Consider the following 57,190-nt stretch of genomic DNA (forward strand, 5'->3'; position numbering starts at 1 on the left):
GCCTGCGCGCGGGCCCGCTGCGCCTTGGGGTCCACTCCCGGAATCTTTCGGTCCCGCATGACCGTCCGGCCGTTGATCACCACCGTGGTGACGTTCGCGCCCGAGCAGTTCATCAGCAGCGTACGGACCGGGTCGTCGACGGGGCCGGTGCGTGGGTCGCCCAGGTCGACCGCGATCAGGTCGGCCAGGGCGCCCGGTGCGAGGCGGCCCAGGTCGGGGCGGCTCAGGGCGCGGGCGCCGCCGAGCGTGGCAGCCCGGTAGTAGTCCGCCGCCGCGCCCGCCTCCAGGCGGCCTGTGACCAGCTTGGACAGGTTGTTGCCGTAGTCCATATTTCGGATCATGTCCGGTGGGAACGAGTCCGTGCCGAGCGCGATGTGCACCCCGGCCGTGCGGTAGCGGTCGAAATCCTCCAGGGCGGCGCCGTAACGGACCATGGTCAGCGGGCAGTGCACGATGCCCGCGATCCGCGCCAGGTCCTCCAGCTCGCCTCCGTACGGCGTGGTGACCTCGCTGTGGCCGCCGATGTAGATGCCGTGCGGGAGGAGCAGACGGGAGCTGAGCAGGCCCGTCTCCTTCAGCAGGCCCAGCGGTGTGGTGCGGTGACGCTCCCGCAGTTGGCTCAGCTCGCCGGTTCCCTGCAGGCAGTGCAGGCGTACCGGGCAGTCCAGGTCCTCGGCCGCCTGCGCCGTCGCCCGCATCAGGTCCGGCGTCAGGGTCTCGATGCGGCAGGGCAGCAGCGCGCCCCGGATCAGGCCGCCGTGGGCGCCGTCGTGGTCGCGTACGAAGCGGATCGCGTCCGACAAGCCGGCCTCGCCGCGCTCCGGCTCCCACCACATGTCGAACGTGCCGTCGGCCGTCACGACCGGGACACCGGAGCGGTAGCTCGGACCCAGGTACATGCGCAGGCCCAGGCGGCCCGCGATCTCGGCGACACCGGCCAGCTCCTCGTACGACTCCGCCCACGCGCCGTGCGTCTCGGCGGCGATCGGCATGGCAGTGGTGATGCCATTGCGGATCAGCTGGGTGAGCGCGTACTCGCGCATGAAGAGGGTGTCGGAGAGCGGGAAGACGGCGGCCCGCCGGTCCCTGGCGTACTCCAGGGACCACTCCAGGCCGCGGTCGTCGGCGTGCCAGGTGTCCAGAATCGCGTGGTCGATGTCGGCGAGCGCGTCCAGGTCGATGAAGCCGGGGCCGACGATCGCGTGGCCCGCGTCGATCGTCTCGTCCACCGCGCCCGGGTAGCCGCGGCCGACGAAGACGACGCGTTCACCCTCGTAGACCACCTGGCCGTCGCGGATGACGACGTGGTCGCCGGCGTCGGAGCCGACGGCCCCGGTGGTCCCGGCGGGCTCGGCGTATCCGATGACGTACGACGCCGTGACGAGCGTTCTCACGCGGGCCTCCGCTGCGGCTTCCAGCCCGGGCGCGGGACGGCGGCCCGCAGTTGGCGCGTGTACGCGTCCTGCGGGGTGGCGAGCAGCGCCGATGTGGGGCCCTGTTCGACGACGCGGCCGCCGCGCATCACCACGGCCGTGTCGCTGATCTGGTGGACGACGGCAAGGTCGTGCGAGATGAACACGTAACTGATCTCCTGTCGTTCGCGGATGTCGGCGAGCAGATTGAGGATCTGCGCCTGGATCGACACATCGAGTGCGGCGACGGCCTCGTCGAGGACGAGGACGCGCGGCTCGACGGCGATCGCCCGGGCGATCGCGACCCGCTGCCGCTGCCCGCCGGACAGCTGCCTGGGCAGCATGGACGCATGCCGTCCGGCCAGGCCCACCGCCTCCAGGAGCTCCAGCGCGCGCCGCTTGCGGTCCGCCGTGGTGAGCGGGAAGTGCAGGCTCAAGCTGGTCTCGATGACGTCGCCGATCCGCTGGAGCTTGTCCAGCGAGGAGTAAGGGTCCTGGAAGACGATCTGAATCTCGCGTGCCCGGCGGCGGCGCTCCGCGGACGAAACCCGGCCCGTCGTGCGCGGCCGTCCGCAGACCGTGAGGGCACCCGAGGTCGGGGTCTCCAGGCCGAGCAGCATCCGCGCGACCGTCGTCTTGCCGGAGCCGGACTCGCCGACGATGGCCAGGGACTCGCCGGGCTTCAGCGAGAACGACACGTCGTCCACGGCGACCGCGTCACCGAACACCTTGCGCAGCCCGGTCGCTTCGATGACCGTCGTACCGGTCGTATCCGTCGTGTACTTCCTGTTCGTCGTCACCACGTCAGTTCCTCCGCTCGTACGCACTCCACGCGCGTCCCGGCGAGGTCCCGCACCTCGGGGCGGCCCGCCGCGCACACCGCCTCGGCGTGCGCGCAGCGCGGCGCGAACGCGCAGCCGTCCTCCGCCTCGAACGCCGCCACCGGGCGGCCCGGGATCACCGGCAGTCTGCGCACTCTTTCCTCGATGCTGGGCCGGGACCGCAGCAGCCCCGCCGAGTAGGGGTGGCGCGGATGCTGCGTCAGGGCTTCGGCCGGCTGAGTCTCCACCAGGCGGCCCGCGTACATCACCGCGAGCCGGTCGCAGGTCGCCGCCGCGAGCTCCAGGTCATGGGTGATCAGCAGCATCGCCATGTCGCGTTCGCGCCGCGCCTCGTCGAGGATCGCCATCACCTCGGACTGGGTGGTGACGTCCAGGGCGGTGGTCGGCTCGTCGGCGAGGATCAGGTCCGGTTCGACGGCGAGGACCGAGGCGATCATCACGCGTTGCAGGAGGCCGCCGGAGAGTTCGTGCGGGTACTGGCGCAGGCGGCGCTCGCCGTCCGGAATGCCGACGTCCGCGAGGAGTCGTACGGCGCGGGCGGCGGCGGCGCGTGGCGCGATGCCCAGGTTCGCGGTCATGGCCTCGGTCAGGAAGTCACCGACGCTGTGAACGGGGTTGATGTGGGCGCGGGGGTCCTGGAAGACCATCGCGATCCGGCGGGTGCGCAGGGCGCGCAGCTCTCTGCGGTGGAGTGCGGTGACGGACCGGCCGTCGAAAAGAATGTCGCCGGTGGTGCTCGCGCCGGGCGGGGTGAGGCCGATCACGGCGCGCGCGGTCATCGACTTGCCCGAGCCGGACTCGCCGACGAGGCCCACCGCCTCGCCGCGCCCGATGGTGAGGTCGACGCGCTCGACGAGTGTGCGCCGGCCTTTGCCGTAGGGGACACAGAGGCCGAAGTTGTCGAGTGTCAGCAGGTCGGTCATCGCTTCTGAGCCCCCAGTCGGTCGCCGAGAACGTTCACCGCGCACACCACGAGGGCGATCAGCGTGCCCGCCGCGACGGCCTCCACGGCGTTGCCGCGCATGGCGCTGTCCAGGCCGGACTTCACCATCAGCCCCCAGTCCGCGGTGGGTGGCTGGACCCCCAGGCCGAGGAACGAGATCGCGGCCAGGTCGATCACCGCGTAGCCGAGCGCCGACACCGACTGGGCGACGATCAGCGGACGCAGGTTGGGCAGCAGGTGCCGGGTGCAGATGGCGAAGGCGGAGCGGCCCTGCACCCAGGCGGCCGCCACATACGGCAGTGAGCGTTCGCGCAGTGCCGCGCTGCGCAGCACCCGCGCCACGTACGGCGTGTAGGCGACGGTCAGGCCGAGGACGACCGGCATCAGGCCGGGCCCCATCACCGCGACCGTGATCAGGGCGAAGACGATGCCGGGCACGGCGAACAGCACATCGAGGGCGCGCGAGATCACCGCGTCCACCTTTCCGCCGTACCACGCCGCCGTGATGGCGAGCGCGGTGCCGAGGACCGCCGAGACGGAGATGACCAGGACCGGTCCGAGGAGGGTGGTGCGGGCGCCCCACATCAGGCGGGACAGGACGTCACGGCCCAGCGCGTCGCCGCCGAGCCAGTGGTCGGGCGTCGCGTAGCCGAGGGTGTTGAACAGGTCGGGGAAGTCCGGGTCGTACGGGGCCAGGACGGGGGCCAGCAGCGTCATCGCCACCAGCAGCCCGAGCAGGCCGGCCGAGACCCGCGCGAGGGGCGTTCTCATCGTGCCATCCGGGGGTCGAGGACGGAGTAGAACAGGTCGACGATCAGGTTGATCAGGACGAACGAGGCGACGAGGACGAGGACGACGGCCTGCACGACGGCGAAGTCCCGCTGCATGATCGCCCGGACGAACAGCGAGCCGATGCCGTCGAGCGCGAACACGTTCTCGACGACGACCGCCCCGGCGAGCAGACCCGCCACGGTCAGCCCGATGACCGTGGTCACCGGCACGGCCGCGTTGCGCAGCACATGGCGCCGTACGATCCGGGCCCCGCTCAGGCCCCGGCTGCGCGCGGTCTCCACGTGCTCGCGGCCCAGCTCCTCCTGGACGGAGGCCCGGGTGATCCGCGCCAGATACGCGGCCGAGCCGAGGGCGAGGGTGATGGAGGGGAGGGTGAGGTGGTGGAGCCGGTCCCAGAAGCCGTCCCCGGCGCCGAACACCGGGAACCAACCGAGGCCCCGCGCGAACACGATCACCAGGACGACGCCGACCACGAAGGCGGGCGTGGCCAGGAAGAGGGAGGAGGCGCCGTTGATCAGGGCGTCGGTCCTGCCGCCGCGCAGCGCGCCGACGGTGCCGGCCAGCAGGCCGCCCGCGATGATCAGCGTCGCCGAGTACACCACCAGGAAGAGGGTGGTCGTCGCGCGGGCGGCGAGCAGGTCCGTCACGTCCTGCCGTTGAAGATCTCTCCCAGGTGAACCTGGGAGATTCTCCCCTGGATCACTCCGGGGAGTTGGACGGCTCTCAGGTCCGCCTTACGACTGCGCTTCCCGCAACCGGGGCGAATGCGAGATCCGCCCGAGAAAGCTCAGCAACTTGGTTGTCGTTGCCGAGCGTTGAGCACTGTAGCAGGACGTTGCGACGCTTCGCGTCGCTTCGACCAGGCCCAGCAGCCGGTTGACGAGGAAGCGGGTGGTGCCGGAGGTGAGCAGCGCTTTTCGGCTGTCGAGTTTCACTTGCCCCCCAGTCCTGAGGCCCACGGGTGGTAGAGGTACGGGAACGACGGCACCGCGCCAGTGATCCGGTCGCTCATGTAGAGGATCACCGGGAGGTTGTTGAGCGGCATCCAGGTCACGTCGCGGGCGACCTTCTGCTGGATGCCGGTGACGATCCGCGCCCGTTTCGCCGGATCGGACTCGGCGCGGGCCCGTTTGATGTCGGCGTCCACGCCGTCGAAGCCGCTGAAGTTGTTGTTGCCGCCGGACAGGAACACCGTGTAGGTGTCCAGCGGGTCGGGAACGTTGCCGTACCAGGTGGAGAGGAACGCGTCGATGCCCTCACGGGCCTTGGCGTCGGTGTAGAGGGTGCCGTACTGCTCCACCGGGACCACCCGGATGTTGATCTTCAGGCCGAGTTGCTCGCCGGTCGCCTTGATGAGATTGCCGGTCTGCTCGTGCACGGCCGAACGCCCTGCACCCCGATCGTGATGGTGCCCTTCGGGGCGCCCTCCAGGAGCTTCCTGGCCTTCTCCAGATCGGCCTTGCCGTCCGGGAGCCGGTCGTACGCCGCCTTGAAGACGTCCTTCTCGTAGCCCCAGGACGCGGGTCCGGCCATGGCGCGCTCCGGGGCGGCCGTCCCCTGGAAGACGGCGGCCCCGAGGGCGTCCCGGTCCAGCGCGTGGGACAGCGCCTCGCGGACCCTCGGATCGCCGTACGGGCCCTTGTTGGTGGCACCCAGCAGCGCCCAGAACGTCAGCGACCTGCCGAGGGTGACCTTGCCGGTCGGCGACTGCTGGAGCTGGGAGATCGCGGCGGGCGGCAGATAGAAGTACTGGCCGTCGATCTCACCGGAGCGCAGCGCGTTCACGGCGGTCGTCTCGTCGGCGATGAAGCGGAACGTGATGGACTTCGACAGCGCTCTGAGCGCGGGGTCCCAGTAGCGGTCGTTGCGGACGATCGTCAGCGAGTCACCGGAGCGCCAGCGGTCGAACTTGAACGGGCCGGTGCACATCACCCCCTGCTTCGGAGTGCCGAAGTCCTTGCCCGCCCGCTCCATCTGCGCCTTCTGCGCGACCGCGCCGGCGGCGGTCGCCATCGCCTGGTTGAACAGCGCGTCAGGCTGCTTGAGCGTGACCGTGACCTGGAGCGGCCCGGTCGCCTCGATCGTCTTCACGTTCTGGAAGTAGTCGCCCCACCAGGTGCCCAGGCCGGGGTCCAGGTGCCGGTTCAGGCTCGCGGCCACGTCTTCGGCGGTCAGCGGGGAGCCGTCCCAGAAGGTCACTCCGTCGCGGATCGTGTAGACCCAGACCGTGGGGGCCGGGTTCGCCGCTCTGCTCGCCAGGCCCGGTTTGATCTCGAAGTCCGGCGTGAGCCGCAGCAGGCTCTCACAGAGGTTTGAAAGGACCGTGTTCTCGGCGTAGTTGAATGAGGTGATCGGATCGATCCCCTGCGGCTCGTAGGGCAGGTTCCAGGTGATGGAGTCCAGCGGCTTCGCCGCCCTGGGGGTCGATGTCCTCAGGTCCAGGGGCACGGCGGGGCGCAGTCCGCCCGGCCCGCCCTGGCCGCAGGCGCTGAGCGCGAGGGCGAAGGCCGCGGCGCAGGCGAGCCGTCGCGACACCATGCGAGTTCTCAACGGGTCGCTCCTTCGAGGAGTTCGCCGTCACGGGCGATCACCCGGCCGCCGCGCACGACCAGCCGGGGCAACGGACGGTCGACGACGGCCTGCGCGACGGAGGCGGCGTCCACCAGCACGAAGTCGGCCGGGTCGCCGGGCCGGAAGGCGCAGCGCTCCAGGCCGAGCAGGTCGGCGCCGCCGTCGGCGACCAGCGTGTAGCAGGCGGCCAGTTCGGCGTCGGTGCGGGCATCGGTGCGGTACGCGAGGAGGTGGGCGCGCGTGATCATGTCGCCGTCCCCGAACGGCGTCCACGGGTCGCGTACCCCGTCCGAACCCACCGCGACCCGGACCCCGGCCGCCGTCAGTGGCCCGATGGGGACGACGGGGTCGGTGCCCAGCGCACAGGTGGTGACCGCGACTCCTGCCTCGGCCAGCAGTGCGGCCACCGGGTCCAGTTCGGCGGGCGGGCAGTCCGCGAGGCAGAACGCGTGGCTGACGGTGACCCGGCCGTGCAGTGCGAGCGCCGCCGTACGCCGGGCGATCGCGGTGAGCTGCGCGAGGCCGGACGCGCCCCCGTCGTGCAGGTGGATGTCCAGCGGGACCCCCCTGCGCTCGGCCAGTCCGAAGAGCAGGTCCAGCTGACCGTCGCGGTCACCGTCCATGCCGACCGGGTCGATGCCGCCGACGAGGTCCGCACCCTCGTCCAGGGCCTGCTCCAGAAGGGCGGCCGTGCCGGGCGCGGCGAGGACGCCGAGCTGCGGGAACGCCACGATCTGCACGTCGATCAGGTCGGCGCGCTCGGCGGCCGCCTGCCGCACGCCGTGGATGTTGGCCAGTCCGTACTGCGGGGCCACGTCGGCGTGGGCGCGCAGGGCGCGGGTGCCTCGGGCGATCGCGCGGTCGAACAGGGCGCCGGCGCGCTCGGCGACCGGTGCCATTCCGGCGCGTACGGAGGCGTCGTACGCGATGAGATCGCCCAGTCCGCTTGCGGGCTCACGGCTGAGCCAGGGTCCGCCCCAGGTGGTCTTGTCGGGGTGGATGTGGGCGTCGACGGGAGCGGGCAGGGCGAGCAAGCTCCCGCCGTCGACGACGTCGATCCCGGCGGCGGGCACCGCTTCGGCGATCCGGCCGTCCATGATGAGCAGATCACGGGGCGGCCCGCCCATGGGCCGCACCGCTGATATCCGTACATGGGTCATGCAGGCATCTCCCTCTTCGTTGGGTGATGCCGGATAGAGTTATCAGACATCTGATGAGTGGAGAAGGGGGTCGCCGGAGTGGAACCGAAAGCACACATGAAGAACGTCGGGCGGAAGTCACTGGTGGACGCGGCGATCGCGGAGCTACGGGAGGAGATCGCCGCCGGACGCTGGCAGGTCGGGGAGAAGATCCCCTCCGAGAGTCAGCTGGTACAGGCCCTTGGCGTGAGCCGGCTCTCCGTGCGGGAAGCGGTGCGTGCGCTGGTGCACACCGGGCTGCTCGCGACACGTCAGGGCGACGGGACGTATGTCACGGCGACGGACGAGGCGGCCGTCGCCTTCCGGCGGATGCTGGAGAGCGTCGCCGAGCGGGACGTGGAGGAGGTGCGGCGGGGGCTGGACCTGGTGGCCGCGAGGATCGCCGCCACACGCCGCACGGACGCCGATCTGAGAGAGCTTCAGGACATACTGACTCGTCGTCAGGCAGCTTTTGACAAGGGAGAGTTGGAGGTTTTCGCCGACGCCGACGTGGAGTTCCACCTGTGCGTGGCGCGAGCCACCCAGAACCAGCTTCTGCACGACCTGTACCGGACGCTGAGTGAGGCCCTGCGGGACACCATCCTCGCCGACCACATGGAGCACTCCACGACGGACGCGCACCTCGCGCTGTTCCGCGCGATCGAGGCGGGGGATCCGGTGGCGGCGGACACGGCGGCGCTGGCGATCATCGAGGTGTAGGTACGCGCGGGGCGGGTGTCCGCGGCCGTCAGGGCGCCCGAGACACCGAACGGCCCCCCGTCCCGGAAGGGACGGGGGGCCGCTGCGGTGCTGCGGGGCGAGCCGAAGGCTCAGACCAGCGGGCGGATCGCCGTGGGGGCGTGGCCCGGCTCGGTGGCCAGCTCTTCGAACTCCGTGACGTCGCTCATGTCGACCGTCTTGCTCATCGCGATGTTGGTGATGCGCTCCAGGATGGCCTCGACGACGACCGGGACCTGGTGCTCGACGGCCAGCTTCTTGGCCTCCTCGAAGGCCTCGCCCAGCTTCTCCGGGTCGGTGACGCGGATGGCCTTGACGCCCAGGCCTTCGGCGACCTTGACGTGGTCGACGCCGTAGACGCCGAGCTCCGGGGTGTTGATGTTCTCGAACTCGAGGTTGACCTCGAAGTTGATGCCCAGGTTGCCCTGCGCCTGACGGATCAGGCCCAGGTACGCGTTGTTCACGAGAACGTGGACGTAGGGGACCTTGTGCTGGGCGGCGACCGCCAGCTCCTCGATCATGAACTGGAAGTCGTAGTCGCCGGAGAGGGCGACGATCGGGGTCTCCGGGTCCGCGGTGGCGGCGCCGATCGCGGCGGGGATGGTCCAGCCGAGCGGGCCGGCCTGGCCGCAGTTGATCCAGTGGCGCGGCCGGTAGACGTGCAGGAACTGCGCAGCGGCGATCTGGGAGAGGCCGATGGTGGTGACGTAGCGGGTCTCCGGGCCGAACGCCTTGTTCATCTCCTCGTAGACGCGCTGCGGCTTCAGGGGGATGTTGTCGAAGTGCGTGCGGCGCTGCAGGGTGGCCTTGCGCCCCTGCGCGGAGGCGGCCCAGGCGCTGAAGTCGGGCAGCTTGCCCGCGGCCTTGAGCTCCTTGGCGATCTCGATGAAGAGCTCCAGTGCGACCTTGGCGTCAGAGGCGATGCCGTAGTCCGGGGCAAAGATCTTGCCGAGCTGGGTGGGCTCGATGTCGACGTGGACGAACTTGCGGCCCTTGGTGTAGGCCTCCATGTTGTAACCGGTGTGGCGGTTGGCCCAGCGGTTGCCGATGCCGAGGACGAAGTCCGACTCCAGGAAGGTCGCGTTGCCGTAGCGGTGCGCGGTCTGGACACCGACCATGCCGGCGGCCAGCTCGTGGTCGTCCGGGATGGTGCCCCAGCCCATGAGCGTGGAGATGACCGGGATGCCCGTCAGCTCGGCGAACTCGACCAGCAGGTCGGAGGCGTCGGCGTTGATGATGCCGCCACCGGCGACGATCAGCGGGCGCTCGGACTCCAGCAGGAAGTTCAGCGCCTTCTCGGCCTGGGCGCGGGTCGCGGACGGCTTGTAGACCGGCAGCGGCTCGTACGTCTCCGGGTCGAACTCGATCTCGGTGAGCTGGACGTCGATCGGCAGGTCGATGAGGACCGGACCGGGACGGCCGGAGCGCATCAGGTGGAACGCCTGCTGGAAGACGCCGGGGACCTGGGCGGCCTCCAGGACGGTGGTCGCGGCCTTGGTGACCGGCTTGGCGATCGAGGCGATGTCGACGGCCTGGAAGTCCTCCTTGTGGAGCTTCGAGACCGGGGCCTGGCCGGTGATGCACAGGATCGGGATCGAGTCCGCGATCGCCGAGTACAGGCCGGTGATCATGTCGGTGCCGGCGGGGCCGGACGTACCGATGCAGACACCGATGTTGCCCGCCTTGGCGCGGGTGTAGCCCTCGGCCATGTGCGAGGCGCCCTCGACGTGGCGGGCCAGCGTGTGCCCGATGCCACCGACGTTCTTGAGCTCGCGGTAGAAGGGGTTGATCGCGGCGCCGGGCACGCCGAACGCGACGTCAACGCCTTCGCGCTTGAGGATCTCAACTGCCGCGGCTGCGGCTGTCATTCGAGGCATCGTGTACTCCTGCGTGCCGATTTCCATAATGCGGAAGTCTTGTTCTGCTATACGGAACAATGTAGGAGGGACTCAGGGAGCACGTCAAGGCAATGGCCCGTACGACCGGTACGAAAGGCGGCAGACTCTCCCCAACGCATCGCTCTTGGTGGACGATGGGGCACGTACGGCGACGACGTGACTGAGCAAAGCTGGAGGCCGCCCATGGCGGAGACCGTGCCGCTGCGCTGCCCGGGCTGCGACCGCGAGCACGCGTACGCTCCCCCGGTCTTCCCGTGCGCCTGCGGAGCGCCGATCGCACCGCCGCTGGTACGGGGCGCGCCGCTGGCCCCGCTGACCCACCGGACCTGGACGGACTCCTGGGTGGCCGTGCGCTGTCGCGCGTGCGGGCGCGAGGACGAATGGCCCCAGCCGGAGTTCGGCTGCGCGACCTGCGGCACGGTGGCCCGCATCCCGGTCCACCCCCTCCCACCCACCCCTGGCCAAGGGCCCGCCGCCGCGGACGACGCGGGTGCGGGCGGCGGGTGTGCCGCCGGGGGCCCGGCCGATGCCGACTCGGCCGGGGGCGTGGGCGGTGCCGGTGCGGCCAGGGGCTTCGGGACTTCGAGGGCTTGGACAGCCGGGGATATCGGCGATGCTGCGGCAGCCGGCCGCGCAGGCGGCACCGAAGGGGCCGACAGCCCCGGTGCGGCCGGGGCGGCAGGCCATGGCGGTGCGGCCGGGGGCGGGGGCGGTGCCGGGGGTGCGACGGACGCCGGCGGTGCCGATCACGCCGGCGCGGCCGGAAGTACAGGCGGCGGAGGCGCTGGCGCGGCAGGGGCCGCAGGCTATGGCGGTGCGGCCGGGGGCCGGGGAAGTGCCGGGGGTGCGATGGACGCCTGCGGTGTCGATCGCGCCGGTGCGGCCGGTGGCGCGAGCGGCGCCGGGGCGGCCGGGGGTGTCGTGGGCCCGGGCGGGGGTGCCGGGAATGGCGCCGACGGTGTTCGGCCGGCCCGTGGGCCGCTGCCGCCCGCCGTCGCGGCCCCGCGGCCCGACTTCCAGCCGGTGACCATCCGGACTGGCCGGGACGCCGTCACGGCCGCCGCCCTCTACCTCCGCTGGCTCGGCTTCCGCGACGTACGGCAGCCGGAGAGACGGCCCGCGTCAGGCATCGACCTCCGTGCCCCGGGGCTGGTCGCCCAGGTCGACCCCAGCACCCGGCCCGCGGTTCTCCGGGACATCGAATGCCTCTGGCTCAACGGGCTCACCACCTCCGCCGTCAGCGTCTTCTTCTCCCTCGCCGGATATACGGACGAGGCCAGGGCCCGCGCCGACGACCTCGGCATCCCGCTGTTCGTCATGGATCTCACCGGCGTACCCCAGCCCGTCAACGACCCCGCGGACGAACTCCTCAGCACCGGGGCCTGATGCCCGCGCCGAGCGCGATACTCGTCCCATGCCAGCCGCCATCCGCCTCGCGAGCGCCGCGGAGCTGCCCGCGCTCCAGGACATCGAACGCGCCGCCGGTGAGCCCTTCCGCGCCCTCGGCATGGCGGCGATCGCCGACGACGAACCGCCGCCGCTCGACCTGCTGGCCCGCTTCCAGAGCGCCGGACGCGCCTGGGTCGCCACCGACGAGCGGGACCGCCCGGTCGCCTACCTGATCACCGAGGTGGTCGACCGCGCCGCCCACATCGAGCAGATCTCGGTCCATCCGGCCGCCGCCCGCCGCGGTCTCGGCCGGGCGCTCATCGACCATCTCGCCGCCCACGCGTACGCCCAGGGCCTGGCCGCCCTCACCCTGACGACCTTCGCCGAGGTCCCGTGGAACGCGCCCTACTACGCCCGGCTCGGCTTCCACGTCGTCGACGGCCCCGCCCTCACCCCCGGGCTGCGCGAGATCCTGCGCGCCGAGGCAGCGCACGGCCTGGACCGGTGGCCCCGACTGTGCATGCGGCGCGATCTCTGAGCCGGCGCCGCCCCCTGAGCCGGCGCCGCGAGCCCGCGGGCGCACGCCATGACACGCGCGCTGCGATAGCCGCCCCCCACAAGGCATCATCGGGCGTGCACGCTTTTTCTGCCGAGGAGCCCTCATGCGTCTGACCGACATCCCCCTCCACACCCTGACCGGCGAGCCCACCACCCTGGGCGCCTACCAGGGCCAGGCCGTCCTGCTGGTGAACGTGGCGTCCAAGTGCGGACTCACCCCGCAGTACGAAGGCCTCGAGCGGCTCCAGCAGAAGTACGCCGAGCGCGGGTTCACCGTCCTCGGCGTGCCCTGCAACCAGTTCGGCGGCCAGGAGCCGGGCAGCTCCGAGGAGATCCAGACCTTCTGCTCGGTCAGCTACGGCGTGACCTTCCCCCTGCTGGAGAAGACCGAGGTCAACGGCGCCGGCCGGCACCCGCTGTACGCCGAGCTGACGAACACCGCGGACGCCGCCGGTGAGGCGGGCGACATCACCTGGAACTTCGAGAAGTTCCTGATCTCCCCGCAGGGTGAGGTCGTCGCCCGCTTCCGTCCGGCCACCGAGCCCGAGGCCGCGGAGGTCGTCGCGGCCATCGAGGCTCAGCTGTCCGCCTGACCCGCGTACCGCTCGCGCAGCTCGATCTTGCGGACCTTCCCGCTGACCGTCATCGGGAAGGACTCCAGGACCCGCAAGTCCCGCGGGATCTTGTAGTGGGCGAGCCGGCCGGTGCAGTACTCGGTCAGCTCGCCCAGGGTCGGCGGGTCCGCAGGGTCACGGGGGATGACGCAGGCGAGGATCTCCTCGCCGTACCGCTCGTCCGGAACCCCGACCACCTGGACGTCGGCGATCTTCGGATGGCCGTACAGGAACTCCTCGATCTCGCGCGGATAGACGTTCTCGCCGCCCCTGATGATCATGTCCTTGATCCGGCCGACGATCTGTACGTAGCCGTCGTCCCGCATCACGGCCAGGTCACCGGTGTGCATCCAGCGGCCCGCGTCCACCGCCTCCGCAGTCTTCTCCGGCTCGTCCCAGTAGCCCAGCATCACGCTGTACCCCCGCGTGCACAGCTCGCCCGCCTCACCGCGCGGCAGGGTCGTGCCCGTCGCCGGGTCGGTGATCTTCACCTCGACATGCGGGAGGACCCGGCCGACCGTGCCGGTGCGGCGCTCCAGGTCGTCGTCCCGGCGGGTCTGGGTGGAGACCGGTGACGTCTCCGTCATGCCGTAACAGATGGAGACCTCCGCCATGTGCATCTCGGCGACCACCCGCTTCATCACCTCGACCGGGCAGGGCGAGCCCGCCATGATCCCGGTGCGGAGAGTGGAGAGGTCGTACTCCGCGAAGTCGGGGAGGTTCAGCTCGGCGATGAACATGGTCGGCACCCCGTAGAGCGAGGTGCAGCGCTCCAGCTGCACGGCCCGCAAGGTGGCGACCGGGTCGAACGAGGGGGCCGGGATCACCATGCACGCTCCGTGCGAGGTGGCGGCGAGGTTGCCCATGACCATGCCAAAGCAGTGGTAGAAGGGCACCGGCAGGCAGACCCGGTCCTGCTCGGTGTAGCCGATCATCTCCCCCACGAAGTAGCCGTTGTTGAGGATGTTGTGGTGGGAGAGCGTCGCACCTTTCGGGAAGCCGGTGGTGCCCGAGGTGTACTGGATGTTCACCGGGTCGTCGCAGGACAACTCGGCCTCGCAGGCGGCCAGTCGGTCGGAGGTGACACCGTCCGCGGCACCGAGGAGGGCGTCCCAGGAACTGTCCCCGATGTAGTGGACGGCGCGCAGTTCGGGGCAGCGTGGCCGGACCTCCCCGACGAGCGCCCGGTAGTCGCTGGTCTTGTGGGACTGCGAGGCGAACAGGACCGTGATCCCGGCCTGCTTCAGTACGTACTCCAGCTCGTGCGCCCTGTAGGCCGGGTTGATGTTCACCATGATCGCGCCGATCCGGGCTGTGGCGTACTGCACCAGTACCCACTCGGCGCAGTTGACGGCCCAGATGCCGACGCGGTCGCCCTTCTCGACGCCGGTCGCGAGCAGGGCGCGGGCCAGCCGGTCCACGGCCGCGCCGAACTGGGCGTACGTCCAGCGCTTCCCGGCCGGGAGGTCCACCAGCGCGTCGCGGTCGGGGTACGCGGCGATCGCCCGGTCGAGATTCCGGCCGATCGTGTCGCCCAGCAGCGGGGTGCTGCCGGTCCCGTGGGCGTACGAGAACTCGGTCATCGGGCATCCCCCTTCGCATCGCCCGTCGTGTCCTCCGCGTACTCGTTCTCCGAGCCCGCGGCCGTACGCTCGCGCAGTTCGATCCGGCGGATCTTGCCGGAGATCGTCTTCGGCAGCTCGGCGAACTCGATCCGGCGGATCCGCTTGTACGGCGCCAGAACCGCCCGCGAGTGCGCGAACAGCTCCTTCGCCGTGTCCGGCCCCGGCTCCCACCCCTCCGCCAGTACGACGTACGCCTTCGGCACCGCCAGCCGCAACGCATCGGGCGCGGGCACGACCGCCGCCTCGGCCACCGCCTCGTGCTCCAGCAGCGCGCTCTCCAGCTCGAAGGGCGAGATCTTGTAGTCGGAAGCCTTGAACAGAGCATCCTCCGTAGACGACTCATCGTCCCCAACGAACAGACGAGGATCCACGCGGCCTTCCACTCGCAAGGAAGGAAGCGGAGCGACCTCGGAGACCGGCGCAGTACCAGGGAAGGTCGCCAGAGCATCCATGAGCGCCTCCCAGAGCCCCTGGTGGAGCCAGCGACCCCAGATGCTCTGCGCGCCCGGCACAGGAGCACTCATCCATGAGCAACCGGTACGGGCCTTGTGGAGCATGGAGTCCAGGAGACCCCGAGGGTCCTTCGGCTTACGCCCCTTGCGCGCCGCCAGAATTGGCTCAACGGCCGCCCATGCCTCATCCGTGAGCAGCGGGACAAGACGCTCTCTGTCCCGGAACCATGCGCCGATGAGGTCGTCACTCCGGGTCTTTCTCGGAATTTCTCCGGTGATGGTCACCTTGAGCTCCAGCCAGTCAATGACGTCGGCCTTCTGCTCAGGAGTCATGGAGTACAGAGAAGTCCGCGCCATTCTCGCGAGGTTGTCGAGGTCGACTGCTCGCTCCTGAGCGCGGTCGACTTCTTCACGCCAGGAGATGGCCTGGTCCCGCAGTTCTACGAGCTGCTCACGCTCTTCGTTGTGTGCCTTGATTCGACTCTCGATGTACTGACGGGCTTCGGCGCGGGAAAGCTTCTTGCGTACCGCCTGTCGGGTGGCTGCATCGGTGGTGAGGTCGATGAGGTCGTCTATTTCCTCGATCTGATTTTCCAGATCCTGGACTCGGCTTGCGTAGTCAATCTCGTTGGCTCTGGCAATTTCCGCCCACTCCGAGGAGAGTGCCATCAGGCGGTCAGGCTCTTCGAGGAGCTTGCATACGTGATGCCAGACGACGTACTCAAGTGCATCAGCATCGACTTGCGAGCACTCACACTTGGCCTTCTTGGGGTTCTTGTAGTCCTTGACGGTGCCAGTACAGCGGTAGGCTCTTACCCCTGCCCGCCCAGTTCGGCGGACTCCGGTGTAATAATTTTCGCAGACCCCGAAAAGATGCTCACTCAGCGGATGCACCGAATATTCTTCGGCTTTACGCCCCTTGCGACTGGTGCGTTCGAGCGCCTTGTTGAGCTTCTTGAGCTGAATGTCGTTGAAGACGGGCTCGTACTCAATGACCACGGTCTCGCCGAAAATAGGTTCGCCGTCGTCATTGAGGCGGACCTTGGGCTGCTTGGGGTCACGGTACGTTCGGCTGGCGGTCTGGACGGCCTGGCTGGTCAATACGTGACGCAGCGATCCCCTGGGCCAGTAGTCCAGCGTCGGACCGTGGATCTTCTCAGCGTTGAAGAGGTCTTCGACCTCGCTGCAATTCATGCCCTCGTCAACGATGTGCTCGTAGGCACGGTGCATGAGGGAGTACGGGGCACGCTCATCGCCCTTGTCGAGGACGATGCGGCTCTCGCCCTTAATACCCTTGTTCTCGATGCGGTAGGGGTAGGGTGCGACGCCTCCTGGGTGTCCGCCGATTTCAGCCTTCTCCTGGACGCCACCCTGCGTGCGGTCGCGGATGGTGATGCGCTCGTCTTCGGCCTTGTCCTGCTCCTTGCGCATCTTGGAGCGGCCTTCTTCGGTGGTGTTGTCGTAGTCGCCCCGAACTACGGCAACAAAGATGCCAAGGTCTTCGAGGACCCAGACCCAAGGCCAGAAGGCGCGGTCACGGCGGCCGATGGCGCGCTCCTCGGAGACCACGACGACGTCAAACGGCCGAGGTGTCTGCTTGGCGTCGGCCATGAGGCGCTTGAGGTCAGGTCGCTGCGTGTGGTCCAGGCTGCCGCTGTAGCCCTCGTCGGCGTAGGTGTTGACGTGCTCCCAGTTCTTCTTCTCGATGTGGCGGACCGTCTTCTTGCCCGTGTAGGCGATGCCGTAGCCCTTGCGCTGCTCGGCTGTTGACACCCGGAGGTAGTCGACGGCACGGAGTCTGGCGGGTGCGATGGTCCGCTGTGCAACGCCGATGGCGCTTGTGAGAGCATTGCTCATGTCAGTTCATCTCCGGTGGACTGGCCTGACCCCGGTGGCAATGCCCTGCTGCCGGGGTCGTCTCGTTGTGTAGGAGAGATCCTAGCCCTCAACGGCCAGCCACGGGGCCCTACTTAGGCCGCTTCTGCCTCGTTCTGGTCCTCGTGGAGGAAGAGGTGCTCCAGCACCCGCCGGTACAGTCCTGGGTCCGGCTGCCCTGCTGGCGTCCAGATGACCTCGATGTCCGGCCTAAGAGACTTCTCTTCTCCGAACAGAGGCACTACCTCTGCCATATCCTGGGATGCCATCCCACTCCGCCCCGAGTTTCCTATGGGGCGAGCCTAGTTCGGTCCCCCGAAAATCTGTTAGGAGTGGCCCCATGTCCGAGAGCGAGCGATCGATGTTGGCCCGGGAACGCCAACAGAACACCCGCGCATGGTGGGTGCTGGCGTCTTGGTGGATTCTCTGTTTCGTCGCCGTCATGATTTACGTCTGGACCAAGGCCCCCACCGGACCCGCTATCGGGATCACGATCGCCGTCGGCTTTCTGTACACCGTGGCGATCGGCATTCCCATGTACTTGAGCAAGCCCTGACCTCGAAAATCTAGGAGAACACAACTAAGCCCCCAGCCATTTGGCTGGGGGCTTTTTGCGTTTCTCGGATCAGTCGGCTTGCTTGGTCCAGGGCTTGCAGCCGGAGGTCTTGAAGAACTCGCCCTCGTTCAGGGTCACGATCGCGCTTCCGGCGCTGATGTCGTTGGCGAGGATGGAGCTGGTATCGCCTGAAGCGTCGCTCATTCGCGCCCAGTAGCAGCTGCTGGAGCCGTCGGCCGGGCCTTTGCTCTTGTAGGTGCCTGGGGCGATGTACTCGTCATCGAGGGCTTTGGAGAGGTCTTCGTAGTCCGGCGAATCTTCGGTGATCTCGTAGGTGCCAGGATGGACGCCGATGGTCTCCCCCAGGGCGTTCTCTGCGTCCTGCATCGCTTCCTCGAAGGCAGCTGACGCTGAGGCGGCTGCTTCGCTTGCCTTTGCCGCCGGATCCTCAGTCGGCTCGGTCGCCAGCGTGTTGGGGGCTGAGTTGGTCGGCGTTGCCTTGGCATCCTCGGTACTGCTTCCGCAGCCGGTGAGTGCGAGGGCGGCTAGCAGTGTGCTGGCAAGGACGGGGCTGCGGTGCTTCATGGTGGTCTTCCTTGGTGGTCAGCTGTTGCAGTGCTCGAGGACGCCGTCGGTGAGGCTGGCGACGGTGCAGCCGTTCTCAATCTCTGCCTGGAGGGCCATGGACCAGTCCTGGAGCTCGTCCTCGATACCGTGCGGAAGCCTGCCCTCGTCCATGGATGCCTGGTAGCTGGTCATGAGCCAGCCGCCGTAGTCGGCCGACTTGGCGATCTTTTCCCGAGGTTGCGGGTTGTTACGGTAGAGGTAGTAGTACGTGCTGGAGGCCGAGCGGATCCAGGTCGTGTGGTCGCACCAGGCGTCCCGCTCGTCGGCGAAGGCGACGTTGTAGAGGACTGTGCCTGCGAGGAGCGCCCCAGCAGCCGTGAGCCCCGCGATCTTCTTGTTCATCCCCACCCCTTTTAGCTTGCCTCCCTGACGCGAGGGCACCCGGCGGAGATGTACCGCTTGCAGTTCTTGACCTCGACCTTGGCCCCGTGGAGGTGCTCTCGGAGGATACTCCGCTCGTCCTTGTCCAAGTTGTCGGTCTGGCTGGCCACCTTACGTTCGATGGCGGCGAGGTGTGCGAGGGCCGCCTCCAGCTGCTGCTTGGCAGCCTCCTGCCGTGTGCTGAGCAGGACGTAGGCCCTCGTGTCGTAATGGGTTGCGACCGCGCGGAAGATCTTCAGCCTGTGATCGTCCGCTGGGAAGCGGTGGTGGCAGCGCGCCGGGCCGGCCTGCTGCCCTGAACACGGCGCACAACCGCGTCGGGATCGCCCCGCGCCACCGCCCCGTCCCTCGCCACCGCCCGCCCAACATCCCGTCACGTCATGTCAGATCAGGCGCCGAGGTCGGCGAACCGTACGTCCTGCGAGGACGCCGAGGTCATCCCGGTCAGCAGCCTGGCGCCTTCCTCCTCGATCTCCGCGCGCTGGGCGCGGGTCGGCCTGGCGAAGGGCTGGACCGTGAGGACCGCGCTCTCCCCGTTCTCCTCCAGCCGCCAGATCCCGGCCAGGAAGCCGTCGACCATGAGCACGCAGTGGGACTGGTTCCCCTTCCACGTACGCCCCTTGGTGTCGGCCGGGACGAGCCTGCTGCGATCGGCGTGCGAGAGCAGCAGGTTGTCGTACTCCGGGAGGAACCGCGGCGGTGCCGGAGTGTCCTCGTCCGGACGGGGCGCGTCGGGTACGTCGAAGAGTTCCGCCCCCTTCTCGTCCCGGAAGGTGAGCAGCCGCGGGCGCAGTCGCTCGAAGGCCTCGCGCAGCCGGGTCAGCCCCGACCAGGTCTGCATGTCCTTGACCGAGGCGGGCCCGAACGCGGCCAGGTAGCGCAGTACGGTCTCGTCGGGCGCCGGGACCGGCGCGGACGGGCGGCCGAGCCAGTGCTCCGCGGTGGTGAGCGTGACCTGCCCGCTGCGTCCCCACATGCCGCGGGGAGTGACCTGTACGAGAGGGAGCAGGCAGCGGGCGGCGACGCCCAGGGACTGGGGGTCGGCGTACGGCCATTCCCTCAGCAGCGCCTCGCGGATCTGCCGCATCGTACGGGGCCGCTCCTCGACCAGGCCACGGCTCAGCGCGGCGAGCCGGTCCAGGTCAACCCCGGCCAGGCCTCCGCGGAACATCTTCAGTTCCCGGTCCCGCGCGGCCTGGACCAGCGGGCGCAGCGTGAGCGCGTCGTCGGCGGTGTGGGTGTGGATGGTGGAGCGCATGGAGACGATACGGACGACCGCGCGCGAGCCCATCAGGCCGGACAGCTCTTCGGGGTCGAAGCCCGCCAGCCGGGACCAGAGCTGGTAGTACGGCGGCTTGACGTTCTGCGCCTGGAGGCCGAGCAGGTGCGCGACGGCGTCCTCGGCGGACATCTCCGCACGGCGGAGCAGGAGCTGGCGCGCCAGGGTGGCGCGGTTCAGGGCACGCGTACCGAGCACGGGGCCGCGCGTGGGACCGGGTGCGGGACGGGGTGCGGGACCGGGTGCGGGATTGGTCTTCGAGGCCATGCTCCGCACGCTACTCGCCGTTGCGGACGGCTTCTGTCCTCAATGAAGGGCCGCCGTCATGCCCGCGTGACCGCCTCCCGATATCCTGCTCCCTGGCCAGTGGGCACATGTTCGACCCGGGAGGTGACCTGCGATGCCGGAGCGACGAGTCCGTCCCGCGCTGTCCCCGAAGAAGCACGCGTGGCGCCGCCCGTCGGCACCGCAAGCCGCTCCCGCGCAACCGGCGCCGCCGCCCCGGGCGCCTGCCGCGACCGGCGACGCAGCGACGCAGGCCGAGCACCGCAGTGTCGTACAGGCGGCGCTCTACCGGGACGGCCGGCGCGTCTCCTCCCCCGCCACGCTCGCCGAGACCTTCCGGCAGCTGCGCGAGCAGCGCGACGGCATGGCGTGGATCGGCCTGCACCGCCCGAGCGAGGCCGAACTCTTCTCGCTGGCCGACGAGTTCGACCTGCACCCGCTCTCCATCGAGGACGCGCTCGAAGCCCACCAGCGCCCCAAGCTGGAGCGCTACGGCGACACCCTGTTCGTGGTGCTGCGGGCGGCGCGTTACCTCGACGCGGCGGAGGAGGTCGACTTCGGCGAGCTGCACGTGTTCGTCGGCCCGGACTTCCTGATCACGGTCCGGCACGGCGCCGCCCCCGACCTGTCCGGCGTCCGCCGCCGTATGGAGGAGACCCCGGAACTGCTGGCGCTGGGGCCCGAGGCGGTGCTGTACGCGATCCTGGACGCGGTCGTCGACGGCTACCTCCCGGTCGTACAGGGCGTCCAGATCGACATCGACGAGATTGAGACCGAGGTCTTCCGCGGCGACCCCGAGGTGTCCCGCCGTATCTACGAACTCTCCCGCGAAATGGTGGAGTTCCAGCGCGCCACCCGCCCGCTGGTGGGCATGCTGCACGGCCTGATGGCCGGTTTCGCGAAGTACGGCACGGACGAGGAACTGCAGCGCTACCTCCGCGACGTGGCCGACCACGTCACGCACACGAGCGAACGCGTCGACGGCTTCCGCCAGGCGCTGACGGAGATCCTGACGGTGAACGCGACGCTGGTGACGCAGCAGCAGAACGCGGAGATGCGGGCGCTGGCGGAGGCGGGCTTCGAACAGAACGAGGAGATCAAGAAGATCTCGTCCTGGGCGGCCATTCTGTTCGCACCCACACTCGTGGGAACGATCTACGGGATGAACTTCGACGCGATGCCGGAGCTGAACTGGACATACGGCTACCCCTTCGCGATTCTGCTGATGGCAGCGGTGTGCACGAGCCTGTACTTCATCTTCAAGCGGCGGGACTGGCTGTAGAAGTCGGGCCGGCGCGCTGATCAAATTCGCATCCGCGAACGCTACGGAACGGCCGCTCCGGGCCGCCCCAGGGCAGCTCGACCTCGACGGCCGGGTGCTGCAGAAAGTAGGCGGCCAGCTCAGCGGCGACCGACGGAGGCATGTCGACGATGCGCGTCTTCCCGCCCTTGGGAAGGGTGAAGTACAAGCGCCCACTGAGGAGTTGAACCTGGCGGCGGACACGGATGAGGCCGCGCTCGAAGTCGACGTCTTCCGGGGAGAGGTCGAATACCTCGCCCTGGCGGAGCCCGCACCCGAGGGCGACCACGACGGCGATCCGGTACCGCGGGTTGATGACATCCCGGACCCGCTGCGCGGTCTCCAGCGGCCACGCCTCCCGCTGGTCCTCGGGCACCTTGGGCCAACGCACCGACTTGGCGCGCATCGGGTTGCGGACAAGGCGCTTGTCGTCAATGGCGGTCTCGAAGATGTTCGAGAGGGTGGTGAGAATCTGGCGGGCGTAGCGGGGCGCGCACTCGCCTTCGAGCGTGGCGATGTAGCCGCGCAGGACGGTCGCGGAGACATCCCTCAGCGCCACCTCGCCGAGGTGCGGAAGGATGTGGAGGCGTACGTGCTCGTCGACGCGCTTGACGGTTCCGGGAGTACCACGGACGCCGACCTGCCAGTGGTGGGCGACGTAGCCGGCCACGGTGATGGAGCCGTCACGTGGGTCGCCGAACTCGCCGCGCTCGCTGTCGGTACCGGCTCTGCGAAGCCACGCCTTTACGTCCTCCAGCGTGTAACAGCACCCGCGCACGCCGATGAGATGTTGCCGCCGGTGCGGATGGTCGGGATCGGTGGGGCAAGCGAAGACGTTGAGCTCGCCGGAGCGGCCTACGGTGACCTCGGTGGGGGTTGCGGACCGAAAAGCGGGCAGGTCTCGGTCCTAGCGGCGGGCCGTCGGGTGCCACTCGCGGCGGAGGAGGCCGAAGACCCAGGAGTCGGAGACGTCGCCGTTGACGACGCAGTCCTCGCGGAGGGTGCCTTCGCGGACGAAGCCGAGCTTCTCCAGGACCCGGGCGGACGCCACGTTGCGGGTGTCGGTCTCGGCTTGGACGCGGTTCAGATCCAGGGTGTCGAACGCCCACCGCAGGACGGCGTGCGCGGTCTCCGTGGCGTAGCCGTGGCCCCACACGGCCGCGTCGAAGACGTAGCCCAGGGACGCGCTGCGGAAGTCCGGGTTCCAGCTGGTCAGGCCGCACCAGCCGATGAACGCGCCGTCGGAGACGCGGTCGACGGCCACCCGCGCTCCCGCGCCTTCCTCCTCGATCGTCCGGCAGGTCGCGATGAAACGCTGGGCGCGGGCCGGTTCGGTCCACGGCGGGGAATCCCAGTAACGCAGCACGTGGGCGCTGCTGTGCAGCGCGTAGAGCGGCGCCGCGTCGGCGTCAGTGAACGGCCGCAGTCGCAGGCGGGCGGTGTGCAGCTCGGGGGTGGGCAATGTCATGCGGAGCATCCTGCCGCGTCACGCTCGCCCCCGACCATCCGTTTATCCGGACGGTCGGGGGCGCGTACGTCCCCGGTGACGCCGGACGCGCCGCATGGGCGGTGAGTCCGCAGTACCGTGCCGGCATGGCGAGCAAACGGCGGCCGTACTGGCGCACCCTCGGGACGCCGACCAGCCTCGTCCTGTACCGGACCCCGGACGGATGGACGTACGCCGTCCACTTCACCGGGCCGGCCGGCATCGCCGACGGCGCGCTCGCCGGTCCTCCGCCCTCGTCCGAGCCGGACATCGCGCAGGCGGCCCTGGTTCAGAAGGCCGAGGAACTCACCCACCGCCGGCTCGACGTCCTCTGGCACGCACCCGATCAACCCGACTGGTGGACCGGCACGGTCACCGTCGCAGGGCCGCTTCCACCTGCCTGAAGCCGGCGCACCGATGCGGTCGGAGCACTAGACCTCGACGGCGTCGGCCATCGCACCCCCAGCAGCAACGTTCGGACGTCCAGGCGTGTGCGGGTGTTGACCGCGAGCCACTGATCGATGTGGTTCTGGTCGCAGGTCGCAAGGCTTTGTCCGTGCTCTTGGAGCCAGTGGAGCAATTGGACGGTGGCGCGGATGTCATGCCGAGCGGTGGCGGTCTGTCCTCGGGTGAGATGTTGGCGGCGGGAGCGCCGTCGGAGTCGGCTGAGGTGGAACCAGACGGCGGAGCGTTTGAGCAGCTTGCGTTCGTGGAGGTCTGCGACCTTCTGCAAGGCCGCGTCGAGCCAGTGCTCGAGGGAGACCAGTTGTTCATCGCGGGATGGTAGGACACCCGTCGAGACGAGGGCGGCACGCAAATACGACGCGGCTTTTGAGTCCGGGAGGCTGTCCAGCAGGCGGGGCAGAGTCCGTAATGGTGAAGGCGCTCGTTGCTGTCCCACTGGATGCAGCTCCGGCGTGAGGCCGGGTTCTTGCGGAAGCAGATGGTGCAGAGCGGGCCGGCTGGAATGCGGCCGTAGACGCGCATCGAACGCCCGCAGGTGACGCACGGTTCGCGACGTCGTGAGCAGGATTCGCAGAGCCCGTCACCGTTCTCGGCGCGGCCCCAGACTGCCCGGGTGATGCCGCAACGTGAGCAGGGCACGTGGGCCATCCGATTGGTGCAGTTCGAACAGCGGGGTGCGTCGGTGCCGGCGAAATGGCAGGGCTTGTGGTCATGGCAGATCGAGCAGATCGCCATCGGCGGGCGCCAGCACTTTCCGCAGACTGTGCGTCCGGGGCCTTCCTCGCAAGCCGGGCCGCTCCTCCAGGTCGTTCGCCCTACGCCAGGGCTGTCGTGTGCCGGCCCGAGAGAACGACCCCAGAGGCCCGAGCGTCCCCGGGCCTCCTAGAAAGCGACGGGATAGTCCAACCGCGCCTTCCCCCTCATGGCGGAGGTGAGCTCAGCCCCCGGGGCATCGGGGCCGGGTGCGGGCGCGACGACGGCGACAGCGGGTGCGGCGGCCACTGCTTCGGGTGCGGGCACAGCGACAGGGGAGGCGATTGCGGCGGCGATGGCGAGGACAGCGGTGGCGCGCAGGGTCCACTTCAGCACGGTGAGGCTCCGATCTCGGCGTGTGATGGCATGCGCCTTGATCGTCGCCACCTATCCGGTGTCCGGGCATCGTCCGAAGGTCGCGACCGTATCCGCCGCACGGGGGAGGCGGCAGCCGCGGAGTGTCTCCCGTCCTCGTGAGCATTGACCCTGGGCAGATCGGACCGCCTCCCAAACTCGTGAACAACCAGCGCCACGACACGACTCATGAACAAAGCCACCGATGCTCTCGGTGACGCTGAGAGCGTGCGCGAGGAGCTGGCCTGCGGCACTGTGCTCAGCCGCCCGGAGCGCAACGCGCGTACCTGGCCGGCCGTCGAAACCTGGCTTACCCACAGCGAACCATCCCTTCGCCAGGCTCAAGCGGCGACACCGCATCAGCGCCCCGCCCTGGCCATCTGCGCACCACCCCGCGCTCGCCCGGCGGGCCGGCGCGCCCCATGCCGCTGACCTGCGGCACCACCACCGTAAGGAGACCCCTTCCCTTTGGATCCTGGCACCCATTTCGCCTTCGGCACCCACAAGCAGCACGGCTTCGTCGCCGCCTTCACCTCCTCCATGCCCGGTCACCTGGCCCACTGGTTCCTCGTGCGGGAGCAGTTCGAGCCCGTCCCCGGCGAGCCGGGCCTCTTCCGGCTCACCGACGTACGGCTACCCCTTCGCGATTCTGCTGATGGCAGCGGTGTGCACGAGCCTGTACTTCATCTTCAAGCGGCGGGACTGGCTGTAGGCAGCAGGCCGGATGCGTTGATGCCGCGCTGAGGAGCGGGCCGTCGTTCCCGCACACCCCTCCTGGTCATCGTCATTGCGACGGCTGAACCGGCGCTCCGTGGTCGAGGAGCACGACGCCATCGTCGCCGCCCTGCGCGGCGTACGACCACGGTGGATGCCTTCCTTTCCTCCCCCTCACACGCGTCGGCCCCTGAGGGCCCACGCGTGACATCTTCCCAGAGAGTGCGCGATTCATGCACCCTCTTTGATTGAGAACACTTGAAGTGAGCGCTTTTTGAGCATGTATTGACATCGCACTGGGACCCCCGACAGAGTCATGCCGCACACGAGCCGTCTTCGCACCGAGGAGCGTCATGTCCGAGTTCTCTTCTCTGTCCCGTCGGTCGCTGATGGGGGGAGCGGTTGCCACCGGAGCGGTCCTGGCCGGCCTCGGTACGGCGGCGCCGGCCGCGTCCGCGGCACCTGCGGCCGTCACACCTCGCCGTCAGCGTGGGCAGAAGACCATGATCAACACGGCCTACGACGCGTACCGCACCGTCCGCGTCGGCGTCATCGGGCTCGGCAACCGCGGTTCGGGCATGACGCTCGGCTGGGCCGCCGTCCCCGGATGCACCGTGACCGCCGTCTGCGACATACGGCCCGACCGGGCCAAGCGGACCGCCGACCAGCTGGTCGCCAAGGGCAAGCCCCGGCCCGCCGAACTGGGAGGCTCCGAAGCCTCGTTCAGGGAGCTGCTGAAGCGCGACGACGTCGACCTCGTGTACATCGCCACCCCGTGGGAGTTCCACCACGAGCAGGGCAAGGCGGCGCTCCTCGCCGGCAAGCACGCCATCGTCGAACTGCCCATCGCCACCGAGCTGGACGAGCTGTGGGACCTCGTCGACACCTCCGAGCGCACGCGCCGCCATCTGATGCTCGCCGAGAACTGCAGCTACGGCCGCAACGAACTGGCCATGCTGAAGATGGCCCACGAGGGCGTCTTCGGCGAGGTCACCAACGGCCACGGGGGCTACCTGCACGACCTGCGCGCCCTGCTGTTCTCCAACTCGTACTACACCGACGCCTGGCGGCGGCTGTGGCACACCCGCAGCACCGCCAGCTTCTACCCGATGCACGGTCTCGCCCCGATCGCCGCCGCCATGGACATCAACCGCGGGGACCGCATGACCACGCTGCGGGCGACGGCGACCGAGGCCAAGGGGCTCGCCGACTACCGGGCACGGTTCGTCGACAGGTCACATCCGTCGTGGAAGGAGACGTACATCAACGGTGACCTCGTCACCTGCATGATCGACACGGCGCAGGGCCGTGTCATCCGCGCCGAACACGACGTCAGCTCCCCGCGGCCCTACAGCCGCATCAACACGCTCGCAGGCAGCCGGGGCATCTTCGAGGACTACGCGGGGGTCTCCTCGTCCGGCGGCGGGCGCGTCTACGTCGAACCGGACCACTCCGGCCACGCCTGGCGGGACTTCGCCTCGTACCGCAAGGAGTTCGACCACTGGCTGTGGAAGAAGATCGGCGACGACGCGGCGAACAACGGTGGTCACGGCGGCATGGACTACGTCCTGCAGTGGCGCACCGTCCAGCAGATGCGTGCCGGTCTCGTCCCCGACATCGACGTCTACGACTCGGCGGCCTGGTGCGCCCCCGTCCCGCTGAGCGTCACCTCCCTCGCCGCCGGGGGACGCCCCGTGGCCGTGCCGGACTTCACCCGCGGTGACTGGGTCAACCTCCGCACGGGCCTCGACTCCAGGTCCGCCGACATGCCGCCCGTCGGCTGAACCCCTCGCCCGCACCCCGAACCCACTCATCAGGAGCAGACATGAGACGTCTCAGCGGATGGGCGACCGCCCTCAGACCCGTGGCCGCCGTGGCCGTGGCCGCCGGCGTGTTCCTCGCCCCCACGCATGCCTCCGCGGCACCGGTCGCGGCCTCCGCGCAGGCCGCCGACGCCAAGACGGAGGTGGGCATCTCCCCGGTCGACCTCGACGGGCCCGCGATCTCCACCGTGAAGGTCACGGTCAAGAACGCCGGTCCCGACCGCATGCGGTCACTGAAGATCTCCTTCGCCGGACCGGTGGGCTGGGCCGTACAGCCCTCCGTCCAAGGGGTCGACGGGAGCTTCGCCGCCGGAGCCACGGCCCAGGCCACCTTCCGCATCCAGGTGCCGGAGCGCCGCCCGGGATTCAAGGTGTGGGACTTCACCGCGACCGCGACCTACCGCGGCGGGGACGGTCTCGGCTCTGCCACGGCCACGCGATCCGAACTCAGCGGCACCCCGCTGGCGAACCTGGCGGCCGCGTACAACAACGTCGGAGTCACCGATGAGGCCGCCACCACCCCCGGCAACTACGACGGCGAGGGCAACAGCTTCTCGGCACAGAAGCTCGCCGCCGCCGGCCTCACCCGGGGCGGCGCCGTGAACGCCCTCGGCGCCCGCCTGACCTGGCCGGACGTCGCACCCGGCACCAAGAACAACGTCTCCAGCGCCGGGCAGGCCGTGACGCTGTCCGGCTCGGGCGGCAAGCTCGTCTTCCTCGGATCCGGCGTGGGTAGCGGCGCGACCGGCCGCGCCACCGTCCACTACAAGGACGGCACCACCACGTCGGGCACGTTCGGCTTCCCCAACTGGTCGTTCGCCCCCGCGAACGACCACGGCGCGACCCTGGTGGCCTCGTCCGACGGCCGCAACCGCCCCGACGGATACGGCAACGCGGGGATCGCGTACCGCGTGTTCGCCCACTCCGTCCCGCTGGACCCCGCCAAGCAGGTCGCGTTCGTGGTCCTGCCCAGCAACGGCGCCATGCACATCTTCGACATGGCCCTCGCACCCTGACCCAGGCCGAGGCCACCGCGGCACGGGCCCCGGGCGATCACCGCCCGGGGCCCTGTGCTGCTTGAAGCGGCAAGAGTGGAGGGGTGTATGAACGTCGTCGGTCTTGAGGTCGGCGGGGCGTACATCACGGGCTGCGTACTCGGCCCCGACGGCGTCCTGCGCGACAGGGAGCGCTGGTTCACCCGCCCCGAGCGGGGCCCGGAAGCCGTGCTCGAGACAGTCCTCACCTGCGCGGCCACCCTCGCCGAGCGCAGTCGCGCGACGGCGGCCGGGATCGTCGTGCCCGGCGTCGTGGACGACTCGTCCGGCAGCGCGGTTCTCGCAGCCGCGCTGGGATGGCGGGGAATCCCCGTCCAGTGCTGGGTCGCCGAGCATCTCGAACTCCCCGTGGCCTTCGGCCACGACGTGCGGGCCGGGGGGCTCGCCGAGGCGCGCCTCGGTTCCGGCCGCGGCTGCCGGAACTTCCTGTACGTACCTGTCGGCACGGGGATAGCCGCGGCGTGGGTCCTCGACGGCCGCGTCGCGCCGGGAAGCCATGGCGGCGGAGGGGAGCTCGGACACCTCGTGGTCCGGCCGGACGGTGACCTCTGCTATTGCGGCGGCCGGGGCTGCCTGGAGACCGTCGCCTCCTCCCCCGCCGTCACCCACCGGTACTCCCGGCTCACGAGATGGCGAGGGGTCGGCGCGGGCGAGCTGTACCACCGGGCGGACGCGGGCGATCCTGTCGCGCGCGCCATCTGCGGGGAAGCCGTGGAGGCCCTGGCCGACGCTCTGGCGACGGCGGTCACCCTGTACGCCCCTGAGCGCCTCGTCATCGGCGGAGAGCTCGGTGACGGGGGCGAGGGACGCCTCGCCCCCCTGCGGGACGCCCTCGCCGGCCGACTCACCTTCCAGAACATGCCGGAACTGCTGCCCGCCACCTTCGGAGACCGCTCGGGGTGCGTGGGCGCGGCCCTCCTCGCCCAGGACCTCCAGCGTGAGGGCGCTGCCGCCTGAGCGGGCGTCACACGGCGGTTGGCCCGCTCCCTGCCGGTTGTCGGGCGTGCGGCAGGGAGCGGGCGGGTGGTGGGTTACTTGACGGATCCGGCCGTGAGTCCGGAGACGACCTTGCGCTCGATGAGTGCGAAGAGGATCACGACGGGCACGATGGCGATGACCGAGCCGGCGAACAGGTAATTCCACTGGACGGTGTAGTTGCCGATAAAGCTGTTGATACCGACCGTCAGGGGCTGGCTCTCCGGGATCGTGGAGAGGGTCAGGCCCATGACGAACTCGTTCCACGCGGCGATGAACGTGAAGATCATCGCGGTGACGACCCCGGGCATCGCCAGCGGCAGGGTGACCCGCAGGAGGGCTCCTGCCCGGCCCAGACCGTCGATCATGGCCGCCTCTTCGAGGGCCTCGGGGATGGAGGAGAAGTAGGCGGTGAGGATCCAGATCGCGAAGGCCAGGTTGAAGGCCGCGTTGCACAGGATCAGGGTCCAGACGGAGTTGAGCATGTCCAGCTGGTAGAACTCGCGGTAGAGACCGACCAGCAGGGACGTCGGCTGGAACATCTGCGTGACGAGTACCAGCAGCAGGAAGAGCTTGCGGCCGCGGAACCTCATGCGCGCGGTGTAGTACGCGGCGGGGATGGCGACCAGCAGGACGAGCAGGGTCGATCCGGCCGAGACGAGCAGTGTGACCCGCAGGTTGTCCCCGAGGTGGGACTCGCGCCACACGTCGACGAAGTTCGCCCACTCGAACTCGCCGGGAAGGTAGGTGGCGTCGCGGAGTTCGTGGGCCGGCCGGAGCGCGGTGATCACCATCTCCGCGTACGGCATCAGGAACACGGCGGCCAGCAGCCAGGCGACGGCCGCGATCAGCAGCGTGCGCGGGCTCAGCCGGCGCGGGGCCTTGGGGGAACGCGGGCGCGCTGCGCCGGGGGCGGTGGCGGGCCGTGCCGTGAGTGCGGCGCGGTCCAGGGTCTGATGGGACATCAGCTCTCCTCCTGGTTCCAGCGGCTGGCCTTGAGGAAGAGGACGACCATGACCACGACGAGGGCGAAGTTGACGACGGACATCGCGGCGGACTGGCCGATGTCGGCGTTCTTCATCTGGTACATGAAGACCGTGGTCGTGGCGGTGTCGCTGTCCGGCCCGCCCCGGGTCATGCTCCAGATGATGGGGAAGGAGTTGAAGACGTTGATCAGGTTGATCACCATGCCGACGAGCAGCGCCGGACGCAGCAGCGGAAGGGTGATCCGCAGGTACGTCTGCCAGGTGTTCGTGCCGTCCACCCTGGCCGCCTCATAGACCTCGGTGGGAATGGTCTGAAGCCCGGCGAGCAGGGTGTACGTGGTGAACGGCAGGGAGACGAACACGGCCACGAACATCATCCACGGCCAGGCGGTCGCGGGGTCGCCCAGCCAGTCCTTGGGACTGTCGATGAGGCCGAGGTCCGTCATCGCGGTGTTGAGCACGCCGGCCGTCTGGTTGAGCATCCACTTGAAGCCGATGGCGGTCATCACCACGGAGGCGGCCCAGGGCGCTATCAGTGCCCAACGGGTGACACGACGTCCGGGGAACTTCTGGTTGAACAGCTGGGCCAGCGCGAGGGAGATCACCATGGTGGTGGTGACCACGACCAGCGTCCACACCACGGTGGAGACGACGACCGAGGGCAGTGCCGGCTCCTCGAACAGCTGCTTGTACTTGTCGAGTCCGGCCGAGCCGCGGACGAATCCGCTGCTGCTGATCTTCAGGAACGAGGTACGGACCATCTCGTAGACGGGCCAGAGCACGACCAGGACGATGAGCAGGACGGCGGGGCCGATCCAGGGCAGCGGGCCGAGGCGGGCCAGGCCGCCCCGGCCCTTGCGGCCGGGGCGGGCGGGGGATGAAGTGGTGGACACGAGGGTGCCTTCCGTGAAAGTGCGGTGCGCGGTGCCTACTGGTCGGCGACCGCTCCCTCGGCCTTCTTCTGCAGCTCGCCCAGTACCTTCGCCGGGTCGTTCACGGCCGTGCCGCCGCTCTTCTTGATCTCGGCGGAGACGGCGTCCCAGGTGGTGTCGCCCAGCGGGTAGAACACCGCGTTCGGCAGCAGGGCGAAGAACGGCTCCAGGTCCTTGTGCTTGCCGCTGGAGGTCATCTCCTGAAGCGTGTCCTCGGTGACCGGCATCAGGTTGTACATCTCGTCGAACTTCAGCGTGTTCTCCTTCGAGTACGCGAAGTCGAGGAACTTGCGGACCTCCTCCTTGTGGCTGCCGTCCTTGAACGCCATCATCCAGTCGGCGACACCGAGGGTGGACTTCAGCGCACCCGTCTTCCCCGGGATGGGCGCGACGCCGTAGTCGACCTTGCCGTCCTTCGACATCTGGATCAGCGACGGGTGGCCGTTGAGCATCGCGGCCTTGCCCGCCGCGAAGTCGGCGAAGGCGGTCTTGCGGTCCGTGGTGGCCGGGTTGGCGTAGGTCAGGCCGGGCTCGACGAGGTTCGGCTTGAGCCAGGAGAACGCCTCGACGTTGGCCTTGCTGTTCAGGGTGTACGTGCCCTTCGCGTCCGTGTATCCACCCCCGTTGCCCAACTCCCAGATCAGCGACTCGCCCTGCGCCTCCTCCGGGCCCAGCGGCAGCGCGTACGGGGTGACGCCCGGCACCTTCGCCTTGATCTTCTCCGCGGCGGCCTTCAGGTCGTCCCAGCTCTTCGGCGCCTCGGCGATGCCCGCCTTGGCGAAGATCTCCTTGTTGTAGAAGAAGGCGCGCGCGGAGGAGACGAACGGGATGCCGTACTGCGTGCCGTCGACCTCGCCGGCCTTGGCGAAGCTGTCGATGAGGTTCGCCCGGGTCGACTCCGAGAGCACGTCCTCGGCCTTGTACAGCAGGTCGTCGGCGACCTTGTCGGCGTAGCCACCCGTCTGCAGGACGTCCGGCACGTTCCCACTCTGGATCATCGTCTTGACCTGAGCGTCGATGTCGTTCCAGTTGATCACCTGGACGTCGACCTTGATCTTCGGGTTCGCGGCGGTGAAACGCTCCGCCACGTCCTTCCAGTAGACCGTCGAGCTGTTCGACGCCTTGTCGCCGTAGTCCGCCGCGACGAGCTTCAGCGTCACTTCGCCGCTCTCCGAACCGCCGCCACCGTTGCCACCACCGCACGCCGTGAGAGTCAGCACACCGAGGGTGCAGGCCGCCACGAACAACCGCTTGTTCATCGTCAGTACCGCCTTTGGATCTTCCGGCCTGAGGAGACGACGTGGCCGGTGGGGGGTCCAGGGAACAGCAACAGGTTCGGGAGGTGCACAAACCTGGCTGATATTCGGGGCTTTCGCTCAGTTGCGAGCATCGGCTGTGGCCAAAGTAAACACGAAGACAGCCTCGGCACCAAGAGTCGTTACGCGAACGATGCCAATTCCCCCTGACACCGGGCTGGTTCCGTCCTCAGGACAGGGACTCCGCTCAGCACACGGCAGGCGTCGAGGCAGGCGTCGCGCGCCCGGCGACAGCACAACGCCCCCGTGCGCGGTCGGGCGCACGAGGGCGGTCTCAGGTCAGGTGCAAGGCACGGCGCCGGCGCGTCTCCTCAGTGGAGCACGTCGGCATCCGGACATGTCGGGCGAGGTGCGGCTGTGTCCGCGAGGGGCAAGTCCCCTCAGACGGTGATCACTTCGATGCCGGCGTCGCCGAGCCTGGCCGCCATGTCCGGGGCGATGCCGTCGTCGGTGACGATGACGTCGATCCGGTCCAGGCCGCAGATCCTCGCGAAGGCGCGCTTGCCCATCTTGGAGGAGTCCGTCACCAGGATCACCCGGCGGGCACGCTCGGCGAAGAGCCGGCTGATGCCCGCCTCGTCCTCCTGGTGCGTCATGACCCCCAGCTGCGGGTCCACGCCGTCGACGCCGAGCACGGCGACGTCTAGCACCACCTCGTTCAGGACCCCCGCCGTCAGCGGGCCGACCAGCTCGTAGGTCTGCGGCCTCGCCACACCGCCGGTGACCACGATCTTGAACTGAGGGCGCACCGCCAGCTCGCCGGCGATGTTCAGCGCGTTGGTGACGACCGTGTACGACGGCCCGGACACGCTCTCCCCCGGCTCCGCCACGCCTCCGCCCGTCCGGAGGGCCAGTGCGCGCGCCACCTCGGTGGTGGTCGTTCCTCCGTTGAGGCCGATGACGTCCCCCTGACCGATCAGGTCCGCCACGGCGGCGGCAATCCGCTGCTTCTCGGAGGCCCTGCGGGAGGACTTGTACCGCAGGGGCAGCTCGTACGAGACGCCGTGCGCGATCGCCCCGCCCCGGGTGCGCACGAGCAGCCGTTGCTCGGCGAGCTCGTCGAGGTCCCTGCGGATGGTGGCGGGCGACACGGCCACCGACACGGCGGCCTCCTCCACGTCCAGCTTGCCCTCGACGGCCAGCAATTCGAGCAGCTTGCTCCACCGCTCCTGCTTGGACATGTGGGCACCCCTTCGTGGCCGTGAGTCGTCGACCGCACGCCCGGGATCTCACCACCCCTGCGAACGTCCGTAGGGGAAGGAGCGGCATGCGCGAAGTTGATCGTAGCGCGACAGCATCGAGCATCGGCCCGGTCCGGCGATTCGTGCACGCCGGACAAGCGTGACGCGATCAGCTCTGGACCGGACGAGCCTCTCCGTCGGATACTGCGCTCACCTAGTCTGAATGAAAGCGCGCGCTTTATGCTCTGAACGTGCACAACCACTCACTCAGGATGGTTCCAGCCATGGACGCCAGCACCTCACGCACCTCGGCCCAGACCGATACCCAGCATTGCGTGCTCGCTCTCGATGTCGGGGGTACCGGCATGAAGGGCGCGGTTCTGGACCGGTCCATGCGGCCGAACTCGGTGACCGCGCAGGGTGCCTGGGAGCCGGCCTGACCGCCTGGGAGGCGGCCGGTCACCGCCTCCTCACCGCCTGACAGGAAGTGCACCTCATGATCGTCACAGTCACTCTGAACGCCGCTCTCGATATCACCTGGGGCATCGCCGCACTGCGGCCCCGGGCGTCCCACCGCGTCGACACGACACACGAGAGGGCGGGCGGCAAAGGCGTCAACGTCGCCCGGGTGCTCGCGTTCCTCGGGCACGCGCCGGTCGCCACCGGCCTGGCGGGCGGGCCCACCGGCCGCGCGATACGCGACGACCTGCGGGCCGCGGGCATCCGTGACGCGTTCACCGCCGTCACCGGGGACTCCCGGCGCACTCTCGCGGTCGTCTCGCGCGACGACGGCGACGCGACCATCTTCAACGGGCGGGGTCCTCACGTGACCCCTGCCGAGTGGGAAGCCTTCTCGGCTCACTACTCCTCGCTGGTCCGGGGTGCGAGCGTCGTCGTCCTGAGCGGCAGCACGCCCCCCGGACTACCGGCGGACGCGTACGCGCGACTGATCCGCGGTGCTGCCGCGGAGGGGGCGGCGACCGTGCTCGACACCTCCGGCCCCGCCCTGTCGGCGGCCCTGGCGGCGGGCCCCGACGTGATCAAGCCCAACGCGGCCGAGATCACGGAGGTGACCGGTCACGACGACCTCGTGGCGGCCGCCTCGGAACTCCGCGCGCGGGGGGCCCGGACGGTGGTGGCGTCGGCGGGACCGGACGGCCTGTACGCCATCACCCCGGACGGTGCTTGGCGCGCCGCGCCCCCCGAGAGGCTGTCCGGAAACCCGACGGGCGCGGGCGACGCCTGTGTCGCCGCGATCGCGGCGGGCCTGGCTGCCCGCACGCCCTGGCCGGACACGCTGCGCGAGGCGGTGGCCCTGTCGGCCGCCGCCGTACCGTGCGCCGTCGCCGGTGACGTCGACGACACGGTCTACGCCCGGCTCCGTCGTGAGGTCCGCGTGGACACCCTCGACGCCGTTTCTCCTCACTGAGGCCGCAGAAGCAGACCCGCCACACGAGGTGCTGTTCATATTTGCTCGAAACTCATGAATATCAAGCAATAATTGACATGAAGGCTGAGTGTGACAGAGCATTGGCCCAGACGACTCCTTCGAGCCCAAGGAATCACGTGACCACCTTCGAGACCTCCCGTACTTCCGTCGAGATCGCCTCTCAGCCGGACACCTGGAGCCGCGCGGCCGAGTCCGTCGCCTCGTTCGCCGCGGTGCTGCCCCGGCGGAGCGAGCGCGTCGCGGTCGTCGGCTGCGGCACGTCCTGGTTCATGGCCCTGGCCTACGCGCAGTTGCGTGAGAGCGGCGGCCACGGCGAGACCGACGCCTTCGCGGCGTCCGAGTTCCCGCACGGCCGCGCCTACGACCGCGTCATCGCCATCACGCGCTCCGGCACCACCACCGAGGTCCTCGACCTCCTCACCCGGGTCAAGGGCAGCGTCGCCACCGGCGCGATCACCGCCGACCCCGAGACCCCCGTCATGACGAGCGCCGACGCGGTCGCCGTGCTCGACTTCGCCGACGAGCAGTCCGTCGTCCAGACCCGGTTCGCCACCACCGTCCTGGCCCTGCTGCGCGCGCACCTCGAAGCCGAGGACGCACTGCCCGCCGGAGTGCGCCCGCTCTCGCAGGCGATCCAGGACGCCGCCCGCGCCGTCGCCGAGCCGCTCGACGCCGCCGTCTGCGACGCCGAGCAGTTCACCTTCCTCGGCACCGGCTGGACCTACGGCCTCGCCCTCGAAGCCGGTCTGAAGATGCGCGAGGCGGCGGGCGCCTGGACCGAGGCCTACCCGGCCATGGAGTACCGCCACGGCCCCATCAGCATCACCGGACCCGGCCGGGCGGCCTGGCTCTTCGGTCCCGCGCCCCGCGGTCTGGCCGACGACATCGCCCGCGTCGGCGGCATCTACTCCGCCGCATCCGGCGAGCAGGCCGACGCCCTCGACCCGCTCGCCGACCTCATCCGCGCGCAGCGGCTCGCCGTCCACCTCGCCGAGGCCCGCGGCTACGACCCCGACAGCCCCCGCAACCTCACCCGCTCCGTCATCCTCCAGGGCGCCGACGTCTGATGCCGTCCGCAGTCGCCGCACCCGTCCGGCCGGTCGCGTGGACACCGTCGTCCACGCGACCGGCCGTACCGTCACCACCGCTTCGGGGAGAACACTCATGCCTCTGACCCCCACCGACGACATCATCGGACCCGCCCGAGCGGCCGCCACCGGTGTCGGCGCGTTCAACGTCGTACAGATCGAGCACGCCGAGGCGATCGTCTGCGGAGCCGAGCGCGCCGGCCTCCCGGTCATCCTGCAGGTCAGCGAGAACACCGCCCGCTACCACGGCTCCCTGGCCCCGATCGCCCTCGCCTCGCTCGCGATCGCCCGTGCCGCCGCCGTTCCGGTGGCCGTCCACCTCGATCACGCCGAGTCCGCGCCGCTCGTCCACGAGGCGGTGGAGCTCGGTTTCACCTCGGTCATGTTCGACGCGTCCAAGCTGCCGTACGCAGCGAACATCGCCGCCACCCGCGTGATCACCGATCACTGCCACCGGGCCGACGTCTGGGTCGAGGCCGAGCTCGGCGAGGTCGGCGGCAAGGACGGCGCCCACGCACCGGGTGTCCGCACCGACCCCGACGAGGCCCACGACTTCGCCCGCGCGACGGCGGTGGACGCCCTGGCCGTCGCCGTGGGGAGTTCCCACGCCATGCTCACCCGCGACGCCGTACTCGACCTCGACCTCATCGCGCGGTTGAAGGACGCGGTCGATGTGCCGCTCGTGCTCCACGGTTCCTCGGGCGTCGACGACGAGCACCTCGCCAAGGCCGTCGCGGCCGGGATGACGAAGGTGAACATCTCCACCCACCTCAACCAGCTCTTCACCCGCACAGTGCGGGAACGGCTGGACGAGTCCCCGGCCGTCGCCGACCCGCGCAAGTACCTGGGACCGGCACGGGACGCGGTGGCTGCCGAGGTGGCCCGGCTGTTGGGTGTGCTGGCAGGCCGTTGACCGGCCGTACGGCAGGCCGTTGTACGGCGAGACGGCCCGCGGTCGCCCCGCGTCAGGGCGGGACGGCGACCGCGGGCCGTCGATCGGGGGATCGCCGCCGTCAGGCGGCGGAGGCGTGCCTTCGGTGACGGTGGTACGTCAGGAGGTGAAGGACCACCTCTGATCCGTGCCGTTGTCACACGTCGCCAGGGTCAGCCTCGTGCCGTTGGCCGTGGCGGATCCGACCGGTGCCAGGCACTTGCCCCCGCTGCGGACCGAACCCTCGGGCCCGAGGGTCCACTTCTGTCCCGTGCTTGTGCTGCACGTCTGCACGGTGACGTCGGCGGCGGCCCCGCCGTCGAGGCAGACGCCGTTCAGACCGGTCAGTCGGCCGTCGGACTGGAAGGTCCACTTCTGGTTGCCGCCGCCGTGGCAGCTGTACAGCGTGGGGTACGTACCCGGCGAGGTGCTGCTGCCCGGCAGGTCCGCACAGCTGTTGGACGCGGCGTTGACCAGTGTCGTGCTGCTCGGCAGCGGTGCCGCGGTCCCGGTGGCGGAGAGCTCGCCGACGCTGGTCCACGGTCCGCGGCCGCCGGCTTCGCTGAGCGCCTTCAGCTTCAGGTACCGGCCGGTCTTGGGAGCCATCTGCACGGTGGTGCTCCCGGCGATGTCCGACAGCGTGCCGGTCGCCACCGGGCTGCCCCAGTCGGCGGTGGTCTCGGAAACGTACACCTCGTACCGGCCGATCCGGCCGTTCACTCCCCCGTCCTGCCGGGGCAGGTGGGTGAGGCTGTCCACGGTGTACCGGCTGCCGAGGTCGATCCGGATCTCGTGCGGCAGGGCCGCGGGGGTGCCGGACGACCAGGCGGTGTGCCACTGGGTGGCGGGGTTGCCGTCGATCGCGTTGCCGGCGGGCTCGGCGGCCTGCTGGCTGTCGGCCGTGGCCGTCCAGTTCGCCTTGGAGATCTGCGGCGAGACCGGGACCGGGGTGGCGGTCGGGAGGGTCGTCCCGGTCGCCTTGACGGTGAACGCGCCGGACTTGCCGCCGGCCTTGACCCACAGGATGCCGCCGCGATCGGCGGCGTCGAAGTACCAGCCGGTGGAGGCCGCGTCGTAGGCGCTCTTGGAGCTGTGGGCGGCGAGTGTGGTGGTTCCGGCGGTGACGCTGCTGGGCGCCTTCGCCGTGTGCACGCTGAACTCGTAGCCGCGGGAGGCGGGCTTGCCGGTGTAGCTGCCGTTCGCGGCGCCGACCGAGATCGTGACGTCCCCGGAGCCGGAGGCGGGCGCGGTGACGTCCACCTTCTGCTTGGAGTAGGCGCCGGTCTGGAACGCGCGGGTCTTACCGTCGTCCTCGTAGAGGGTGAAGGAGGAGGTGCCGCGCGGGTGGATGTCGTAGGTGAGCGTCGAGACGGGCTTCTCACCCGTGTAGTTCATCTGCGGCCACATCGGGACGATGCCGCCGCCCTTCACGAACAGGGGCAGCCGGTCGAGCGGAGCGTCGTACCCGTTGATCCAGCCCGGTCCCTGGTGCGTCTTGCCGGTCCAGTAGTCGGTCCAGGTGCCCGCCGGGAGGTAGATGCCGTTGCGGACGGTGGTGTCGGAGACGACCGGGGCGACGAGGAAGGAGTCACCGGCCAGGAACTGGCCGCTGGTCGCGTTGCCGCGCGCCACCGGGTCGTTCGGGTACTCCAGCACCATGGCCCGGGTGCTCGGCACACCGGTCTCGTGCGCGACGCGGCTCATGCTGTACAGGTACGGCATCAGGCGCATCTTGAGCTTGAGGTACTTGCGGTTGATCGACTGGTACGGCTCGGCGAAGCGCCAGGGCTGCTTGTCGTGGTAGCCGGCCGTCGGGCCTGTCATGCCCCACCCGGACATCGTCATGAACGCCGGGGTGAACGCCTTCCACTGCAGGTCCCGGACGAAGGTCTTGGGGCTGCCGTCGAAGATGCCGTCGACGTCTCCGGCGGCGTAGTTGTGGCCGGACAGGCCCGCACCCGCGATGGCCGGGACGTGCCAGCGCATGTCGTCCCACGTGCCGTGGGTGTCACCGGTCCACACCACGGCGTTGCGCTGGGTGCCGGACCAGCCGTCGACCGTCCACACGAAGCGGCGGGCGTCGGAGTTCTTCTCGATGCCGTCGACGGCCTGCTGGACGCCGTCGAACGCGTACTTATAGCCCTTGCCGACCCAGGCGACGTCCGTCTTGACCGCGCGGCTGCCGGAGACGCCCACCTCGTTCTTGATGTTCGCGAGGCCGCTGTCGGTCCACAGACCGGTCTTGAAGCCCTTGGCCTGCAGGCCCTGCACCGTCTGCGTGAGGTCGGTGTAGCCGCAGCCGTAGCCGTCGTTGGGCAGGAACCAGCCCGAGGGCATGTCGGCGGCGCGGGCGTCGTCCGCGTAGCCGACGACGTCCGGCGTGGTCTGGTGCCGGGCACGGTTCGGGTCGCCCCGGTAGTCGGGGTTGGACGCGTTCCAGCAGTCGGCGTTGCCGAGCTCGAAGCCCCACTGCGGCGCCATGAACGGCTTGCCGGTCACGTCGGTGTAGTCGTCGAGGACGCCCTTGAGGTTGGTGTCCACGAAGTACCAGGCGTCGAACCGGTTCTCGTTGTGCGTGAACGCGCCGGGCGCGCCGAAGTTGTACGAACCGGGAGCCCAGGTGTTGCGCATGACGCCGTAGCCCTTGGTCGACATGTAGAACGGCGCGGGGCTCGCGTTGTCGTTCTCGCGCCACTTGTTGTCGATGGCGACCGGGACGGTCTTGCCGCGCAGCGCCCACTCGCCGAGCCGCAGGCCGGTGCCGTAGAACTGCTCGTCTGCGCCCTGCGCGAGGTGCTGGGTGGTCTTCGCGCCGTCCCAGCTGGTGGGTGCGGTCTCCTGCCACACGAGGGTGCTGTTGTCCGCCCGGTAGACGGAGAACGTCAGGGGTGACTTGTTGACCCGGATGGACAGCTCGGGAGTGGTGATGCGGTAGTGCGAGCCCGCGTCGCTGTAGCTGGTCGTGACCGCGCCGAAGTCGGTCTTGATCGCGAGATCGCTCCCGGCGGGGTCGTTGGTGAACTGGCCGTCGGGCGCGAGCCAGATCCGGAAGATGTCGGACCGCGCGAACGAGATGCGGGCCTTGGCACCCGAGGACGTCGTGGCGGTGAACGTGGAACCGGACTGGCTGAAGCCGGTCACCGACCCCGCCGTGTCGGCGGCGGCGGTGCCGACCGGTCCCACGGTGGCGAGGCCGACACCGGCCACGAACGTGGCGAGTGCGGTGGCGAGGGATCTTCTGCGCCCGGGGGACTCACCCGGGCTCGAACCGTGTCTCATCAAGGCTCCCTGAGACGGTCCGGGGTGCGCGGGAACGCAGAGCCGGACTCCTTGTGGGGGATGGCGCGTAATGTACGGCACATGAAGGCATGATGAAAAGATGTGCTTCATGCGAGTTAGAATCAAGCAACATCGAACATCACTCATGCGCACGACTGCCCATGCCCGCAGGTGACCGGAAGGGTCAGGTGAGGGTGCCGGCGACGGGTCCGGTCAGAGGACCGCGATGCCGAGGGGGCGTCGGCCCGCCGGGAGCCGGTGCGTCCTGTCGGTGTCCAGGTCGACGACCGTGATGCCGTTCCAGTAGCCGTCGCGCGTGAAGCCTCCGGTGACGTAGGCCGTGCGGCCGTCCTTCGAGACGGTGACGTCCTCGTGCGGCCCGTCGAGCGGGATCACCTTCTCCTCGCCGCCCGGGCTGCGGACGGTGAGCGAGGGCCCCTCGTCGGCGGCCGGGTCGATCGGGCCCGTGCCGACGACGAGCAGCGTGCCGTCCGCGGTGATCGCGGCGCCGTGCTGGTGGGTGTTCGCGGTCATCCGCTCGGTCGACGACCTGCCGGTCTCCGGATCGACGACGACCAGTTTCTCGCCCTCGAACGGCAGCAGCAGCCGGCCGTCGGAGGGGCGTACGGCCGTGTAGTGCGGCTTGAGCCACGAGCCGAGTCCGCCCTCGGTGCCGTAGGGGGCGACCTCGATGCGGCGCGTGTCCATCGTGTCCGCGTGCACGACCGTGACGTCGAAGGAGTCGTGGTCCGTGGCGTACACCTGGGAGCCGTCGCCGGAGACATCGACATCGAAGGGGCGGCGCCCGGTGCCGGCGGTGCCGGTGACCTTCAGGGTGCGGGTGTCGATCGCCTCCAGCACGCCGTTGCCGCCGGGGACGTTGACGCCGACGTACACGTGGCGTCCGTCCGGCGCGAGCGCGATGCCCATGCCTCCGCCGCGGTACTCGCCGTACGTCGCCGGGCCCAGGTCTGCCGTCTCGTAGTGGACGAGGGCCAGGCGCGTGCGGGCGGCGGTGTCGACGACCGCGACGCCCTCGGCCGTGGCGACCCACGCGCGGCCGTCCGCGCCGACGGTCAGTCCGTAGGGCGCGGTGCCGACCTTCACCGAGTCGACGGGGCCCTTGTCCGGGTCGACGAAGGTGACGGTGTCCGCGCCGAAGTCCGTGACGAGGAGCGTGCCGTCGGCGGTCGCGGCGCGGGGCCGGGTGCCGGTGGCGCCGTCGGGGTTGGCAGTGGTGCCCGCATCGGACTCGGGCAAGGCGGCGGGCCGGGGCGGGCCGGTGGCTCCCGCGGACTCCGACGAAGTGCAGCCCGCGACCAGGGCGGCGACGGTCGCCGCGACCGCCGCCGCGGTCAGCGCGGTGCGCCGCCGCGGCACAGGGCGGCGCTCGGTACGGCCGGCCTCGGTGTGGCGCATCACCGTACGGCCCTCAGCAGGCCGGCGATCTCCGTGAAGCCGCGGCGCTCCGCGTGTTCGAGCGCGGTGACTCCGTCGCCGTCCGGGAGGTCCGGTGTGGCCCCGGCGGTGATGAGCAGTTCCACGATCTCCTGGTGCGCATGGCCGCCGTCGCCGAGGATGACCGCTTCGAGCAGCGCGGTCCAGCCGAGCCGGTTGACGTGGTCGACGTCGATGTCGGTCTCGCGGAGCAGGGCCCGTACGTAGTCGACATGGCCGCGTTCGGCGGCGGGGATCAGGGCGGTGCCTCCGAAACGGTTGCGCAGGGTGAGGTCGGGGCGGGCCGGGAGCAGGGTGCGCATCATGCGGACGCCGCCGGTGACGCCGGTGACCAGCCAGGGGCTGTCGTCGCGGTCGTCCCGCGCGTCGGGGTCGGCGCCGGCGGCGACGAGCACCTCGGCCGCCGCCACGTGGTCGCCGAGGGCGGCGAGCAGGAGCGGGGTGCGGCGGTGTTCGTCGCGCGTCTCGATGTCGGCGCCGGCGGTGAGTGCCGCGCGCACGGCATCGGCGTCGCCTTCGTCCGCGGCGGTCAGCAGGGCGCGGTCGGCAGGGGGCATGGGGGTGCTCCTCTCAGGTGGGTCAAGGTGCGTCAAGGTGCGCAGCGCGGTCAGGGTCGTCCTCATCCTCGTACGCACCGCGAGCGGCCGGCGGCGCACGGTACGAGGGCTTCCCGGGCCGGTCCGGGCACGTCCCGCTCTGAGATCCATGGTGGGCCCGCCCATGGTTCCGTCCTGTCGGTGTACCGGCCGCATGCGCCACGCGGGACGGCTGACTCGGGGGTCAACCGATCGGTTGATGTCCAGGCTGCCTGCCGGGGCCAAGGGAGATGTCTGTCCAGTTCAAGGCTGGTTCCGAGGCCGGCCGGGCGGTCGCACCTCCGGCCGCTGGGCGCAACTCGGCGGCGCCCTCCTCCGGTGGGGGGACGCCGCCATGTCATGCCTGCCCGGCCACCGCGGCCGGGCCCTGTGAACGCCGGTCAGCCGTTCATGTCCTGGTTGAAGTCCTTCTCACACGCGTCACGCTCACTCTGCGTCTCGGCGTGCTGGACGCAGTCGTTGAAGTCCTTGAACTCGTCCGAGTTGAGGATCGACGCGCCGATCGCGATGATCACGACCGATGCGATCAGGCCCAGCGCGCCGAGCACCGCGCCGATGATCGCCATCTTGCCGTGCGGCGCCCGGCCCCCACGTGCCTTGCGTGCGCCGACAATGCCGAGAATCACAGCGACCAAGCCCAGCACGATGCCGCCGAAGACGGTCCAGAACAGGAGGATCGCCGCGACGCCGAGAACGAGCGCGGCGATCGCCACTCCGTTGCTCCGCTTCACGCCCGCGGCCGGGTGGGTCTGCGCGTCGTCGTTCGGCGTCTGGGGGTGGTTGGAGAAGGACACGCCATCACACTCATCTCTGTTTCCGTTCCAACGAGTTGTCGTACGGTGCCCTTGTGCCCCGGCGCCGACAACCGATGCACCGCGGTCAGCTGATCTGGCGGCGGACCAGGTCGTGGAACAGGCCGCCCGTGTCCGCGAGCAGTTCCGCCGGCGGTCCCTGCTGGACGATCCGGCCGTCCGCCATGGCGATCACCCGGTCCGCGTCCATGATCGTGGACAGCCGGTGGGCGATCACGACGCGAGTGGCGCGCAGCGCGCGGGTGGACTCGATGACCACGCGCTGGGTTTCGTTGTCCAGCGCGCTGGTGGCCTCGTCGAAGAACAGGATGCGCGGCTTGCGGATGAGCGCCTGAGCGATCATCAGCCGCTGTCGCTGGCCGCCCGATACAGTGCCGCCGCCGTCGGACAGCATGGTGTGCATGCCCATGGGCATGGCCTTGATGTCCTCGGCCAGGCCCGCCATCGCGGCGGCCTCCCAGGCCTCCTCCAGCGAGAACGTCTCCGCGCCGCAGATGCAGTCGAGGATCGAGCCGGTGAAGGGCTGCGCGTTCTGGAGTACGACGCCGCACTGGCGGCGTACGGCTGCCTGATCGAGCGCCGCCAGGTCCTGGCCGTCGTACAGCACGCTGCCCGAGGCCGGCCTGTCGAAGCCGATGAGCAGCCGCAGCAGGGTCGACTTGCCGCAGCCGCTGGCGCCCACGATCGCGACGAACTCCCCTTCCCGCACCTGGAAGGTGACGTCGTCGAGGACCAGCGGGCCGTCGTCCGTGTACCGGTAGGACAGCTGCCGGGCCTCGACGGCGCCGGTCAGCTCGCCCGGCTGGGTGCTGGAGCCGCGTACCTCGGGGGTCTCCTGGAAGACCGGCTTGACCTGCTCGAACATCGGCAGCACGGCGGCGGCCGAGAGGAGCGCGCCGGTCAGCTGGGTGACCGCGGACAGCATCATCGTCACAGCGGTGCTGAAGGTGAGGAACTCACTCGCGGACAGCGAGCCGCGGGCCGGTCCGGCAAGCAGCATGAACATCACGAGCGTGCACAGCGGCAGATAGACCGCGTTGAGCACCGTGATGATGTTCTTGATCCGGCCGACGCGCTGCTGCAGTTCGCGGGTACGGGCGAACTCGCGTGCCCAGGCTGCGTAGGCGAAGCTCTCGGCCGCGGCGACGCGCAGCTTGGGCAGTCCGCGCAGGGTCTGGAAGGCCTGGTTGTTCAGTTTGTTGCCGAGCTCGATCAACTGCCGCTGGTAGCGCAGCTGCCACAGGCCCAGGCCCAGGAAGATCCCCGCGATGACCAGCAGCATGGCGACCGCCGCCATCGCCAGCGGCACGCTGTAGACGAGCAGTAGCACGAGGTTCATCGCGCCGACCGTGCTCGCCTGTACGGAGACCGAGCCGATGCCGGACAGGACGCGGCGGATGGAGCTGATGCTCATGGCCGCACTGGCGAGTTCGCCGGTGGAGCGGCCCGTGAAGAACTTCGGCGGCAGCCGCAGCAGCCGGTCCCACACCGCCGGTTGCAGGGTGGCCTCGATGCGGCCCTCCATGCGCAGGATGGAGATGTTCTGCAGCAGCATGAAGGCGGCCGCGACGACACTGGTCGCGATGAGCGCCAGGGCGCTCTGCACGATGAGGCTGTTCTCGGCGTTGGGCACGTACTGGCCGAGCACCTTGCCGGTGGCGATGGGCACCAGCGCGCCCAGGCCGACCGCGACCAGCCCGCCCAGGATGATGCTGCGCAGCTCGGTACGGGTGCCGCGCACACTGAAGCGCAGCAGCGCCGGCAGGCCCACCGGCCCGTCGGGCAGCGGGCGGTAGAGCATGACGGCGCGCGGTTCGAAGGCGGCCTCGTTGGCCTTGCCGACGCGCTCGCGCGTGCCGGCCGCCGGGTCGACGGCGTCGTACCCGCCGCGTCGCCACAGCAGCGCGACCGGCGTCGCGTCGTCCTCGCGCCGGCCCACCAGGGGCCCGCTGTCCTCCTGCCACCAGCGCCCGTCGAGCTTCACCACGCGGGTGCGGATCCGCGAGGCGAGCGCGACGCGTTCGACGGGGTCCAGCCGGCCGGAGGCGGCGCCGGCCTCGCTCGGCTCGGCCAGGGTGATACGGGCCTCGTCGGCGACCAGGCGGCATACGGCGAAGGTCGCGTCGTCGCTCGCTCGGCGGCCGCGGGTGTCCCGGCCGGGGCGCCCGATGGAGGCCAGCAACGCCTGGTCCGCCTGGGTACGGGCGGCCTCGCCGGCCTCGATGCCGGCCGCCGTACGGTCCTCGTGGGCGCGTTCGAGCTGCTCGATCCAGCGGTCCAGCGCGGACAGCAGCCGGTACTGCTGGTCGACCATGCCCTGCCACATCGCCGCGTCGACGAGCAGGGCGCCGGCCGCATCCGCCGCGTACGCGGCGCCGTACTGCACGCTGCCCGGCGCGATCTGCATCCACAGGATGTCGTCGTCGGCGACGCTCTGCTCGATGGTGGCGCGGCCGTCCAGCGGCGCCTGGTAGAGCACGCGCAGGCCGCGGCCGATGCCGCGTGCGAAGGCGTCCTCGAGCGGGCTCGGCGCCGCGGCGGCGTACTGCCCCTGGTCGGCGTGCCACTGCCCGGCGTAGAACTGGGCGGTGTCCCACGGGACTCCGTCCGGGGAGGCCCAGGTCTCGCCGTACCCGGGTGTCTGGCCGTACCCGGGCCGGTACAGCTCGCGCAGCTCGATGCGCCGCAGCAGGCACCCCTGCAGGGGCCGGCCGACCAGCGTGTGGTCGGGCCCTTCCACCGGGCCCAGCAGCAGCGTGCCCGCCCCCAGCCGGCCCAGGAAGTGCCAGTGGCCCAGCTGCGCCGCATCGACCGCGAAGAGGTCCAGTTCGCCGTCCACGACGAGCCACAGCACGAGCGGGCCCTCCAGGGACAGGCTGCGCATGCCGGTGCAGTCGACCGGCGTGCCCAGCGCGCCGAGGGCGGCGACGACCGGGTCGTGGGCCCCGCCCGGGTGTGCGCCGGTGACCGTCGGGGGGTGGGGGGAGGTCACGTCAGTGCTCCTTGACCAGTTCGGCGTACGGGCCGTGCGCGGCGGCCAGGTACTCGTGCCGCCCGCGTTCGACGACCCTGCCCCGGTCGAGTACGACGATCTCGTCGCTGTCGCGGACCGTGCTCAGCCGGTGCGCGATGACCACGCAGGCGCAGCCGCGGCGCCGCAGGTTGTCGATGATGAGCTGCTCGGTCACCGCGTCCAGGGCGCTGGTCACCTCGTCGAGGACCATCACGCTGGGCCGGCGCACCAGCGCCCGGGCGATCTCCAGGCGCTGGCGCTGTCCGCCGGAGAAGTTGCGGCCGTCCTGCTCGACGCGGCTGTGGATGCCGCCGGGACGGCGGGCGACCACGTCCAGTACGGCCGCGTCCTCGAGCGCGGCGGTGACGGCCTCGTCCGGGATGGAGGGGTCCCACAGGGTGACGTTGTCGCGGACGGTGCCCTCGAAGAGGAAGACGTCCTGGTCGACGAAGGAGACGGAGGCGGCCAGCGCGCCGCGCGGGATGTCCTCCAGCCGCATCCCGTCGATGCGGATGACGCCCTCCCAGGGGGCGTAGAGGCCTGCGATCAGCCGGGAGACGGTGGACTTGCCGCTGCCGGAGCCGCCGACGAGCGCGACCTGCTGCCCGGGGCCGACGGAGAGCGAGAACCCCTCCAGCAGCGGCGCGTCCAGGGGGCTGTAGCCGAAGGTGATGTGGTCCAGCTCCACATGGCCCTTGAGACGGCGGGTGCCGCCGGCGGGCTCGCGCCGTGTGTAGAGCGGGTCGACGGGGAAGTTCTCGACGTCCTTGAGGCGGGCGACGTCGGCCGCGAAGTCCTGGATCCGTCCCGCGACGCCGTTGAGGCGGGTGATCGGCGCGGTGAAGCTGGTCACCAGGGCCTGGAAGGCGACGAGCAGACCGATGGAGAGGTGCCCCTCCACCGCCCGGAGGCCGCCGATCATCAGGATCAGCGCACTGTTGAGGGCGGCCAGCGTGGGCGCGACGATCGCCAGCCAGGCGCTGGGCACGCCGAGCCGCTGCTGTACGTCGAGGGTGGTCGCGTGCTGTCCGGCCCAGCGGCGGAAGAAGCCGTTCTCGCCGCCGGTGGCCTTCATGGTCTCGATGAGCTGGAGACCGCTGTAGGAGGTGTTGGTCAGCCGGGCGATGTCGGCGCGCAGTTTCTGGGTGCCGGTGGCCCGTACGTGGATCACGATCCGCATGGCGACCACGTTGAGCAGGGCGATCAGCACACCGACGACGGTGAGCTGCGGGTCGTACGTCCACAGCAGCACCGCGTAGAGCACGACCACCACGGCGTCCACGCCCGCCGCGGCCAGGTCCCGGGCGAGGGTCTCGGCGACCGCGTCGTTGGACTGCAGGCGCTGGACCAGGTCGGCCGGGTTGCGCTGGGAGAAGAAGGTGACCGGAAGTCTGAGCAGGTGCCGCAGGAAACGGGCGCTGCCGAGGGTGGAGGAGATGATGCGTCCGCGCAGCAGGTTGGCCTGTTGCAGCGCGGTGAGGGTCGCGGACAGCACGAGGGCGACCGCCATCGACGCGAAGAGCACGCCCAGCAGGGACGTCTGTTCGCCGATGAGGAACATGTCGATGTACGTACGGCTCAGTGCCGGCACCGAGGCGCCGACGACCACCAGCAGAAGGCTGGAGATCACGGCGGCGAGCATGGTGCCCGACGTGCCGCGCAGGCGGGCCGGCATGGCGCCCATGACGCCCGGTTTGCGGCCGGTGCGGCGGAAACCGTCGTCCGGCTCGAAGGTGAGCACGACGCCTGTGAAGCTGGTGTCGAAGTCGTCCAGCGGTACGAACCGCCGTCCGTTGCCGGGGTCGTTGATGTACACGCCGCGGCGGCCGAAGCGGCGGCCCATGCCGTCGTACACGACGTAGTGGTTGAACTCCCAGAACAGGACGGCCGGGGCGGGCACCTCGGCGAGCGCCGCCAGATCCATCTGCATGCCCTTGGCCTTCAGCCCGTAACTGCGGGCGGCCTTGAGGAGGTTGCTGGCGCGGGAGCCGTCGCGGGAGACGCCGCAGGCGATGCGCAGCTCTTCCAGGGGGACGAAGCGACCGTAGTGGCCGAGCACCATGGCCAGCGCGGCGGCGCCGCATTCCACCGCCTCCATCTGCAGCACGGTGGGGGTGCGGACCGGGCGGGGCGTGCGGCCCTTGGGGGCGCGGCCCCCGGCTGCGGTCGCGGACCTGCCGCGTGCGGCGCGGCGCCCGCTGCTGCGGCCCGCCGCCGGTTCCGGACGGCGGCGGCGCGCGCCGCCCTTGGGCTCGGGGCGGTGGCGCCGGCGTCCGGCGGGGGGCGGCAGTTGGGGGGCCGCGGGCCGGGCCTGGGCCGGAGCCGCGTCGGGGCCGTGACCTTGCTGGGCATCCTCGGCGGCCCCCCGGGCGGCTTCCTGCGGGGCGGTCATGGCAGCAGCCAGTCGACGGGGCGCTGCGCGGACAGGTGGACGGCGCCGGTGACCGGCGTCGTGGAGTCGACGGCGTACGGGGGGCCGTCCGTGGAGGACCACGCGTAGCCGGACTCGGTGGCGGCGGAGCGCTCCAGCTGCACCAGCACCGCGACGGGGTTGCCCTGGCTGGCGAACTGCGCGGCGAGCCGGCTGTCGCCGAGGAAGCTGCTGATCTGCGCTTCTGTCTGGGGTGCGCGGCCGACCGCCTTGACGCGGCCGCGCAGCACACCGAACTGCTGCCGGGGGACGGACTGGACGCTCAGATCGACGGCGGCGCCCACGGGGATCGTCGAGCCGCTGCCGCCGGGCACGTACAGCATTGCCACGAGCGGGTCGTCCGGATCGTCCACCCGTTCCACGGTGGCCACGTCGGCGCCGGCCCGGACGACCGAGCCGATCTCGGCGACGAGTGACGTCACCCGGCCCCCGGCCACCGCGCGCACGGTCCGGTCGCCCTGCTCCGTACGGACCCTGAGCACCGGGGCACCGGCGGCCAGCATCCGGCCTTCCTTCACGAGGACTTCGGTGACCTGACCCGCGACCGGGCTCTGCAGCATGTAACTTCCCTCGGCACGGGTGAGAATGCCGGGCGCGCTCAGTTTGGACGACACGGAACCGGTGAGGGCCCAGAAGATCGCGACTGCCATGACGACGACCGTGACGGCCAGGACGAGCCGGCCCTGCGGACGCGCGAAACGTACCGGCAGATGGAGTTCTTCGGGCGATTGCAGCTTGGAAAGCGCCTTTTGACGGAACTGCACGGAAACTATTCCTTCAACTGGGCGACATGAACCCCGGAACGCGGGGCGCTCCGGGGTTCATGGGCATTCTCGCGGGAACGCGTGCGCACCCGTCAGATCGTGCAACGCCCCAGGCGATGAAGGCCGGTGGCGGAAATCCGCTCAGATACCGGCGATACCGGTGACGGCGGAGGTGTTGGCGTAGACGCCGGTGATGCCGGAGGCCTGGCCGACGGCCTGGCCGGCGATGCCCTGCAGGGCCTGGGTGGTCTGGAGGGAGTTCACGGCGCCGGTGACGTCGCTGGTCACGGCGCCGGCCAGGCCGCCGGAAACGCTGACAATACCGCCGGAGACGGCGTCCAGCTCCGCGTCGGCGATCTCACGGGTCTCGAGGTCGTTACGCATTACGCGCATTCCCTTCATTTGTTGGAGTACTTCTCAGTGACGTGGAGCGAGCCGCAACGAAGACGGTCCGGCCACTCCTGCGGCGCTCTCACAAGTGCCGCAGTGCGCAGATGAAAGCACGCGAACGGGGCCGCCAGCCAATCCCGTTGACGCCCCCCGACGGACACCGCGGCACGACGGACGACGGGCGTGCAGCTTCGTTCACGGAATGGTGACAACCTATTCGCAAGATCGAGTAACAGATACGCCCGGCCACCCGTCCGCACGGAACCAATACGGATGTACCTCCACCAAACGCGCGGGGCATATCCGGCAAATCGAGGGCCGGTGAAAGGGAAGTGACCCAGTCGCACACACGATGTGCAGGTTCTCCAAAAGCGCCCCTGGGTAACGGCCGCACCACACGCCGTACCTGCCTGCCCGCGCCACACGAGGCACCTTGTCGTACGGTGCTCGGGGCGGACGGGGGAGACGAGATGACGAACGGGGGCGGCCGACATGAGCTTGCTGAGGGAGATCGATGCCGCGCGCACGGGAAGCGGCGAACCGGCCCGACTGCTGGGTGAGTTCCGGCGTGCGGTGGTGCTGGTGCCGGTGTTGGACGGCGCACTGATGTCCGCCGTCCTGGGCGGTGTCCGGTGGGTCTACTCCTTCACGGACGAGGAGGCACTGGCGCGCTTCGCGGCGGCGCGTGGTTCCGTGGCGGAAGCGGAGTGGGAGTTCCTGGCGGTGCTGGGCGCACGATTGCTGGACGCGGTGGTACCCACGCTCGACGGGCCTACGGGAGTCGCGGTGAATGTGGCCGAGGAGGACGGTTCGATGATGTTTCCGCCGGTGCAGGGGATCGTGCCGGACTCTGTCGCGGTGGACGGCGAGGCCACACGGTGAGCGGTAACGGCGGGGACGAGGACCTGAGGGTCGATCCCGCGGCGGTCAAGAACATCACCGAGGGCCTGCGGGGCGCGGTCGCGGAGTTGCGCGAGGTCGGCACGGCGTCCGATGCCTCGATGGGCGCCGGGTTCGAGTCGTTGGCCCTGACGGGGATGGAGGCGGGCCACCCCGAGCTGGCCGGGGATTTCGAGGACTTCTGCGAGCGCTGGGAGTGGGGTGTGCGGGCGCTGGTGCAGGACGCGAGCACGCTGGCGGCGCAGCTGGGGATAGCGGCCGGGACGCTGTGGGAGGAGGACCAGTACATCCAGGGCTCCTTCAAGGTGGCCGCCAATGCGGCGTGGGGCAATCCGCATCTGAGCGAGGACGAGGTGGAGAAGAAGTCCTGGGGAGGAGTCTTCTCAGCTGACACCTACACCCCGGACTACAGCGCGCAGTCGTTCGACGAGCTGCGATCGGACGCGGCCCAGACGTGGCAGGACACCGGCCGGACCGTGTCGACCGAGGGCCGGATCGGCAGCCTCAACGACCTGGTGATGGACACGGCCGGAATCGATGAGCAGACGCGGGAGCGGGCGCTGGACCAGGCTTTCGGTCCGTCGCCGGAGGAGCGGGCGAAGGCCCAGCAGCAGGGTGAGACCGGGGGAAGCAACTGATGGGCGAGTGGACACCGGACTGGCTGGAAGACGCCGCGGAAGGCGTGGCCGAGACCACCGGTGAGGTGGTCGAGTGGGCCGGCGGCAAGACGGCCGACGCGGTTGAGGGCGCCGGCTGGCAGGGTGGCGCCAACTTCGTCCGGGACAAGAGCGGTTCGGTGGCGAACTATCTGGGTGCCGATGTCGCCGAACCCGAACTGGGACAGACAGACGATCCCAAGAAGCTGGTCCACGGCAGTGTGGACAAGCTCAGGTCGACGGTCGCGCACTTGAAGGACTTCCGGAGCTCGTTCGACAAGGTCGGCAACGGCATCAAGGGCCTCGACACGGAAGGCTTCAAGGGCGCCTCGGCCACCGCCTTCCGCGAGACAGTCGCCAAGGAGCCACCGAAGTGGTTCAAGGCTGCGGACGCCTTCGAGAAGGCCGCAGGAGCGCTGGGCCGGTTCGCCGACACGGTGGAGTGGGCACAGGGCCAGGCGCAGGAGGCGATCGAGGAGTACAGGAAGGCGAAGAAGACCTCCGACGACGCCCGCGCCGTCCACATGTCGGAGGTCAGGGCGTACCTGGACGCGCCGGACGACGACAAGCCGACAAAGCCGGGCGTGTTCTCCGACCCCGGGACTGCAGGGATGACAGCCGCCGAGGAGAAGCTCGCCGAAGCCCGCCGCCAGCGCGACGAGGCCGCGGGCACGGCCCAGTCCGCCGTACGGGCGGCCCGGGACGCGGCCCCCGCCAAACCCTCGTACCGGGAGCAGCTCGAAGACGGTTTGGTGGCCATGACGCTGGACGCCAACCATGTGGTCGGAGGCATGGTCAAGGGCACCGCCGGCATCGTGAGTTTCGCCCGCGGGGTGAATCCCCTGGACGTGTACAACCTGACGCACCCGGCCGAGTACGCGATGAACCTCAACCGCACCGCGGCCGGTCTGGTCACCGCCGCGAACGACCCGGTGGGCACCGCGAAGACCATGATCGACGAATTCCGCAAGGACCCGCAGGAGGGTGCCGGCAAACTCCTGCCGGAGCTCGCCGGCACCCGCGGCCTGGGCGCCGCCAAGAAGGCCGCGGGCATCGCCAAGCACCTCCCGGACGGACAAGGGCGCCGCACCCTGAACGAGGACGGCACGAAGGGCCACGAGACCCCGGACAACCAGAAGACCTGCAAGGACACCGACCCGGTCGACCTGGCGACGGGCAGAATGTTCCTCCCGCAGACAGATGTCGTCCTTCCTGGTGTCCTTCCGCTGGCCTTCACCCGCCGTGCGGAATCCGGCTACACGGCCGGTCGCTGGTTCGGGCCGTCCTGGTCCAGCACCGCCGACCAGCATCTCGAAGTGGACGCCGAGGGTGTCGTGTTCATCGCGGAGGACGGCCTGCTCCTGGCCTACCCCCACCCGGCACCAGGCGTCCCCACGTTGCCTGTCGACGGTCCTCGATGGCCACTGGAGCGCACACAGGACGGCGGCTACATCCTGACCAACCCCAGTACCGGGCACGTCCGGCATTTCATCGATCCGCCCGGCGGCGGCGACGGCGTGGCGCCGATCGTCCAGATCTCCGACCGCAATCACAACTTCGTCACCTTCGAGTACGACTCCGAAGGCACACCCACCGCAATCGTGCACAGCGGCGGCTACCACTTGCAGCTGATCACGGAGGACGGCAGGATCACCTGCCTGTCGCTCGCCGACGGACCGGAGATACTCCGCTACGGCTACACCGACGGCCATCTCACCGAGGTCATCAACTCCTCCGGACGGCCATTCCGATTCACGTACGACGCCGCAGGACGCATCACCTCCTGGACGGACACCAACAACAGTCGCTACGACTACGCCTACGACGACCGCAACCGATGCATCGCCGAAGCCGGCGAAGCCGGCCACATGAGCCTGCGCCTGTCCTACGACGACATCGACCCCGACACGGGACTGCGCGTCACCACGGCTACCACCGGCAGCGGTCATGTGCGCCGGTACCTGATCAACGACGCTTGCCAGGTCGTCGCGGAAATCGATGCGAACGGCTCGATCACGCGATCCGAGTGGGACCGGTTCAACCGGCTGTTGTCCAGGACCGACCCTCTCGGCCGTACGACCTCCTTCCGCCGTGACACGGACGGACTGCTGATCTCCGTCCTCCGTCCGGACGGTCACGAGGTGTCGACGGAGTACAACGCGACCGGGCTCCCTGTCAGCATTGTCAATCCCGATCGGAGCAAATGGCGGCAGACGTTCGACGAGCGCGGCAACCGCACCTCGGTAACCAACCCCGCCGGCGCGACGACTGCGTTCACATACAACGCGGCGGGCCACCTCACGTCGGTGACCGACGGCCTCGGTTGCGTCACTCGTATTCGCTGCAACGGAGCCGGATTGCCCGTGGAGATCACGGACCCACTCGGAGCCACTACACACTATGAGCGGGACGCCCTCGGCCGTGCGGTCACCATTTGCGACCCCTTGGGCAACGTCACCCGCCTGGCCTGGACGGTCGAAGGCAATCTTGCGAAGCGCACCGAGCAAGACGGCTCCGAACAGACCTGGGCCTACGACGGTGAAGGCAACTGCACCAGCCACACCGACGCGCTCGGTCGCGTCACGCGCTTCGAGTACGCCCACTTCGACCTGCTGACAGCCCGGACAGGTCCGGACGGCGTCCGGTACGAGTTCACGCACAATGCCGAACTGCGCCTCACCTCGGTCACCAATCCGCAGGGACTGAGCTGGAGTTACGAGTACGACCCGGCTGGCCACCTGATCTCCGAGACCGACTTCGACGGCCGCACACTCACGTACACCCACGACGCCGCCGGCCGACTCACGGCCCGCACGAATGGCCTGGGCCAAAGCATTCGCTTCAAGTACAACGCGCTCGACAAGCGGGTAGAGAAGAACGTGGACGGTGCCGTCACGCAGTACGAGTACGACCTCTCGGACCGGCTGGTCATGGCGACCGGCCCCAGCTCGAGCCTCATGTACGTGCGTGACCGCGCCGGGCGCATACGAACGGAAGCGGTAAACGACCGCAGGCTCACCTACACCTACGACAAGCTGGGTCGCCGGACCACGCGCACGTCTCCGACCGGCGCGGTCAGCGAATGGTCCTACGACTCGGCCGGCAACTGCATCAAGCTCACCACCTCAGGCCGCACGCTGTCGTTCGCGCACGACGCAACCGGGCGGGAACTCACCCGCCGGATCGGCGAGACCATCACCCTGACGCACGACGTCGACGAACTCGGCCGCCTGACCAGTCAGCACGTCACCGGCCCAGACGGCCGCACTCTCCAACGCCGGGGCTACAGCTACCGCGCGGACGGCAACCTCGTTGGCATCGAGGACCAGTTGTCCGGCGCCCGCCGCTTCGACCTCGACTCGGCCGGCCGCGTCACTGCCGTCCACGCAGCGGGCTGGAACGAGCACTACGCATACGACGAGGCGGGTAACCAGACCCAAGCGTCGTGGCCCGCATCTCACCCCGGCCACGACGCCACGGGACCCCGCCTCTACACCGGTACCCGAATCGCCCGCGCCGGCAACGTCCGCTACGAACACGACGCCCAAGGCCGGGTGGTTCTGCGCCAGAAGACGCGCCTCTCACGCAAGCCCGCCTCCTGGCGCTACGAATGGGACGCCGAGGACCGCCTCACTTCCCTCACCACACCAGACGGCACCCGCTGGCGTTACCAGTACGACCCTCTCGGCCGCCGCACAGCCAAGCAACGTCTGGCCGCCGAAGGCGAAATCGTCCTCGAGCAAGTGGACTTCACGTGGGACGGCACCACCCTGTGCGAGCAAACCACAAACTGCGCCGACCTCCCCCACCCGGTCACCCTCACCTGGGACCACAACGGCCTGCACCCCCTGTCCCAGACGGAACGCATCATCAGCGCAGACCAGGAAGAAATCGACCGCCGATTCTTCGCCGTAGTCACCGACCTGGTCGGCACACCAAGCGAACTCATCGACGAGCGTGGCGACATTGCCTGGCACACCCGCGCCACCCTGTGGGGCGCTACCACCTGGAACACAGACGCCACCGGCTACACTCCCCTGCGCTTCCCCGGCCAGTATTTCGACCCCGAGAGCGGTCTCCACTACAGCATCTTCCGTCACTACGATCCTGAAACGGCTCGCTTTCTCTCACCTGACCCCTTGGGGCTGACGCCCGCCCCGAATCCTGTCGCCTATGTTGACAACCCGCACGGCTGGACAGACCCCCTCGGGCTCGCGCCGGATGTATGCCCCCAGAAGGTAGGGCGTTCCAAGGAGGAGGCGAAATCCACTGCTCTGCGGCAAGCCGGCATTCCCGAAGGCACCGAGCCGTTCGACGTCAATGACTATGTTCCGGCCACCGGCCCGGAATGGGCGGGCGCGAAACAACTGATAGGCCCAGACCACCAACCGATCTTCTATCGTGAAGAATGGTACGAAGCACCCAACGGAGACATCGTCGTTTACCAGGATCACTGGTTCGGTCACCAAGAGCCCGGCACACCGGGCCACCAAGGACCACATGTGCATGTACGTCCATACGACAACACGAGGAATGGACAGATCCCCGGAACCGAGGAGCATTACTACTATGACCTGGACTGAGTTCCTCCGGAATCCCGAGGTGTTCACACCGTTCTACGACACCGTTCCGGATCTCTCGAATATCCGGTTGCGATCAATTCACCTTGACCGGCGAGGCCCTACCGTCACTCTGAGGCTGGATTTCCCACGACTTCCGGATCGAATGCCGAAAGAATGGGGCGAGGGCGCCGGAGATACCCTGCAGTGTCACGTCCAGTTCCTGGCAGTGGAACACTTCACGCTGCAGCATTGGGACCCACCGGTGACAGCGGCCCGCATCAGCCTGAGGCCCAGGGCAGAACATCGCGTGGGCGTGGAGACGACTGGCGACGGTGTCACCCTGTCGTTTGAGTGCAGCGATTCACTGCTCGCCGGGCACATCGGCATGTTCAGCCGCGACACCGACGGCAGCGACACCGGCACCCACCACTTCGCCCGCAAGCTCGACTCCATTCGGTACACATCAATTCCACCGACGTACGAAAAGGCCTTCTATGAACGCGTCTGACTGGCCAGAATTCTTGGCACATCCCGGCGCAATTCGCGAATTGTACGAGACGCCACCCCCTCTGGAGTCCTGCGACCTGTTCTATCTCCACATCGACGAGCGCCAGACGTCTGTCACTCTTGGATTCGACACCCGACACCTCCCCACGACTCCTCACACGGATGGACAGGAACAGCACTTCAACATGTTCGAATTCTACCTTGAATTCAAGCATGTGACCGATCTTCGGATTGCAGGATGGACTGGGCAGCCGCATCACGATTTCTCGTTGACTCGGCAGGAAGGCGATCGGATCGCGGTTTCACTGAGGAGTGCAGGACAGAGCATGACCCTCCTCGCCCGCGAGGTGTCGCTCGCACACAGCCGCGCCTATCTCGCCGGAAGCTTGTAGCTGGGACTGCAGGGGAGGAGGCCAGGCGCACTCGCGGGCACCCGAGCACGGCGTTCGCTCGCACGCACGTTCGAAGGAGGCGTATGGTGGGGGTGTGAGCTTTCATTTTCAGGCTTCGCTCCTCGATGTGCAGGAGGAGATCACCCTGCGGCCGCTGGCCGGCGTCCGGCGGCGGGTGCTGGGGGACGGGGCCTGGCTGGATCTAATGCCCGGCTGGGTTTCCGGGGCGGACGCGTTGTTCGAGTGGCTGGCGGCCCACGTGCCCTGGCACGCCGAGCGGCGGACCATGTACGAGCAGGTGGTCGACGTGCCCCGGCTGCTCGCGTACTACGGGGAGGACGATCCGCTCCCCCACCCCGTCCTCGACCAGGCCCGCTCCGCGCTGAGCCGGTACTACGCCGCGGAGCTGGGCGAGCCGTTCCGTACCGCCGGGCTGTGCCACTACCGCGACGGCCGCGACAGCGTGGCCTGGCACGGCGATACCCACGGTCGCGGCGGCAGGGAAGACACCATGGTGGCCATCGTCTCCGTCGGCGAGCCCCGCGCCCTCGCCCTTCGGCCGCGCCACGGCGGCGGGCCGGTCATCCGGCAGCCCGTGGGGCACGG

At 69.6% G+C, this 57,190-nt stretch carries 49 protein-coding genes and 3 pseudogenes (2 of these 52 cut by a window edge); 21 read left to right on the top strand and 31 right to left on the bottom strand.

What is annotated here, in order from left to right:
• The 9 genes from ACWV17_RS02100 to ACWV17_RS02140 all read right to left on the bottom strand — a co-directional run.
• A protein-coding gene (locus tag ACWV17_RS02100; protein ID WP_455358227.1) for an amidohydrolase family protein crosses the window boundary here: on the bottom strand, nt 1-1,394 show its 5' portion. Its footprint begins 94 nt before the window's first position; only the first 1,394 of its 1,488 coding nucleotides appear in the window; it begins with the start codon at nt 1,392-1,394; the stop codon falls past the left edge of the window.
• Nucleotides 1,391-2,212 (bottom strand): ABC transporter ATP-binding protein, encoded by an 822-nt coding sequence (locus ACWV17_RS02105; protein ID WP_455358228.1) that lies wholly within the window; start codon nt 2,210-2,212, stop codon nt 1,391-1,393. The genes ACWV17_RS02100 and ACWV17_RS02105 overlap by 4 nt, the downstream gene beginning before the upstream one ends.
• Nucleotides 2,209-3,177, bottom strand: a complete 969-nt coding sequence (locus ACWV17_RS02110; protein ID WP_455358229.1) for an ABC transporter ATP-binding protein — start codon at nt 3,175-3,177, stop codon at nt 2,209-2,211. The genes ACWV17_RS02105 and ACWV17_RS02110 overlap by 4 nt, the downstream gene beginning before the upstream one ends.
• Complete coding sequence (locus tag ACWV17_RS02115; RefSeq protein WP_455358230.1) at nt 3,174-3,968, bottom strand: ABC transporter permease; 795 nt, start codon at nt 3,966-3,968, stop codon at nt 3,174-3,176. The genes ACWV17_RS02110 and ACWV17_RS02115 overlap by 4 nt, the downstream gene beginning before the upstream one ends.
• Complete coding sequence (locus tag ACWV17_RS02120) at nt 3,965-4,636, bottom strand: ABC transporter permease (RefSeq protein ID WP_455358231.1); 672 nt, start codon at nt 4,634-4,636, stop codon at nt 3,965-3,967. The genes ACWV17_RS02115 and ACWV17_RS02120 overlap by 4 nt, the downstream gene beginning before the upstream one ends.
• 87 nt (nt 4,637-4,723) lie before the next feature.
• Nucleotides 4,724-4,924: a hypothetical protein gene (locus tag ACWV17_RS02125; protein WP_455358232.1), complete on the bottom strand. Its 201-nt coding sequence runs from the start codon at nt 4,922-4,924 to the stop codon at nt 4,724-4,726.
• Nucleotides 4,921-5,367, bottom strand: coding sequence for a hypothetical protein (locus ACWV17_RS02130; protein ID WP_455358233.1), 447 nt, complete (start codon nt 5,365-5,367; stop codon nt 4,921-4,923). The genes ACWV17_RS02125 and ACWV17_RS02130 overlap by 4 nt, the downstream gene beginning before the upstream one ends.
• On the bottom strand, nt 5,313-6,539 hold the full coding sequence (locus ACWV17_RS02135; protein WP_455358234.1) for an ABC transporter substrate-binding protein: 1,227 nt from the start codon (nt 6,537-6,539) through the stop codon (nt 5,313-5,315). The genes ACWV17_RS02130 and ACWV17_RS02135 overlap by 55 nt, the downstream gene beginning before the upstream one ends.
• On the bottom strand, nt 6,536-7,720 hold the full coding sequence (locus ACWV17_RS02140; RefSeq protein ID WP_455358235.1) for an amidohydrolase: 1,185 nt from the start codon (nt 7,718-7,720) through the stop codon (nt 6,536-6,538). Before ACWV17_RS02140 ends, ACWV17_RS02135 begins: the two co-directional genes overlap by 4 nt.
• A gap of 78 nt (nt 7,721-7,798) precedes the next feature.
• On the opposite strand from ACWV17_RS02140, the gene ACWV17_RS02145 reads away from it, so the two are divergent.
• The gene (locus ACWV17_RS02145; RefSeq protein ID WP_455352165.1) at nt 7,799-8,458 is read left to right on the top strand and encodes a FadR/GntR family transcriptional regulator; all 660 of its coding nucleotides are present in this window, start codon (nt 7,799-7,801) and stop codon (nt 8,456-8,458) included.
• A 110-nt stretch (nt 8,459-8,568) separates the two neighbouring features.
• Here the strand turns inward: ACWV17_RS02145 and gcl are convergent, their stop codons facing one another.
• A complete protein-coding gene (gene gcl, locus ACWV17_RS02150; RefSeq protein ID WP_455358236.1) occupies nt 8,569-10,353 on the bottom strand; it encodes a glyoxylate carboligase in 1,785 nt (594 codons plus the stop codon).
• Nucleotides 10,354-11,334: 981 nt separating this feature from the next.
• Between gcl and ACWV17_RS02155 the strand changes: the two are divergent.
• The 3 genes and pseudogenes from ACWV17_RS02155 to ACWV17_RS02165 all read left to right on the top strand — a co-directional run.
• Nucleotides 11,335-11,760: pseudogene (locus ACWV17_RS02155) on the top strand (hypothetical protein); the annotation flags it as partial.
• A gap of 28 nt (nt 11,761-11,788) precedes the next feature.
• Nucleotides 11,789-12,301: a GNAT family N-acetyltransferase gene (locus ACWV17_RS02160; protein ID WP_455358237.1), complete on the top strand. Its 513-nt coding sequence runs from the start codon at nt 11,789-11,791 to the stop codon at nt 12,299-12,301.
• A 124-nt stretch (nt 12,302-12,425) separates the two neighbouring features.
• Nucleotides 12,426-12,914 (top strand): glutathione peroxidase, encoded by a 489-nt coding sequence (locus tag ACWV17_RS02165; protein ID WP_455358238.1) that lies wholly within the window; start codon nt 12,426-12,428, stop codon nt 12,912-12,914.
• Here ACWV17_RS02165 and ACWV17_RS02170 read toward each other — a convergent pair.
• From ACWV17_RS02170 to ACWV17_RS02180, 3 genes and pseudogenes are all read right to left on the bottom strand, one after another.
• Entirely contained in the window at nt 12,899-14,518 is a 1,620-nt protein-coding gene (locus tag ACWV17_RS02170; RefSeq protein WP_455358239.1) for an AMP-binding protein, read from the bottom strand. The two genes, ACWV17_RS02165 and ACWV17_RS02170, sit on opposite strands and share 16 nt — an antisense overlap.
• Nucleotides 14,515-14,886 (bottom strand): annotated as a pseudogene (locus ACWV17_RS02175) (AMP-binding enzyme); the annotation flags it as partial. The pseudogene ACWV17_RS02175 and the gene ACWV17_RS02170, both read right to left, overlap by 4 nt.
• A 135-nt stretch (nt 14,887-15,021) precedes the next feature.
• Nucleotides 15,022-16,869, bottom strand: a pseudogene (locus tag ACWV17_RS02180) (recombinase family protein); the annotation flags it as partial.
• A 358-nt stretch (nt 16,870-17,227) separates the two neighbouring features.
• Between ACWV17_RS02180 and ACWV17_RS02185 the strand changes: the two are divergent.
• Nucleotides 17,228-17,443, top strand: a complete 216-nt coding sequence (locus tag ACWV17_RS02185; RefSeq protein WP_455358240.1) for a hypothetical protein — start codon at nt 17,228-17,230, stop codon at nt 17,441-17,443.
• Between the two features lie 69 nt (nt 17,444-17,512).
• On the opposite strand, the gene ACWV17_RS02190 is transcribed toward ACWV17_RS02185, so the two are convergent.
• The 3 genes from ACWV17_RS02190 to ACWV17_RS02200 all read right to left on the bottom strand — a co-directional run bounded on the left by ACWV17_RS02190 (nt 17,513) and on the right by ACWV17_RS02200 (nt 19,997).
• Nucleotides 17,513-18,028: a hypothetical protein gene (locus ACWV17_RS02190; protein WP_455358241.1), complete on the bottom strand. Its 516-nt coding sequence runs from the start codon at nt 18,026-18,028 to the stop codon at nt 17,513-17,515.
• An 18-nt stretch (nt 18,029-18,046) separates the two neighbouring features.
• The gene (locus ACWV17_RS02195) at nt 18,047-18,412 is read right to left on the bottom strand and encodes a hypothetical protein (RefSeq protein ID WP_455358242.1); all 366 of its coding nucleotides are present in this window, start codon (nt 18,410-18,412) and stop codon (nt 18,047-18,049) included.
• Between the two features lie 427 nt (nt 18,413-18,839).
• The gene (locus tag ACWV17_RS02200) at nt 18,840-19,997 is read right to left on the bottom strand and encodes a winged helix DNA-binding domain-containing protein (protein ID WP_455358243.1); all 1,158 of its coding nucleotides are present in this window, start codon (nt 19,995-19,997) and stop codon (nt 18,840-18,842) included.
• A gap of 133 nt (nt 19,998-20,130) precedes the next feature.
• On the opposite strand from ACWV17_RS02200, the gene ACWV17_RS02205 reads away from it, so the two are divergent.
• On the top strand, nt 20,131-21,297 hold the full coding sequence (locus ACWV17_RS02205; protein ID WP_455358244.1) for a magnesium and cobalt transport protein CorA: 1,167 nt from the start codon (nt 20,131-20,133) through the stop codon (nt 21,295-21,297).
• Here the strand turns inward: ACWV17_RS02205 and ACWV17_RS02210 are convergent.
• Together ACWV17_RS02210 and ACWV17_RS02215 are read right to left on the bottom strand one after the other, a co-directional pair.
• Nucleotides 21,275-22,093, bottom strand: a complete 819-nt coding sequence (locus ACWV17_RS02210) for a tyrosine-type recombinase/integrase (RefSeq protein ID WP_455358245.1) — start codon at nt 22,091-22,093, stop codon at nt 21,275-21,277. The two genes, ACWV17_RS02205 and ACWV17_RS02210, sit on opposite strands and share 23 nt — an antisense overlap.
• A 129-nt stretch (nt 22,094-22,222) precedes the next feature.
• A complete protein-coding gene (locus ACWV17_RS02215; RefSeq protein WP_455358246.1) occupies nt 22,223-22,783 on the bottom strand; it encodes a GNAT family N-acetyltransferase in 561 nt (186 codons plus the stop codon).
• Nucleotides 22,784-22,908: 125 nt separating this feature from the next.
• Between ACWV17_RS02215 and ACWV17_RS02220 the strand changes: the two genes are divergently transcribed.
• Entirely contained in the window at nt 22,909-23,205 is a 297-nt protein-coding gene (locus ACWV17_RS02220; protein WP_455358247.1) for a hypothetical protein, read from the top strand.
• A 943-nt stretch (nt 23,206-24,148) separates the two neighbouring features.
• Here ACWV17_RS02220 and ACWV17_RS02225 read toward each other — a convergent pair.
• Entirely contained in the window at nt 24,149-24,355 is a 207-nt protein-coding gene (locus tag ACWV17_RS02225) for a hypothetical protein (RefSeq protein ID WP_455352154.1), read from the bottom strand.
• 486 nt (nt 24,356-24,841) lie between these two features.
• Here ACWV17_RS02225 and ACWV17_RS02230 point away from each other — a divergent pair, with 486 nt between their 5' ends.
• The 4 genes from ACWV17_RS02230 (at nt 24,842) to ACWV17_RS02245 (ending at nt 28,922) form a co-directional block, all read left to right on the top strand.
• The gene (locus ACWV17_RS02230) at nt 24,842-25,117 is read left to right on the top strand and encodes a hypothetical protein (protein ID WP_455358359.1); all 276 of its coding nucleotides are present in this window, start codon (nt 24,842-24,844) and stop codon (nt 25,115-25,117) included.
• Between the two features lie 323 nt (nt 25,118-25,440).
• Entirely contained in the window at nt 25,441-26,871 is a 1,431-nt protein-coding gene (locus ACWV17_RS02235; protein ID WP_455358248.1) for a Gfo/Idh/MocA family protein, read from the top strand.
• A gap of 41 nt (nt 26,872-26,912) precedes the next feature.
• Entirely contained in the window at nt 26,913-27,926 is a 1,014-nt protein-coding gene (locus ACWV17_RS02240; protein WP_455358249.1) for an NEW3 domain-containing protein, read from the top strand.
• 87 nt (nt 27,927-28,013) lie between these two features.
• Nucleotides 28,014-28,922 (top strand): ROK family protein, encoded by a 909-nt coding sequence (locus ACWV17_RS02245; RefSeq protein ID WP_455358250.1) that lies wholly within the window; start codon nt 28,014-28,016, stop codon nt 28,920-28,922.
• Nucleotides 28,923-28,996: 74 nt separating this feature from the next.
• Here the strand turns inward: ACWV17_RS02245 and ACWV17_RS02250 are convergent, their stop codons facing one another.
• The 4 genes from ACWV17_RS02250 to ACWV17_RS02265 form a co-directional block, all read right to left on the bottom strand.
• Entirely contained in the window at nt 28,997-29,905 is a 909-nt protein-coding gene (locus ACWV17_RS02250; protein WP_455352149.1) for a carbohydrate ABC transporter permease, read from the bottom strand.
• Nucleotides 29,905-30,819 carry a carbohydrate ABC transporter permease gene (locus ACWV17_RS02255; RefSeq protein ID WP_455358251.1) on the bottom strand — a complete coding sequence of 305 codons (915 nt, stop codon included), beginning with the start codon at nt 30,817-30,819 and terminating at the stop codon, nt 29,905-29,907. The genes ACWV17_RS02250 and ACWV17_RS02255 overlap by 1 nt, the downstream gene beginning before the upstream one ends.
• A 35-nt stretch (nt 30,820-30,854) precedes the next feature.
• Nucleotides 30,855-32,117, bottom strand: coding sequence for an extracellular solute-binding protein (locus ACWV17_RS02260; protein WP_455358252.1), 1,263 nt, complete (start codon nt 32,115-32,117; stop codon nt 30,855-30,857).
• A gap of 437 nt (nt 32,118-32,554) precedes the next feature.
• Entirely contained in the window at nt 32,555-33,355 is an 801-nt protein-coding gene (locus ACWV17_RS02265; RefSeq protein WP_455358253.1) for a DeoR/GlpR family DNA-binding transcription regulator, read from the bottom strand.
• A 284-nt stretch (nt 33,356-33,639) separates the two neighbouring features.
• Between ACWV17_RS02265 and ACWV17_RS02270 the strand changes: the two genes are divergently transcribed.
• The 4 genes from ACWV17_RS02270 (at nt 33,640) to ACWV17_RS02285 (ending at nt 36,806) form a co-directional block, all read left to right on the top strand.
• On the top strand, nt 33,640-33,795 hold the full coding sequence (locus ACWV17_RS02270) for a hypothetical protein (protein WP_455352145.1): 156 nt from the start codon (nt 33,640-33,642) through the stop codon (nt 33,793-33,795).
• Between the two features lie 56 nt (nt 33,796-33,851).
• Nucleotides 33,852-34,784: a 1-phosphofructokinase family hexose kinase gene (locus ACWV17_RS02275; protein ID WP_455358254.1), complete on the top strand. Its 933-nt coding sequence runs from the start codon at nt 33,852-33,854 to the stop codon at nt 34,782-34,784.
• A 137-nt stretch (nt 34,785-34,921) separates the two neighbouring features.
• Nucleotides 34,922-35,872 (top strand): SIS domain-containing protein, encoded by a 951-nt coding sequence (locus tag ACWV17_RS02280; RefSeq protein WP_455358255.1) that lies wholly within the window; start codon nt 34,922-34,924, stop codon nt 35,870-35,872.
• Nucleotides 35,873-35,969: 97 nt separating this feature from the next.
• Nucleotides 35,970-36,806, top strand: coding sequence for a class II fructose-bisphosphate aldolase (locus ACWV17_RS02285; RefSeq protein ID WP_455358256.1), 837 nt, complete (start codon nt 35,970-35,972; stop codon nt 36,804-36,806).
• A 138-nt stretch (nt 36,807-36,944) separates the two neighbouring features.
• On the opposite strand, the gene ACWV17_RS02290 is transcribed toward ACWV17_RS02285, so the two are convergent.
• The 8 genes from ACWV17_RS02290 to ACWV17_RS02325 all read right to left on the bottom strand — a co-directional run bounded on the left by ACWV17_RS02290 (nt 36,945) and on the right by ACWV17_RS02325 (nt 49,561).
• Entirely contained in the window at nt 36,945-40,103 is a 3,159-nt protein-coding gene (locus tag ACWV17_RS02290; RefSeq protein WP_455358257.1) for a TIM-barrel domain-containing protein, read from the bottom strand.
• Nucleotides 40,104-40,316: 213 nt separating this feature from the next.
• Nucleotides 40,317-41,522 (bottom strand): hypothetical protein, encoded by a 1,206-nt coding sequence (locus ACWV17_RS02295; protein WP_455358258.1) that lies wholly within the window; start codon nt 41,520-41,522, stop codon nt 40,317-40,319.
• Entirely contained in the window at nt 41,522-42,118 is a 597-nt protein-coding gene (locus ACWV17_RS02300; RefSeq protein ID WP_455358259.1) for an ankyrin repeat domain-containing protein, read from the bottom strand. The genes ACWV17_RS02295 and ACWV17_RS02300 overlap by 1 nt, the downstream gene beginning before the upstream one ends.
• Nucleotides 42,119-42,537: 419 nt before the next feature.
• A complete protein-coding gene (locus ACWV17_RS02305; RefSeq protein WP_455352138.1) occupies nt 42,538-42,951 on the bottom strand; it encodes a DUF4190 domain-containing protein in 414 nt (137 codons plus the stop codon).
• Between the two features lie 85 nt (nt 42,952-43,036).
• Nucleotides 43,037-45,961 carry an NHLP bacteriocin export ABC transporter permease/ATPase subunit gene (locus ACWV17_RS02310; protein ID WP_455358260.1) on the bottom strand — a complete coding sequence of 975 codons (2,925 nt, stop codon included), beginning with the start codon at nt 45,959-45,961 and terminating at the stop codon, nt 43,037-43,039.
• A 1-nt stretch (nt 45,962) separates the two neighbouring features.
• Nucleotides 45,963-48,374, bottom strand: coding sequence for an NHLP family bacteriocin export ABC transporter peptidase/permease/ATPase subunit (locus ACWV17_RS02315; RefSeq protein ID WP_455358261.1), 2,412 nt, complete (start codon nt 48,372-48,374; stop codon nt 45,963-45,965).
• Nucleotides 48,371-49,177 (bottom strand): HlyD family efflux transporter periplasmic adaptor subunit, encoded by an 807-nt coding sequence (locus ACWV17_RS02320; protein ID WP_455358262.1) that lies wholly within the window; start codon nt 49,175-49,177, stop codon nt 48,371-48,373. Before ACWV17_RS02320 ends, ACWV17_RS02315 begins: the two co-directional genes overlap by 4 nt.
• Before the next feature lie 141 nt (nt 49,178-49,318).
• Nucleotides 49,319-49,561 carry a hypothetical protein gene (locus ACWV17_RS02325; protein WP_455358263.1) on the bottom strand — a complete coding sequence of 81 codons (243 nt, stop codon included), beginning with the start codon at nt 49,559-49,561 and terminating at the stop codon, nt 49,319-49,321.
• Nucleotides 49,562-50,059: 498 nt separating this feature from the next.
• On the opposite strand from ACWV17_RS02325, the gene ACWV17_RS02330 reads away from it, so the two are divergent.
• The 6 genes from ACWV17_RS02330 to ACWV17_RS02355 form a co-directional block, all read left to right on the top strand.
• On the top strand, nt 50,060-50,449 hold the full coding sequence (locus tag ACWV17_RS02330) for a hypothetical protein (RefSeq protein WP_455358264.1): 390 nt from the start codon (nt 50,060-50,062) through the stop codon (nt 50,447-50,449).
• A complete protein-coding gene (locus tag ACWV17_RS02335) occupies nt 50,446-51,105 on the top strand; it encodes a hypothetical protein (protein WP_455352132.1) in 660 nt (219 codons plus the stop codon). The genes ACWV17_RS02330 and ACWV17_RS02335 overlap by 4 nt, the downstream gene beginning before the upstream one ends.
• Nucleotides 51,105-55,706, top strand: coding sequence for a putative T7SS-secreted protein (locus ACWV17_RS02340; protein ID WP_455358265.1), 4,602 nt, complete (start codon nt 51,105-51,107; stop codon nt 55,704-55,706). Before ACWV17_RS02335 ends, ACWV17_RS02340 begins: the two co-directional genes overlap by 1 nt.
• A complete protein-coding gene (locus ACWV17_RS02345; RefSeq protein ID WP_455358266.1) occupies nt 55,693-56,193 on the top strand; it encodes an Imm50 family immunity protein in 501 nt (166 codons plus the stop codon). Before ACWV17_RS02340 ends, ACWV17_RS02345 begins: the two co-directional genes overlap by 14 nt.
• Nucleotides 56,180-56,584, top strand: a complete 405-nt coding sequence (locus ACWV17_RS02350; RefSeq protein WP_455358267.1) for an Imm50 family immunity protein — start codon at nt 56,180-56,182, stop codon at nt 56,582-56,584. The genes ACWV17_RS02345 and ACWV17_RS02350 overlap by 14 nt, the downstream gene beginning before the upstream one ends.
• 94 nt (nt 56,585-56,678) lie before the next feature.
• A protein-coding gene (locus ACWV17_RS02355) for an alpha-ketoglutarate-dependent dioxygenase AlkB (protein ID WP_455358268.1) crosses the window boundary here: on the top strand, nt 56,679-57,190 show its 5' portion. 118 nt of this gene lie beyond the right edge of the window; only the first 512 of its 630 coding nucleotides appear in the window; the start codon lies at nt 56,679-56,681; its stop codon lies off the right edge, out of view.

The organism is Streptomyces mabaensis (assembly GCF_053763515.1).

Bases quoted from the DNA above. Each gene is read 5' to 3' on its own strand.
- ACWV17_RS02270 (WP_455352145.1), top strand. From the start codon at position 33,640: ATGGACGCCAGCACCTCACGCACCTCGGCCCAGACCGATACCCAGCAT.
- ACWV17_RS02300 (WP_455358259.1), bottom strand. From the start codon at position 42,118: ATGCCCCCTGCCGACCGCGCCCTGCTGACCGCCGCGGACGAAGGCGAC.
- ACWV17_RS02285 (WP_455358256.1), top strand. From the start codon at position 35,970: ATGCCTCTGACCCCCACCGACGACATCATCGGACCCGCCCGAGCGGCC.
- ACWV17_RS02345 (WP_455358266.1), top strand. From the start codon at position 55,693: ATGACCTGGACTGAGTTCCTCCGGAATCCCGAGGTGTTCACACCGTTC.
- ACWV17_RS02245 (WP_455358250.1), top strand. From the start codon at position 28,014: ATGAACGTCGTCGGTCTTGAGGTCGGCGGGGCGTACATCACGGGCTGC.
- ACWV17_RS02165 (WP_455358238.1), top strand. From the start codon at position 12,426: ATGCGTCTGACCGACATCCCCCTCCACACCCTGACCGGCGAGCCCACC.
- ACWV17_RS02340 (WP_455358265.1), top strand. From the start codon at position 51,105: ATGGGCGAGTGGACACCGGACTGGCTGGAAGACGCCGCGGAAGGCGTG.
- ACWV17_RS02195 (WP_455358242.1), bottom strand. From the start codon at position 18,412: ATGAACAAGAAGATCGCGGGGCTCACGGCTGCTGGGGCGCTCCTCGCA.
- ACWV17_RS02220 (WP_455358247.1), top strand. From the start codon at position 22,909: ATGGCGAGCAAACGGCGGCCGTACTGGCGCACCCTCGGGACGCCGACC.
- ACWV17_RS02235 (WP_455358248.1), top strand. From the start codon at position 25,441: ATGTCCGAGTTCTCTTCTCTGTCCCGTCGGTCGCTGATGGGGGGAGCG.
- ACWV17_RS02350 (WP_455358267.1), top strand. From the start codon at position 56,180: ATGAACGCGTCTGACTGGCCAGAATTCTTGGCACATCCCGGCGCAATT.
- ACWV17_RS02295 (WP_455358258.1), bottom strand. From the start codon at position 41,522: ATGCGCCACACCGAGGCCGGCCGTACCGAGCGCCGCCCTGTGCCGCGG.
- ACWV17_RS02185 (WP_455358240.1), top strand. From the start codon at position 17,228: ATGTCCGAGAGCGAGCGATCGATGTTGGCCCGGGAACGCCAACAGAAC.
- ACWV17_RS02170 (WP_455358239.1), bottom strand. From the start codon at position 14,518: ATGACCGAGTTCTCGTACGCCCACGGGACCGGCAGCACCCCGCTGCTG.
- ACWV17_RS02315 (WP_455358261.1), bottom strand. From the start codon at position 48,374: ATGACCGCCCCGCAGGAAGCCGCCCGGGGGGCCGCCGAGGATGCCCAG.
- ACWV17_RS02140 (WP_455358235.1), bottom strand. From the start codon at position 7,720: ATGACCCATGTACGGATATCAGCGGTGCGGCCCATGGGCGGGCCGCCC.
- ACWV17_RS02160 (WP_455358237.1), top strand. From the start codon at position 11,789: ATGCCAGCCGCCATCCGCCTCGCGAGCGCCGCGGAGCTGCCCGCGCTC.
- ACWV17_RS02240 (WP_455358249.1), top strand. From the start codon at position 26,913: ATGAGACGTCTCAGCGGATGGGCGACCGCCCTCAGACCCGTGGCCGCC.
- ACWV17_RS02265 (WP_455358253.1), bottom strand. From the start codon at position 33,355: ATGTCCAAGCAGGAGCGGTGGAGCAAGCTGCTCGAATTGCTGGCCGTC.
- ACWV17_RS02115 (WP_455358230.1), bottom strand. From the start codon at position 3,968: ATGAGAACGCCCCTCGCGCGGGTCTCGGCCGGCCTGCTCGGGCTGCTG.
- ACWV17_RS02205 (WP_455358244.1), top strand. From the start codon at position 20,131: ATGCCGGAGCGACGAGTCCGTCCCGCGCTGTCCCCGAAGAAGCACGCG.
- ACWV17_RS02215 (WP_455358246.1), bottom strand. From the start codon at position 22,783: ATGACATTGCCCACCCCCGAGCTGCACACCGCCCGCCTGCGACTGCGG.
- ACWV17_RS02190 (WP_455358241.1), bottom strand. From the start codon at position 18,028: ATGAAGCACCGCAGCCCCGTCCTTGCCAGCACACTGCTAGCCGCCCTC.
- ACWV17_RS02260 (WP_455358252.1), bottom strand. From the start codon at position 32,117: ATGAACAAGCGGTTGTTCGTGGCGGCCTGCACCCTCGGTGTGCTGACT.
- ACWV17_RS02290 (WP_455358257.1), bottom strand. From the start codon at position 40,103: ATGAGACACGGTTCGAGCCCGGGTGAGTCCCCCGGGCGCAGAAGATCC.
- ACWV17_RS02110 (WP_455358229.1), bottom strand. From the start codon at position 3,177: ATGACCGACCTGCTGACACTCGACAACTTCGGCCTCTGTGTCCCCTAC.
- ACWV17_RS02200 (WP_455358243.1), bottom strand. From the start codon at position 19,997: ATGGCCTCGAAGACCAATCCCGCACCCGGTCCCGCACCCCGTCCCGCA.
- ACWV17_RS02325 (WP_455358263.1), bottom strand. From the start codon at position 49,561: ATGCGTAACGACCTCGAGACCCGTGAGATCGCCGACGCGGAGCTGGAC.
- ACWV17_RS02250 (WP_455352149.1), bottom strand. From the start codon at position 29,905: ATGTCCCATCAGACCCTGGACCGCGCCGCACTCACGGCACGGCCCGCC.
- ACWV17_RS02330 (WP_455358264.1), top strand. From the start codon at position 50,060: ATGAGCTTGCTGAGGGAGATCGATGCCGCGCGCACGGGAAGCGGCGAA.
- gcl (WP_455358236.1), bottom strand. From the start codon at position 10,353: ATGCCTCGAATGACAGCCGCAGCCGCGGCAGTTGAGATCCTCAAGCGC.
- ACWV17_RS02275 (WP_455358254.1), top strand. From the start codon at position 33,852: ATGATCGTCACAGTCACTCTGAACGCCGCTCTCGATATCACCTGGGGC.